The following is a 56,008-nucleotide window of genomic DNA, read 5'->3' as shown; positions in this document are numbered from 1 at the left end:
CGATCTGGCACGCCGGGTGTGGGAATGGACCGCGCCTTCGGATCCGGCGCCAATCGCGAGTGCGAGTTTGACAAGGCGCTTTTCGCGGTCCTTCAGCGGGCCGCATTCGGCTGTAGCCTTGCCCAAGGCAGCATAGGCCTTCCAGACATCGGGGTGTTCCTCGGCGAGATCTCCGGCGGCGCCGGGCATGGATTTGGTCATCTGTCAGTCCCTCAAGTTGAAAAGTCATCAATCAGTGGATTTGGTTTCGCAAAGCGCTCAAGGTCCGCCTGATTGTCGATGGAGATGCGCGTGCCGGTCACGGAAACGCCATAGGGCTGCAGGCCCTTGAAGGCGCGGCTGAGATTTTCAGGTGTCATGCCCAGCACAGAGGCCAGGCGCCGCTTCTCGAAGTCCAACTCGAACGCAGCCCCACCGCCGGCGTGCCTTTGTTGCCTGAGCAGGTAATTCGCGAGCCGCTCGAGCGACGTTCTGAGTTTCAGGTCTTTTTGCGCCTTGATGACCGAGCGATAGCACTGCGCCAGTTCAGTGACGATCGCACGGGCAAAGTTGCCGTCGGCGTCGAAGATCGCGCGAACGTCCTGGCTGGGGATCAGCGCGATCCGGCTTTTCTCCAACGTGCGGGCCGACATCAGATAGGGCGCTTCCTTGATGGTCGCGCCAAGAATGAAGGTCGATATCGGGCGGACAGTCGCCATGCTGGTCTCGCGACCGTTCCATGACGAAAACAGATCGACCGAGCCCGAAACGACGATATGAAGAAAATCGCTCGGTTCTCCTTCAGTGATCAATTCGATCTGTGCAGGAAAATTCTGCACATAGGCGCCCCGCATCAAGGATGTGAAATTGTCATCCGCCATCTGCGCGAAGAGATCGAGTTTTCGAATTTCCCGGTATTCGGAATCGGGCACGTCGTTCTCCCTCCCACATCGCGCGCTTAACAATTGTCACCGAATCAATTGATATATGTCAACCGGTCGGTTGACCTTCGCGACCGCAGCCTTGATCTGCGACCGCGCACCGGATGACATATTTCTGTAAGCCATTTATTTCGTTATCCTTTTCCAGGTTTTGTGATCTAGATCAAGTCACGAGCGTCGCCGTCGCGTCAGGTCTGGCAGTGATCCCCTCACAGGGGTGAACCGCTATTCTTGCCGGAGACCCGCCATGCAGACCGTAGCCACAGCCTCACGCGCCGATCAGACACGCGCCCTGAGCTTGAGCACGATCGCCTTCACCGCCTGTTTCGCGGTCTGGACGATCTTTTCCATCATCGGTGTCGCCATCAAGGCCGAGCTTGGCCTGAATGACACACAGTTCGGCCTGCTGGTCGCCACCCCGATCCTGACCGGATCGGTCACCCGCCTGTTTCTCGGCGTCTGGACCGAAAAATACGGCGGGCGGCTGGTGTTCTCGAGCCAGATGATCCTGACGGCGCTGGCCACATGGGCGCTAACGCTCGCAGACAGCTACATCATGTATCTGATCGCGGCCCTTGGCATCGGCCTCGCGGGCGGATCGTTCATCATCGGCGTCGCCTATGTCAGCCGCTGGTATGACGCCGGCCACCAAGGGACCGCGCTGGGTATCTTCGGTGCGGGCAACGTCGGCGCCGCGGTCACCAAGTTCGTCGCTCCCTTCGTCATGGTCGCCTATGGCTGGCATGGCGTGGCCTATGTCTGGGCGGCGGGGCTCGCCATCATCGGCGTGCTGTTCTTCCTGCTCGCCAAGGACGACCCTGAGCTGGTCGAGCGCCGCAAGACCGGCACCAAGGCACCGACACTGGCGCAGCAATTCGCGCCATTGAAGAACCTCCAGGTCTGGCGCTTTTCGCTCTACTATTTCTTCGTGTTCGGTGCCTTCGTCGCGCTGGCGCTGTGGATGCCGCACTACCTGATCGACGTCTACGGCATCGATGTGCGCTTCGCTGGGATGGCGGCGGCGTCCTTCAGCCTTTCAGCCTCGTTGTTCCGCGCCTATGGCGGCGTGCTGTCGGACAAGTTTGGCGCGCGGAGGGTCATGTACTGGACCTTCGGCTTTTCCCTGCTGTTCCTGTTCATGCTGAGCTACCCGCCCACGGATTACGTCATCCAGGGCAAGGACGGTGCCATCGCCTTCTCGACACAAATGGGTCTTTGGCCCTTCATCGTCACGCTCTTCGCTCTGGGCTTCTTCATGAGCCTCGGCAAGGCGGCAGTCTTCAAGCACATCCCAGTCTACTACCCCAAACATGTGGGCGCCGTCGGCGGTCTTGTTGGCATGATCGGGGGCCTTGGCGGTTTTGTCCTGCCGATCGCCTTCGGCGCTCTCCTCGATCTCACGGGCATCTACACGTCATGCTTTGCGCTGCTCTTCGGGCTGGTCGCTATCGCTCTGACCTGGATGCACCTGTCGATCCGCGCGATGGAGCGCGCTGCGCATGGTGAAGTGCTCGACCAGTTGCCGCAACTGCCCGAGATGCAGGACATTCACCACCCCGAACGCACCGCCATGCCGCGCGTGCTGGAGGACTGGCGGCCGGAGGACCAACAATTCTGGGCCGAAAAGGGCCATGCCGTTGCACGCCGGAACCTGTGGATCTCGATCCCGGCGCTTCTGCTGGCCTTCTCGGTCTGGATGGTGTGGTCGGTGGTCGTGGCTCGCTTGCCCGCCATCGGGTTCGACTTCACCCCGGGACAGCTGTTCTGGCTGGCGGCCTTGCCGGGCCTGTCGGGCGCAACGCTCCGCATCTTCTACAGCTTCATGGTGCCGATCTTCGGTGGGCGGCTGTGGACGACGCTGTCGACCGCTTCGCTGCTGCTGCCCGCCATGGGCATCGGATATGCGGTGCAGAACCCCGACACGCCTTACCTGATTTTCCTCGTCCTGGCCCTTCTGTGCGGCTTTGGCGGCGGCAACTTCGCCTCGTCGATGGCCAATATCGGCTATTTCTTCCCGAAGGCCGAAAAGGGCAACGCACTGGCGCTGAACGCGGGGCTGGGGAACCTCGGCGTGTCGGTCATGCAGTTCCTCGTGCCCATCGTCATCACGGCGGGTGTCTTCGGGGCACTTGGCGGGCAACCGCAGACCATGTCCGACGGCGGTCAGCTGTGGATGCAGAACGCAGGCTTCGTCTGGGTGCCCTTCATCCTCGCAGCGACCATAGCGGCCTGGTTGGGCATGAACGACATCGCAGATGCACGCGCCAGCTTTGCCGACCAGGCAGTGATCTTCGGACGCAAGCAGAACTGGTTGATGTGCATCCTCTACACCGGCACCTTCGGCAGCTTCATCGGCTACTCGGCGGGTTTCCCTCTGCTGACGCGCCTGGCCTTTCCCGAAGTGAACGCACTCAACTACGTGTTCCTTGGGCCGCTCGTGGGGGCGCTGAGCCGCGCTGCCACCGGCTGGATCTCGGACAAGTTCGGGGGCGGTCGCGTGACCTTCTGGACTTTCGCCCTGATGATCGTCGCCACCTTCGGTGTGATCAGCTTCCTTGGATTGGGCTCCTTCGTCGGCTTCTTCGCCTGCTTCATGGCGCTCTTCTTCCTGACCGGTGTCGGCAACGCGTCGACCTTCCAGATGATCCCGGTGATCATGGGTCGCGAAATTCCGCGCCTGATGCCGCACTTGGGTGCTGAAGAGCGCAAGCGTCAGATCGCGATGGAGTCCGGCGCGATCGTGGCCTTCACCTCGGCCATCGCGGCTTACGGCGCCTTCTTCATCCCCAAGGCCTACGGGACATCAATCGCGATGACCGGGTCTGCCGTTGGGGCGCTGTGGGGTTTCCTGATCTTCTACGTGATCTGCGTCGTCATCACCTGGGTGGTCTACACGCGCCCCGGCGGCCTTCTCCACGACATCGAACATGGCCGCACGCCGCAGGGCACCGCAGCCCAGCCCGCTGAATGATTCAGTTGATTTCCCGGGCGGCGGAGCTCGCCGCCCGGACCCAGACACCCGAAAGGACAGCCAAATGAGCCATCTGCTCGACAAACTGAACTTCTTCCAGAGCAAGGAACTGGAGCAATTCTCCGACGGTTGGGGTCAGACCACCCGCGAGGATCGCAGCTGGGAAGACACCTACCGGAACCGCTGGCGGCACGACAAGATCGTCCGCTCGACGCACGGGGTGAACTGCACCGGGTCGTGTTCATGGAAGATCTACGTAAAATCCGGGATCGTCACCTGGGAAACCCAGCAGACCGACTATCCGCGCACCCGTGCGGGCCTGCCCAACCACGAGCCGCGCGGCTGTGCGCGGGGAGCCTCCTACAGCTGGTATCTCTATTCCGCGAACCGGGTGAAGAACCCGTTGATCCGTGGTGCGCTGATGCGGGCGTGGCGGAAGATGCGCGAGACGATGACGCCGGTGGCCGCCTGGGCCGCGATCCAGGGCGATCCCGCCCTGCGCAATTCGATCAACAAAACGCGGGGCAAAGGCGGCTTCGTGCGGGCCACCTGGGACGAAGCGACCGAGATCATCGCCGCCGCCAACGCCTACACGGCCAAGACCTACGGGCCCGACCGCGTGTTCGGCTTCTCGCCGATCCCGGCCATGTCGATGGTCAGCTACGCCGCCGGTTCACGCTACCTGAGCCTGCTGGGCGGTACCTGCATGTCGTTCTACGACTGGTACTGCGACCTGCCGCCAGCTTCCCCCCAGACCTGGGGCGAACAGACTGACGTTCCGGAATCGGCCGACTGGTACAATGCAGGTTTCCTGATGCTTTGGGGCTCGAACGTGCCCCAGACCCGGACACCCGACGCCCATTTCTACACCGAGGTCCGCTATCGCGGCACCAAGTCGGCCGTGGTCAGCCCCGACTATTCGGAAGCCGCCAAGTTCGGCGACATCTGGCTGAACCCGCAGGCGGGCACCGACGCGGCGCTGGCAATGGCGATGGGTCACGTGATCCTGCGCGAATTCCACCTCGACCGGCAGGCCGAGTATTTCGAGGACTACGCCCGCAAGTATACCGACATGCCGATGCTGGTTCGGCTGGATGAAAAGGACGGCCACCTTGTGCCGGGCCGGATGCTGCGCGCTGACGACTTCGACGGCAAGCTGGGCGAGGCCAACAACCCCGACTGGAAGACCGTCGCCTATGACGAGGCGTCGGGTCAGATCGTGGCTCCGAACGGGTCCATCGGGTTCCGCTGGGGCGAAGAGGGCAAGTGGAACCTCGAAGAGAAAGCGAAGGGCGCTGAAAGCAAGCTGCGCCTCAGCCAGATCATGGATGGCGATCACGATGAGGTCGTAGGCGTTAACTTCCCTTATTTCGGCGGTGCGGCCACGGGCGATTTCGTGAAATGCGATCACCCCGAAGTGTTGACCCGGAACATTCCGGCGCGCCGCGTGAAACTGGCCGACGGATCCGAAGCGCTGGTTGCCACCGTTTTCGACCTCTTCTGCGCCAACTACGGTCTCGACCGGGGTCTTGGCGGTGACTGGGTGTCCAAGGATTTCAACGACGACAGCCCCTACACCCCCGCCTGGGCCGAAAAGATCACCGGCGTTGAGAGGGAGAAAATCATCGCGGTCGCCCGCGAATTCGCCGGCAACGCCGAAAAGACCCATGGCAAGTCCATGGTCATCCTCGGGGCCGGTCTGAACCACTGGTACCACATGGACATGAACTACCGCGGCATCATCAACATGCTGGTGATGTGCGGTTGCATCGGGCAGGAGGGCGGCGGCTGGTCGCACTACGTGGGGCAGGAAAAGCTGCGCCCGCAGACCGGCTGGCAGCCGCTAGCCTTCGCGCTGGACTGGAACCGCCCGCCGCGGCACATGAACTCGACCTCCTGCTGGTACGCGCATACCGACCAGTGGCGCTACGAGACGCTGCGCGCCGGTGAAATCCTGTCGCCCACGGCACCCGAAGGCGATTGGGACATCTCTCTGATCGACTACAACATTCGCGCGGAACGGATGGGCTGGCTGCCCTCGGCCCCGCAGTTGAAAACCAACCCGCTAGAAGTGTCGAAAGCCGCGAAGAAGGCTGGGAAGGAGATCAAGGACTACGTCGCCGAACAGCTGAAATCCGGCGATCTGGAAATGTCCTGTCAGGACCCAGATGCGCCCGAGAACTGGCCGCGCAACCTGTTCGTCTGGCGGTCGAACCTCTTGGGCTCGTCCGGCAAGGGGCACGAATACTTCCTCAAGCACCTCTTGGGCACCGATCACGGCGTGATGGGCAAAGACCTCGGCGAGGAAGGCGGCGTGATGCCGAAGGAGGCCCGCTGGCACGACGAAGCGCCGAAGGGCAAGCTCGACCTCTTGGTCTGCATCGACTTCCGCATGTCGACGACGGCGGTCTATTCCGACATCGTCCTGCCCACGGCCAGCTGGTACGAGAAGGACGACCTGAATACCTCGGACATGCACCCGTTCATCCACCCGCTGCAGGCGGCGGTGGACCCGGCCTATGAGAGCAAGTCGGACTGGGAGATCTTCAAGTCGATCGCCCGAAAGTTCAGCGAGGTCGCGCCCGAGGTGCTGGGGGTGGAAACCGACATCGTGCAACTGCCGCTGCTGCACGACACGCCCGGCGAATTGGCGCAGGCCCATGTGAAGGACTGGAAGAAGGGCGAATGCGACCTGATCCCCGGCAAGACCGCGCCGAACTACATCGCGGTCGAGCGGGACTATCCGAACCTCTACAAGAAGTTCACCTCGGTCGGGCCGCTGCTGGAGAAGCTCGGCAACGGTGGCAAGGGGATCAACTGGGACACCAAGACCGAGGTCAAGCATCTGCGCGATCTGAACGGCATCGTTCAAGATGAGGGCGTGTCCAAAGGCCAGCCGAAACTCGAAACCGCCATCGACGCGGCCGAGATGATCCTGATGCTCGCCCCGGAAACCAACGGCGAAGTGGCCGTGAAGGCCTGGGAAGAACTTGAGAAGCCCACGGGGCAGCACCATACCCACCTCGCGGAGGGCGCACATCACACCAAGATCCGCTTCCGCGACATCGCCGCGCAACCGCGCAAGATCATCTCGTCGCCCACCTGGTCGGGGATCGAAAGCGAAGATGTCTGCTACAACGCGGGCTACACCAACGTCCACGAACTGATCCCGTGGCGCACCCTGACGGGCCGCCAGCAGCTCTACCAGGATCACGAATGGATGCGCGCCTTCGGCGAAGGGTTCGTCAGCTATCGTCCGCCGGTGGACCTCAAGACGATCACTGCAGCCGTCAACAACGACGCGGCTGAGGGCAGCCCGCACGTGGTGCTGAACTTCATCACGCCCCACCAGAAATGGGGCATCCACAGCACCTACACCGACAACCTGCTGATGCTGACGCTGAACAGGGGCGGCCCGGTGGTCTGGATGTCCGAGGTGGACGCGAAGAAAGCCGGGCTGGTCGATAACGACTGGGTCGAGGCCTACAACACCAACGGCGCGCTGACCGCGCGGGTGGTGGTGTCCCAGCGCATCAAGCAGGGGACGCTGTTCATGTATCACGCGCAGGAAAAGATCGTGAACACGCCCGGCTCGGAAAAGACGGGCAATCGCGGCGGCATCCACAACTCGGTGACCCGCGCCACACTGAAACCCACGCACATGATCGGCGGCTATGCGCAGCTGTCCTACGGCTTCAACTACTACGGCACCGTGGGCAGCAACCGCGACGAGTTCGTGATCGTGCGGAAAATGAAGAAGATCGACTGGCTCGACAAACCCGCAAGCCGGTCCGCAACCCAGAACGTGGAGGCAGCGGAATGAGAGTTCGTGCGCAAATCGGCAAGGTCCTGAACCTCGACAAATGCATCGGGTGTCACACCTGCTCGGTCACCTGCAAGAACGTGTGGACGACGCGCGAAGGTGTCGAATACGCGTGGTTCAACAACGTCGAGACCAAGCCCGGCACCGGCTATCCGACGGACTGGGAGAACCAGAAGCGCTGGAACGGCGGCTGGGTGCGCTCGGCCTCGGGCAAGCTGCATCCCAAGCAGGGGTCGAAATGGCGGATCCTGGCGAACATCTTCGCCAACCCGGCCATGCCCGAGATCGACGACTACTACGAGCCGTTCGATTTCGACTACGACCACCTGAAATCGGCGCCCGACATGACCGCGTTCCCGACCGCGCGCCCCCGCTCGAAGATCACCGGCGAGCGGATGGAGAAGATCGAGAAGGGTCCGAACTGGGAGGAAATCCTCGGCGGCGAATTCTCGAAGCGGTCTCAGGACTACAACTTCGATCAGGTGCAGAAGGACATTTATGGAGAGTATGAAAACACCTTCATGATGTATCTGCCGCGCCTGTGCGAGCACTGCCTTAACCCCACCTGTTCCGCCTCCTGTCCCTCGGGCGCGATCTACAAGCGCGAGGAGGACGGCATCGTTCTGATCGACCAGGAGAAGTGCCGCGGCTGGCGGATGTGCGTCTCGGGCTGCCCCTACAAGAAGGTCTATTACAACTGGGACACCGGCAAATCCGAGAAATGCACCTTCTGCTATCCGCGGATCGAAAGCGGCCAGCCGACGGTCTGCTCGGAAACCTGCGTCGGGCGCATTCGCTATCTGGGCGTGATCCTTTATGACGCAGACAAGATCGAAGCTGCGGCCAGCGCCGAGCGCGAGACCGATCTCTACGGCGCGCAGCTCGACGTCTTCCTCGACCCGAACGACCCCGAGGTGATCGCCGCGGCGCGCCGTGACGGCGTGCCCGAAGACTGGATCGAGGCGGCGAAGGTCAGCCCGGTCTGGAAGATGGCGATGGATTGGAAGGTCGCCTTCCCGCTGCACCCGGAATACCGGACGCTGCCGATGGTGTGGTACATCCCGCCGCTCAGCCCGATCCAGAACGCCGCTCAGGCGGGCCAGATCGCGATGAGCGACCAGATGCCCGACGTCCGCTCCCTGCGCATCCCCGTCAAATACCTCGCCAACATGCTGACGGCGGGCGACGAGGAGCCCATCGTTCACGCCCTCGAACGCATGTCGGCGATGCGGCTCTACATGCGGGCCCTCAGCGTTGACGGCGTGCGCGACGAGGCGATTGCCGCCCGGGTCGGCATGTCCGGTCGGGTGATCGAGGACATGTACAAGATCATGGCCATCGCCGATTACGAGGATCGTTTCGCGATCCCCACGGCGCACCGCGAACAGAACGAGCATGGCGCCGACATCCGCGGCGGCTGCGGCTTCACCGACGGCAACGGCTGTTCCACCGGCGAGGCGGGCAAGACGACGCTCTTCGGCGGCAAGAAAAAGAAATTCGCCCTTCCGCAGGAGACCTTCTGATGCTGGACCGTTCCCTGAAAGCCCTGTCGCTGATCCTGAGCTATCCCTCGCGGGAACTTCAGGAGGCGATGCCCGAGATCGGGACAATTCTTGGTTCCGATCCTCGCATCGCCACCGATACACGCGCTGCGCTGCGCTCGTTGACCGATGGCTTCGCAGACGCCGACCTCTACGATCTGCAGGAGAGTTATGTGATGCTCTTCGACCGCTCGCGGACGCTGTCGCTCAATCTCTTCGAGCACGTTCATGGCGAAAGCCGGGACCGCGGCGGTGCAATGGTCAGTCTGATCGAGACCTACCGGGCAGGCGGGTTCGAGCCCGCCACAACGGAACTGCCGGATCACCTGCCGGTGCTGCTGGAATTCCTGTCGACGCGTCCCTTCGCAGAAGTGCAGGAAACCTTGGCGGACGCGGCGCATATCATCGATGCTCTCGCGGCCCGGCTCGTCCGGCGCGACAGCGGATATGCCGCCGCGTTCGCCGCTCTTTTGCAGCTGTCAGGTGATAAGGCCGACGCCGAAGCGGTGGCCGACATGCTGGCCCAGCCCGATGATGATCCGACCGACCTCGCGGCGCTCGACGCTGTCTGGGAGGAAACGGAAGTCACCTTCGGCCCAGATCCGAACGCCGGTTGTCCGCAGGTCCGCGACATGCTCGCGGCGATGGACAAACCGACCCCGCAACAATTGAACAGGAGTGCATGACATGTTCGGCGACTTCGACATCAACTTCGTCATCTTCGGGGTCATGCCCTATGTCGCGCTGACGATCTTCCTGGTGGGATCGATCGTGCGCTACGAGCGGGACCCCTTCACCTGGAAGAGTTCCTCGAGCCAGCTCCTGCGTCGCAAGCAGCTGATCTGGGGTTCGATCCTGTTCCACGTTGGCATCCTGACCGTGTTCTTCGGGCACCTTATCGGCCTCTTCACGCCGATCTGGGTGCTGGATGCCATCGGCATTCCCTATGCGCTGAAGCAATGGATGGCGGTGCTGATCGGTGGCCCGGCTGGCATCGCCGCCCTGATCGGATCGACCATGTTGATCCATCGCCGCCTGGTCGATCCGCGCATCCGCGTGACATCGACTTTCCCCGACATCCTGATCATGGTCCTGATCTGGCTTCAGCTTGCCATCGGCCTGCTGACGATCACCCAGACACTGCAACACATGGACGGGTCGGAAATGGTCCGCTTCATGACCTGGTCGCAGAGCGTGGTCAGCTGGAACATCAACGCCTGGGTCACCGTCGTCGACGTGCACTGGCTCTACAAGCTGCACATCTTCCTCGGTCTCATCATCACGGCGCTGTTTCCGTTCACGCGGCTCGTCCACATCTGGTCCGGTTTCGCCGCGCCGTTCCGCTACCTGCTGACGCGGCCCGGCTACCAGATCGTGCGGTCGCGGCGGCATCGCCCGCTCGAGGAACGCCGCCGCGCCTATGACAAGGTGCAAGCCAAGCGCGGTCCTACCGCCACGACGCCAGCGGAGTGAGCCAGATGAACGTGGCCCTGTTTCCCGATGTCGTCGTGAACGGCGAAACCATCCCCTCGGCGGCAATCGCCGCCGAGGCCCAGAACCACAGCGCCCCTAAAGACAAGCCGGGGATCGCCTGGCGCAAGGCCGCGCAAGCATTGGCGATCCGTGCACTGCTGTTGCAAGAGGCGAAGCGACGGGGGTTGACGGCCGACCCGCTCGAGCTGGCTCTTGGGCGGTTCGAGACAGACGACGAAGCCCTGATCCGCGCCCTGCTGGACGAGGCGCTGGTGATCGAACCCGTCGGTGAAGAGGCCGTGCGCGCGGAATGGGAGAAAGACCCCGCCCGATATCGTTCGGCACCGCTCTGGGATGTCTCGCACATCCTGTGCGCCTGCGATCCGCGCGACGAAGCCGAGTGCGCCGCGGCCGAGGCACGGGCCATTGCCCTGCTGGCGCGACTCGACGGCGATGCCAAGGGATTTGCCGCTGCCGCGCGCGAAAGCGATTGCGGTTCGAAGGCTTCTGGCGGCCATCTGGGTCAGCTTGGCCCCGGCGACACCGTGCCGGAGTTCGAGGCAGCCCTGCGCTCCCTGACCGAAGGGGCCGTGACCCCGGCGCCCGTGTTATCGCGCCACGGCTGGCATATCATCCGACTGAATGCCACGGCGCCGGGGCAGGTGCTGCCCTACGACACCGTTCGGCCGAAGATCGCGCAGGCGTTGGAAAAGGCAGCCTGGGCGCGCGCCTCGCGCGCCTTCGTGGAGAGCCTCGGTCAAGGGGCGCAGATGTCCGGCGCAAGCCTGACGCCGATCTGAACCACGCGAAAGGACGTGTGATGAAACCGTCAGAGACAGTGACGCGCGGAAGTGGCGACAAACCGACGAGTCCGAGCCTGCTCGCAAATCCTCTGGACTTCATCAGCGAAGACCACCTGCGCGAACGTCAGATTTGCGCAGTTATCGACGCGCTGGCAACGGCGGACGCTTTCAATCGCCAAGAAGCGACAGCGGTGCTGCGCTTTGTGAACGAGGAACTGAACGTCCACCTGCGCGACGAGGCTGAGGACCTGTTCCCGCTTCTTGCCCGGCGCTGCACAGAAGAGGATGCGATTGAGGGTGCGATCGACCGGATCAGGGCCGATCAGGATGAGGCGATGCGTCTGCTGCCCGAAGTGCGAGCGATGCTCACTCGTTGCCTCGATAGAGGGGCCGATCTGTCCTCCAAGGAGCGCGGGGTGTTGTCCAGGTTTGCGGGGCACGTGCGGCGCCACCTCGTTGCCGAAAACGCGATCCTCTTGCCGATTGCCCGCGCCCGGCTGACCCGGGCCGATCTGCGGATCCTGTCGAAACACATGCGCTCAAGACGCGGGCTGCCAGATTTCCCGGAGACGACCGATGCTGAATGACCTTCTGGCGCGCAACGTGGCGTGGTCGAAACAACGTCACGACGAAGAGCCCGACTATTTCACCCGCCTTGCCGCCCTTCAGGCGCCCGAGTTCTTCTGGATCGGCTGTTCGGACAGCCGGGTGCCGGCCAACGTGGTCGCGGGGCTCGATCCGGGCGAGGTTTTCGTCCATCGCAACGTTGCCAACATCGTTCATTCCTCGGACATGAACCTCCTGTCGGCGCTGGAATTCGCGGTCGATGCCTTGCATGTACGCGAGATCATCGTTTGCGGCCACTATGGCTGCGGCGGGGTCAAGGCCGCGACCGAGGATCTGCCACACGGTCTGGCCGATCACTGGCTCGAGCCGATCCGGCGCCTCGCCCGTGCTTATGCGGTCGATCTGGGGCGCGAAGCCGACCTCGAGGCACAACGCGACCGGCTGGCCGAACTCAACGTGGTCGAAGGCGTGCGGCGCGTCTGCGAGACGCCGATCCTGCAGAAGGCATGGCGCCGCGGAGCCGATGTCCGCGTGCATGGCCTGATTTACGGGCTCAAGGACGGGCGCCTGCGCGATCTCGATTGCAGCATCGGGCCCGGGCATTTCCAGCCTACCCATTCCGCCGAGGAGGCAGCACAATGACCATCCATCAAGCCATCGCGTCACCGGGCTGCGGCTGTGACAGTCAGGACATGCTTCACGCGCTGATCAGCATCGACGAGGCACTGACCCGGATTGCAGGGAATGTAGCACCGGTCGGCCGCACCGAGGCCCTGTCGCTCGACCACGCCTTTGGCCGCATTCTTGCCCAGCCGGTCCGGTGCCGGTCCATGGCACCGGCTTTCGATAATGCGGCAATGGATGGCTATGCAATCGCGACATCGGCCCTGACTGGCGCTGGACCCTGGGTGCTGCCAGTCGTTGCGCGCGTGCCTGCCGGGCAGGCGGTGACGACGCCGGTTGCAGGAGCCGTGGCGGCCCGGATCTTTACGGGCGCGCCAATCCCCAATGGCGCGGACGCTGTCGTGATGCAGGAGGACGTCCTGCGTGACGGGGACGTCATTCATCTGTCGCGCCGACCCGAACCGCGCTTGAACATCCGCCGTGCGGGCAGCGACATGGCCAAGGGTGCGACCGTTCTGGACAAGGGGCACAGGCTCGGCCCGAGGGAGATCGCCGCCTGTGCCGCCGCCGGTGCAGGCATTCTGCGCGTTCGGCGCAAGCTCCGCGTAGCACTTCTGGTCACCGGCGACGAGGTGCGCCGCGCTGGTGGCGCGCGCGAAGCCGCCCAGATCTGGGACGTCAACACTCCGATGCTGACGGCAAGCCTTGCAGCTGCGGATGTCGACATCGTTGCCTCGGATCATGGTGCCGACAACCTTGCCGGCCTTGTCCGTCAATTGGGCGACATGTCGGCGCAAGCCGATCTTGTTATCACCACGGGCGGTATCTCGGTGGGCGAAGAAGACCATGTCAAGCCGGCCGTCACGGCACTTGGCGGCGAAACCCTGTTCAGCGGCGTTGCGATCAAACCGGGCAAGCCGGTGTCGGTCGGGCGCATCGGCAAGGCGCACTGGCTTGGATTGCCCGGCAACCCGGTATCGGCCTTCGTCACATGGCAGGTCTTCGGACTGGCGCTGATCCGTGCCCTGAGCGGCGCGGGACCCGCCCCGACCCGACGGCATGTCGTGATCGCAGGCCCAATCCGCCGCAAGCCCGGGCGCTGCGAACTCCGGCCCGCCAGGCTCGCCGGTTTCGATGCACATGGTCGCGAGGTCGTCGGTTTCGAGGATGCCACACATTCGGCCCGTGTCGGGCTGCTCTCTCCAGCGGACGGGCTGATGTTTCTGCCCGCCGACGTCGAATCCCTGCCAGCCGGTGCGCTGGTTGAATTCCAACCTTTTTGCCAATCCTGAAGGAGCCCCGGACATGAAACTCGCCTACACGATGGCGCCCGGACGCGGCGATACGGATCTGGTGCTTGAACGGCTGGCAGCGAACCTCGCAGCCCGGGGCCTCAGATGCTGCGGCACTGTCCAGATCAACAGCGAGCGCGCCGATGCCGGCCCCTGCGACATGGATGTGCGGGTGCTGCCCGATGGTCCCGTTCTGCGCATCAGCCAGGATCTTGGCCCGCAGGCGCGGGGGTGCCGCCTCGACCCTGCCGCGCTTGAAACGGCGGTGGGTCTGGTCAAGGTCAGCCTCTCATCCGGCGCGGACCTGCTGATCGTCAACAAGTTCGGAAAGCACGAGGCGGAGGGGCGGGGGTTCCGCGACGTGATCGCCGAGGCGGTTGCGATGGAGATCCCCGTTCTGGTCGGTCTAAATGCGCTCAACCGACCGGCCTTCGAGAGTTTCGCGGAAGGGCTGGCAGTTCAGCTACCGTCTGATCCCGCGGCGCTGATGGCTTGGGTTAAGGAAGTGACAACGAGGGTTGACGAGGTGGCCTGAGGTCAACCGACGCGCGCGACTTCCCGTCCCTCCTCCCGCCATTCCGGCAAACCGCCCTCCAGCCGCCGTGCGTTTAGCCCGTGGCGACGCAGGGTGGCGGGCCTGATGGGCCTATCGGATCAGGCCCGCCCAGTGCCAGCGGGAGGGGGGCTACTCGACAGCCTCGATGAACCGCCCGTATTCCTCGCTCACTTCCCTGGCATCCACAAAGGCTCGCGCGCGCTCCTCGTCGATGCAGCGGAAATACTCCTGCACGTCGGCGATGTAGGCCTCGAAATCCCCCCGGATCAGGTCCGCGTAGGCGCGCATGTCTTCTCGGGACGCGGGCAGGAACGGCCGTTCCGGCGGGATGCAGGCATGGGCCGGACCACTCACCACAAGGACGGTGATCAGCAGCGCGAGGGGGATGTTGCACGCACAGGACATGTGCAGGGCAAAACTCCTTTGCCGCCTTTAAGATCACGATTTTGTCGGCTATCACCGTTATCGGAGCAAGGCGAACTTCGTCAAGTCGTTTTAATTGTCTTGCTATCGTTCATGTTGTCTTGTATCGCCCGCGGTGTTGCGACCCCGTGGGCCCGAGACTGCACCTAGGCAGAAGAAGGACCCAAGGGAAGGCCATGATAGAAGAAGCACCGAATGTGGTTACAGAAGACGGGCTGCGCGGCCTCTTGGCCCAGGGCTATCTCATCGAGGTGGTCTGCAAGGAAGGCGCCGAGAAGCGCCACAACAGCTGGTACGGCACCTGGGTCATCCGGGCGGTTGCCCCGGATGGGGGGGACGACAAGATGCTCGTCACCAGCCGCAGCGTCCTCAAGCTGCGCGATTTCAAGACCATCGTCGGCCTTGTCAGCTTCCTTGCCGACATGGGCTGCACGACTGCCAGCATCCCGCTCATCGAAGGCGCCCGCGAGCGCCATGCAGCACCCGGGCGCACGCCCGAGCCACGAACCGGCCCGGTTCTGGTCAAGGACAACTGACCGCGCATTTGCGCTCGTCGTTGCATTGGGTACAGGTGTTTGTTCAGCACCCTTGGCCCTTGCCGACGGTTTCATCTTCCAAGTCAGTCCCGATGGTCGACTGATCAACACAACTGACACCACGAGCAACTTGCGCTCGTTCACCGGTGACGACGACACCCAGAATGGGCCCCTTCCAGATCGTCTCTTTCTCTTTGCAGCACCGCAGTCCCGTGGGGATGATGCTCCCCTGAGCGATGTGACAGCTGCCGCGGCGATCGCCCCGCGCGCCGTCCGCGCCTCCCCCGAAATCCTCCGCGCCATCGAGACCACGGCGCTGCGCTACGGCAGCCATGACGCCCTGCGTCAGGCAGGTCTGTCGGTCAGCGATTGGGCGCTGTTCTACCGCGCCAACATCGAGGTCGAGAGCGCCTACAATCCCGGCGCCTTGAGCCCGGTCGGCGCCATCGGGCTTGGCCAGCTGATGCCCGATACCGCGCGCGATCTCGGTGTTGACCCCCATGACATCGCCCAGAACCTCGACGGCTCGGCGCGTTACCTGCTGATGATGCTGGAGCAATTCGGCGATCCGGCGCTGGCGCTTGCGGCCTACAATGCCGGTCCCCATGCGGTTACCCGCCATGGCGGAATTCCCCCCTTTCGAGAAACCCAAGGCCATGTGGCCCGTGTGACAGCCGTGTTCCAGCGGCTGAGAGGAGACCTTTCGTGACGTCCAAGAATCTTCAAAGCGTGCTCCGCGCGCGGGCCGTTGTCGCGCTCGGCGCAACCGCCCTCATCGTGCTGGCGGGACCGGCACTGGCCCAAAGCATCGACCTGTCGCCCGTGCAGACGCTTCTGCAGGGCATCGTCGATGCGATCACTGGCCCCTTGGGCATCGTGATCGGCACGCTCGCGCTGATCGGCGTCTTCCTCTCCTGGCTCTTCGGCATCCTCGATTTCCGTCAGGCGCTCTGGGTCGTGGTCGCGATCGCGGGCATCGCCGCGGCGCCCACCATCGTCGCCGCCATCTGGACGACCTGAGCAAAACCCATGTCCGACCAGTCCCGCGTGTTCATTGGCCTTCTCAGGCCGCCCAAGCTGATGGGCTTGCCGATCATGTACGCCATGGTCTGGCTCTTCGGCTCGACGCTCCTGTTCCTCTGGGTCCAGAGCTGGGTGGTGGCCGTCTTCGCGGGGCTGGCCTGGCCGGCGCTCTGGAAGGCCGCGGATTGGGATCCGAACTTCCTCGATGTCATGGTGATCACTTTGCAGGAAACCCCGCCCACGACGAACCGCAAGCTTCACGGGGGCGACAGCTATGCCCCGTGATGGAATTGCCGATGACGTGGCCGACACACTCGATCCGCTGACCGCGCTACCCGCATGGGTCAAGGGCGAGAAGCGGCTCTCGTCGATGCTGCCCTATGTCAGCCTCGTGACCGACCGGACGATCCGGACGCGGGGCAACGAGCTGATGCAATGCATCCGGATCGAAGGGGTGAACAGCACCACGAGCGAGGATGGGCATCTCGACCGGATCGGCGGGCTTCTCGCCGGGATCGTCGCGCAGGTGGGGACGGAGTTTTCCTTCTACCTGCACAAGGTGTCAAAAGCGGTCGATGTGACCCTACCGTCCATCCCGGGCGAGGGGTTTGCCGCCGCAGTCGACAAAAGTTGGCGTGCACATCTGGGTCAATCCGGCCTGCGCGACAAGACACTGACCTTGACCGTGCTGAAGCGCCCGGAGGCGGGCAGCCGTCTGCACTTCGGTCTGGGCGCGTCGCGTGCGCGTCATGCAGCGGACACAACACGCCGCTTGCGCAAGCTCGACGAGGTCGTGGGGTTTCTCCTGTCGTCCTTCGATGAGCTGAAGCCCCGCCTGCTTGCTGCCAGCACCGGCGAGCTTCTGGGCTTCCTCGGTTCACTCAACACGGGCGAGGAACACCCGCTCTTCCCGCGCTCGCGCCTGGGCGTGATCGCCGAAGATGTTGCCAATACCCGCGTCACCTTCCGGGGTACGACCGTCGGGCTGTCCGACGGTGCTGTGGGCGACAAGCTCGGCGCGATCTTTGCGGTGAAAAACTACCCCGCGAAGACCGACAGCCTGATGCTCGACGAGCTGAACCTGCCCGTCGACATGGTGGTCACCCACTCCTTCGTGCCGATCAACGCCAATATCATGGCAGGCCGCATCAAGCGGCAGCTGCGCCTCATGCAGGCGGCCAATGACGGGGCCGTCAGCCTCGCGCAGGAGTTGGAACTCGCCCAGGACGATCTGGAATCCAAGCGCCTGATCTTCGGGGAACACCACATGACAGTGGCTGTCTATGCGCGCAGCAAAGCGGCGCTCGACGACATCGCGGCCGAGATCCGCAACATCTCGGCCACCTCCGGCATCAACCTGATCTCGGAAGCTTTCGGGGCACGGGCGCATTTCATGGCGCAGCATCCGGGGAATACCGGGGCGCGCAGCCGCAAGGCCGCGATCACGAACCACAACTTCGCCGATCTCGCGACCTTCCACCGCACCCCGCTCGGCAAGACTGGTCGGGAAGTGCCCTGGGGCGTGCCGATCACGCTCTTCCCGACACCCGAGCGGAGCGGCTTCCGCTTCAACTTCCACGAACAGGGCTCACCGGATCGCGAGCCCACGGGTGGGCACACGCTGATCCTGGGGCGTCCCGGCTCGGGCAAATCCGTGCTGGCGGCTTTCCTCATGACCATGGCACGGCGGGCAGGGGCGCGGGTCTTCGTCTTCGACTATCGCGCCGGCATGGAAATGGCGGTCCGCGCGCTCGGCGGCAGCTATTCGACCGTGCGGGCAGGGCGACCCACGGGGCTCAATCCGCTGCAGACCGAGATCGATGCCCGTGGTCAAGCCTGGCTTGCCGATTGGCTTGCAAGCCTCCTCGAGCGCCGCGACCGGCCGCTGACTCCGGTGCAGACCAACCGCCTGCAGGAGGTCGTGCGCCAGAATGCAAGCGCCGGGAACGCGGGGCTGCGCAACTGGTCCGACTTCGCCTCACTCCTCGTTTCGACCGATGATGAGGGCGACCTCTTCGAGAGGATGCAGGAATGGACGGCCGATGGTCGCTATGGCTGGATCTTTGGGGCGAACGCAGTCGACACGTTCCAGATCGGGGGCAGCACCGACGCTGACGTCGCAGGGTTCGACCTGACCGGCATCCTCGACTCTGAGAGCGAGCGGGAACGCATGGCGGTCCTCTCCTACCTCTTCCGCCGGGTCGAGCGCGTGATCGAGGACCGCAAGCCCACGATCATCGTGATCGACGAGGCTTGGAAGGCGCTGGACAACGCGTATTTCGCGGAGCGGCTCTCGAACTGGCTGGTGACCGCGCGTAAGCAGAACGCCGTCGTCGTGATGATGACCCAGTATGCCAGCCAGCTCGAGCGCACCAGGACCGGCAAAACCATCGTCGAAGCCGTGCCTACCCAGGTGCTCCTGCCCAACATCCGCGCCTCCGCCGCTGACTACGCCATGCTGGGCCTCAGTGAGAAAGAACTCGACGTGCTTCTGGGCGTCGGGTCGGCGTCACGGCTCGCCCTAGTCCGAGATGACCGGGGTGCTGTGGTGATCGATGCCGATCTCAGCGCCCTCGGTCCCCTCGTGACCATCCTTGGCGGCATGGAGAAGGGCGAGGCCCTTGTCGGCCCCGATTACCGTGACCGCCCTGATTTCTGGAGAGTGACATGACCCGTACCATCTTGCGCAGCGCCGTGCTGCTTTGCCTCGGCCTGACCCTTACGGCTTGCGCGCAGCATAACCCCGCGCAAGCCAATTGCTTCAACTTCCGCGACGCGCTTGTACAGGCAGGAACTGCCACCGCCACGACGACGATCTCGACCATGGGTGCCGCCGTCACGCGGCGCGATACGGCTTGCGATTTCGTGATGCTGGAGGCGGGTGGCTGAGCGGATGCGGAGCTGGCTCCCCCTCTCGATGGTCAGCCTGGCGCTGGCTGGCCCCGCTGCCGGGCCAGCCAACGCCCAAGGCGTGCCGACTTTCGACCTGCGCCTCTTCGCAGAGCGGCAGGCAATCCTCGATCAGACCGATCAGGATCTGGCGCTGCAGCAGGACCGGCTGACCCGCGAGGAGGAGCTGGCCGAGATCGAACGCCAGCAACTCGCCTCCCTCGAAGGATTGGTGGATGCCATGTCCCTCGGCTCCGGCGATGTGGCTGGCACCGTGGCCGGGCTCGAGGCGGGGCAGGGGGCTGTTGAGGACGTCGAGAGTGCTGCGGCCAGCCTCTATGCGCCCGAAGACAACAACCCGGCCTCAGCCCGGATGTTCGGCGATGCCCGGGAAGGAATTGAGGAGCTGATCATCCGCGCTGCGCGCGACACCCATAGCCTGCCCGGGGTGAGCCGCGCGGGGCTGTCGCTGGTCCAGTGGCGCTGCCTACTGCAAGCGCTGATCTGGCAGGAAAGCCGCTTCCAGATCGGGGCACGCTCGCCCGTCGGGGCCTTTGGCCTGACGCAGATCATGCCCGCCACCGCAAGCGATCTTGGCATCAACCCCGCCTATTACGACGACCCGTACCTTCAGGTCACAGGCGGCGCGCGATACCTCGCGATGATGCTGAACATGTTCGATGGCAACATCATCCACGCGCTTGCGGCCTACAACGCAGGCCCGGGCAACGTGCAGGACTACGGCGGCGTGCCGCCATTCGCAGAGACCCAGCACTACGTCGTGGTGATCCCGCAGCAGTACAACAGCTATCTCGCCGCCGTCGGCGGCATCGATGCGCTCGGCACCATCGACCCCGTCCTTCTGGCGAACGCGAGCTTCAGCCTCTCGGCCCATGGGGCGGGTGTCTACGGCGATTATTCACTGGTCTCGGTCCGTGCCGCCGCCTTGCGCGTGCAGGACATCATCACCCGCATCGGCGAAACCGAAGACCTGCACGAGGCCATCGCGCTTAACACCTACGCGCGCGCCGAACTGGCCCGGCTGGTCGCGATCCGCACACGGATCAAGGCCGCCCACACTCAGCCGCTGAGCGAGGAACAACTCGCGATGGCCGCCGCCCAAGCAGCCGAGCGGCAGTTCATGGATTTCACCCAGGAGACATTGCGATGATCCGGCGTTTGTACCGTTCCCTCACCACCACCGCCGCGACCCTCGCGCTGACCACTGCCCTTGCGGGGCCAGTCACCGCACAGGGCGTGCCCACGGTCGATACCCAGAACATCGCCCAGGAAATCCGCCAGCTTCAGCAGATGCTGCAGGATTTCGGGATCCAGACCGATCTTCTGGACAATGCGCTGGCGCAACTCGAGACGCTGCAAGGCCAGCTCGATCAGCTGAACGAAATGTATGCCTCGCTCACCGGGCCGCGCAGCATCCTCGGGCTTGCCATGGGCGGCGATCTCGATGGCCTCCTGCAGGCGAATTTTGAAGACATCCCGGGCCTGATCCGGGGCATTCAAGCCGGGGATTGGTCGAGCCTGATTGGCCCCAACGCAGGGCCCTTGCGTACGCAGATGGAACAGGCGCTGGCCAGTGCAGGCTTCGACGAGGACTCGCTGCGCGAGATCGCCACCAGTGGCAATCCAGGCGCGGAAGGTGTCGCGACGCGCGCCACGACCGGCGCCGTGATGTCCGCGGCGGCCCAGAACAGCCATGCCGAGGCGGCGCAATCGCTCGAACGCGTCGAACTACTCGTTTCGATGATCCCCGACATGGAGGACCTCAAGGAGTCGATGGATCACAACACCCGCGTCACGGCGGAACTCGCCATCGCCATGACGCGGATGTGGGAGCTTGAAGCCATCCAGACACTCGGCGCGGGCAACGCGGGCGTGGTGGATGCGGCCACGGTCGCCGAAGAGCGCCGCTACATGGACTTCACCCTGCCGAGCCTCGCACCATGAGCAAGGTACCGGACACGACGGCACGCATGAGTGCGCGGGAACTGGTCGAGGAGGAACTGATCCATGGCGCGCTGCGCCGGGAGCAGCTCTGGCGGATGATCGGCCTTGGCGGGGCGGGCTTTGGCGTTTTCGGCTGCCTTGCAGCCGCGACCGTCGCCCTGATGGTCGAGACGCCCCCGCCCGTCGTCGTGCCCTATGATCCAGCGACAGGTCTCGCTCTGCCGAACGCCACGGTGGAAACGGTCTCGCTTGCCGAGCGGCCCGCCATCATCGAGGCGCAGATCTACCGCTACATCCTCGACCGTGAGGCCTACAACCAGCTCGACAACGATCTGCGCGTGCGCCGTGTGCTGGCGCAATCCACCGGGGCGGCCGAGGCCAGCATGCGCGCCATGTGGACCTCTGGGCAGGAAAGCTATCCGCCGACCCGCTATGGCCCCGCGGCAGAGATGGCTGTCGAGATCGCCTCAATCACGCTCATCGGGGACAACCGTGCGCAGGTCCGTCTCAGAAAGCGCCTGACCAGCCCGCAAGGGGCGCAGGACGGATCCTTCACCGCCACGCTCATGTTTGCCTTCGAACCCGAACGGACCCGCACGATCGACGACGTCTGGCAAAACCCCTTCGGCTTCACCGTCACCCAATATGCCATCCGATCGGACCGTTCCGAATGACCTCTGTTCCCGTCCTTGCCTCCGTGCAAGCCCTGCTCGTCGCCAGTGCCCTCGTGCTCTCCGCACCCGCAGCCCTGGCCGAGACCACGCCGCGCGCTGGCCCACATGACAACCGCGTCCGGATCGCGAGCTGGACCGAGGGGCAGGTCTACCGCATCGTCACCACCCTGACTCGGGTGACCACCGTCGAGTTCGGCGAGGGCGAGACGATCCGCTCGATCATCGCGGGCGACACAGTCGGCTTCCAGTTCGACGGCGTGCCGGGCGGACGGGCCTTCGCGATCAAGCCAGCCGCCTCGGGTGTCGCCACCAACATCACGGTCTACACGAACCGCCGCTCCTACTATTTCCACGTGGTCGAGGCGCGCGAGACCCCGCATTATGTGGTGCAGTTCCGCTATCCTGAGAGCCGCGTTCAGCCGACCCGTGCGGTCGCGGCCGATGCGCCCAATGCGAACTACGCGGTCAGTGCAAGCGAGGAGTTCACACCAACGGCCATCTGGGACGACGGGACCTTCACCTATTTCCGCTTCGCGCGGAACGCGCCGGTCCCGGCGATCTTCCGCTATGCCAATGGCGGCGAGCGGGCGGTGAACAGCACGGCACTCGAGGATGGTGTCATCCGCGTCTCGGGTGTGAACCGCCAATGGGTCCTGCGCCTCGGCGAAGACGAAGTCTGTGTTCAGGATATGGGTGGGCCCACGTCATGAGCCAGTACACCGAAGACCTCGCCGCGCGCCTCGCGGCCCTTGAAGCAACGGGCGACAAGAAGCGCGCCGCAGCACGTCCCTCCCCGCTTACCGCCATCCTTGGCGTTGCCGGGATCGTGACCGTGGGCGGCCTGGCCTGGGCCGCGCTGCAGCCATCGCCGGAAGCGCCTCTGCCGACCGCAGCTCCGGAAGAATTCCAGACCACGGGATCGGGCTTCGGCGATCTCGCACCCATGCCCATCGCCGATCCTGCGCCGCCGCCATCGGCCGAGACCGGCCCCACCGAGTCGGAACTGGCGCTGATGGAAAGCCTTGCGACGCTGCGCGCGGAACTCGAAGACCTGCGCGCGCGGCCCGTCGAGGCATCGGATAGTGGCGCGGAGCAGGCCATCGCCGATCTCACGGCCCAGATAACGGCGCTGCAGACCGCCTCGACCGAGGCGCAACGCGCCCTTGAGCGGCAATTGACCGAACGCGACCGGGAACTCGACCAGTTGCGCATGGATCTCGAGGTCGCGCGGCTGACCCCGCCTGAGCCGACGGACCTCGGGCCGAACGAAGAAGAGCTGCGGCTCGCCGAACTTGAGCGCCGCCGCATCGCCGAAGCGGAGGCCCGGGCCGAGCGCATCGCGTCGCCCATGATCGCGTTTTCTGGGATGGGGGCAGGGACCGACCGAGAGAACAGCCTCGAGGCCGCACGCCTGAATGAAGACGAAGCCTTCGTGCGCGCAGGCGCCAGACCCGCCACGATGACGCGGGCCGAAGTCATCGTGAACCCCGGCAACACCGTCGTGCAAGGCACGATGATCCAGGCCGTGACCGAGACGGCACTGGACAGCACGCTGCCTGGTGCAATCCGCGCCATCGTCTCCGAGGACGTTCATTCCTTCGACGGCACGCGCGTCCTGATCCCGCGCGGCGCGCGTCTCGTGGGGCGTTACCGCTCCGATGTGGCGCTCGCGCAGTCGCGAGTCATGGTGGCCTGGGACCGCATCATCCTGCCCGACAACCAGACCGTGGAGATCAGCGCCTTCGGCGGGGACGAGCTCGGGCGCACCGGCACCACCGGCTTTGTCGATACCCGTTTCGCGCAGCGTTTTGGCTCGGCCGCCTTGATCTCACTGATCGGGGCCTTGCCCGCAGCCGCGGCCGGACAGATCGAGGATGAGGCCGCGGCCGACATCGCGAGCGACGTCGGCACGGACCTGCGCGACAGCACCCAAAGCGTCATGCAGGACTATCTGGCGATCCGCCCAGTGATCCATGTCGATCAGGGCACGCGGATCACGGTCATGGTCGACCGCGATCTGGAGATTTTCTGACATGGCGGCGAGCTATCTCGAAGCCTCGCTCGACCGGCTGGGCGCGCCCGTGCAGCGGGACGACACGATCGAGATCTGCATCAACCCCGACGGGCAGGTCTGGGGCGAGTTCCAGGGCGATCATTTCATGCGCGGCCTCGGCACGCCGCTCACTCAGACCGAGATCAAGGACCTCGGCAACCAGATAGCCTCGGCCGCCTCGACCACGCTCAGCACCAAGAAACCCATCGTCTCGGTCTCGATCCTCTATCGCGACCGTCCGATCCGGGCACAGGTGATCCAGCCTCCGGCTGTCGAGGGTGGGTTCTCCATCTCACTGCGGTTCTTTTCCTCCCTGCCGCTGGAGGCAATCCGGCTCGGGTTCCTCTATGGCAAGGAACGCAGCCTCGAGGGCCTGCGTCGCGAACGCAACGCCGCGCTGCGCGATGTGGTGGCTTCGGGTGACATCGACGCCGCCCTGCGGTTCTGCGTCGAAAACAAGCTCAACATGATCGTCTCGGGTGGCACCTCGACCGGCAAGACGGTCGCAGCGCGCAAGATCCTTTCACTGATCCCGCCCGAAGAGCGGATCATCACCATTGAGGAGGCGGCGGAGCTGCGCCCTGAGCAGCCGAATGCCGTGACCCTGATTGCCGACCGCGACACCGAGGCCCGCAGCGCCGATGTGCTTCTGGCTTCGACCCTGCGGATGCGGCCCGACCGGATCGTGCTGGGTGAGGTCCGGGGCCGCGAGGCCATGACCTTCCTCGAGGCGATCAACACCGGCCATGGCGGCTCGCTGACCACCTTGCACGCCGAGACCCCGCAACTCGCCGTCCGCCGCCTCGCCATCGCGGCCCTCAAGACCGATGTGCCGATGACCTATGCCGACATGGTAGACTACATCGAGGGCTCCATCGACGTGATCATCCAGGCCGGTCGCCATGACGGCGCCCGCGGCATCACCGAGTTCTTCCTGCCGGGGCAGGCAAAGCATCCAGATCAGAGCACAGGTCAATCCGGGGGTGCTGTGCGCCCCGCGGTCGCGGCCGAATGAACCGAAAGGAAACCCCCATGCGCAAGATCACTCTCGCCGCAGCTGTCACCCTGCTGGCCGCGCCCCTCGCGGCCCAGACTTCGCCTCAGGTCACAAACGATCTCGCCGTCACCATGACCCCCGAGCAATACCGGATCTGCAACGACCGACCTGCGCGCCCGGTATGGATGGACGAGGTCCATCCGCGTGAGGCCTACAAGGCGCTGACGTTGATGCGGCTCTACGAGTTGCGGTCGTGGGAGGCGATCAAGGAAACTGGTGACTGCGGCTGTGATGTCCGCTTCCCGTCATGGAATGCCGCCTCGGCCGAGTACGAGGAACGGTTCGCGACCAACACCCAAGCAGAGCACACTCAGATCCAATTGGCCTTCCGTAACGACCAGAACCAGATCGCGCGCGACGTCCAGGACATCTGCGAAGCGCAAGGCAACTGGTAATGAGCATCGTCAGCTGGATGGTCGGAACTGCCGATGGCTTCCTTGCCGACGCGGCCGAGTCCCAGTTCGGGGCTGTGGCCAGCAATACCGGCTCGATCGTTTTGCTGATGGTCACGCTTTCGCTGATAGGTGTCTGCATCAACATGGCCTTCCAGTTCCGCAGCATGGATGGGGCCACCTTCTTCTGGTATCTCATCAAGCTGACGCTGATAGGCCTTTTCGCCTTCAACTGGGCCAACTTCAACGCAGTCGCCAATGCCGTGATCGGTGGGCTCGACTACGTGGCCGGGGCTCTTATCTCCTCAGTTGGCGGCGGCGGGGCAGGGGCCACCTACTTCGCGGGCGAATTCGACCGCCTGATCACAGAGTTCAGCCAGTACCTGAACGCGATCGGCAACAACTTGAACTGGATGACCGGCGCAATCCTGGGAGGAATTGGACTGGTGCTCCTGAGCCTCCTTGGCTTTATGACCGGCATCGTCCTCATCTTCGCCAAGATGATGCTGACCCTGATGCTGGGCCTTGCGCCGATCATGATCGCGCTGTCGCTCTTCGATGCGACCAAGGATTTCTTCCACAGATGGGTCTCGACGACGATCAGCTACGCCTTCTACCCCATCGTCATCGCCGCCATGTTCTCGACCGTGGTCGGCATGGCGAATTCGCTGCTGGCGCAGCTCGGCGATCCGAACTCGGCCACCAATATCGGCTCACTGGTGCCATTCTTCGTGATGGTATTCCTGGCGAAGGGTTTTGTCGCGGCGACTCCCCTGATCGTGCGGGGGATTTCGGGGAACCTTATGGTGGCCGCGGCACCCGCTATCGTCAGCGGGTCTGCGGGGGTGCTCCGGGGCTTGGTGAACACGTCAGGCGTGCAAGGAAGAGCTAGGATCGGTGCGCTCACGACGGGCGAAGCGATCGGCCGAGGGGCGGTGCAAGCTCCCGCCGCCGTGCGAAGCGCTGCGGCCACCGCAAGCGCGCAGGTGGTCAGGATGGCGGAGAGGGCGAAGCGGTTGGGTGGGTGAAGCCGGAAGCGATCGGCGGCGCGCCGAAGACGCGCCGCCGATCGTGGAAGAGTTCAGTTTGCGTTGCGAAACTCGGCGTATTCGCCACGGAGCTGAACGGTCACGGTGGCGGCCTCGCTGTCGCGGTTGCGCCAGAACCAGCCGTGCTCGCCGTCGAATGCGGCTACGATCTCGCCTTCGTCCCCCGTCGAGCCACGGCCTCGTTCGTAGGTAACCGATTGGCCACCACCATGGCCGTGCAAGTCGAAGTTGATCCGTCCGCCTTCGACCAGCACGCGGTATTGCGCGGTCTGTCCCTCGGTCATTACGAGTTTCCATTCCGCAGTGTCGCCGGGCGCCAGCGTGAAGCTTGTCTCGTCGCGCCACACCTCCGCATCCTGAGCGTGGGCCGCCCCCACGAACAGGCCGAAGATATCGTCGAGCAGGCTCGAGGACTGGTCGCCTCCGGCAGCCTCGAGGTCCAGCAACCGGTCCGCCTCCGCTTCTTCCGCAAGCTGGGTTTTGATCTCGCCCATTTCGGTCAAGCCCAGAATGCTGCCCACGCCTGTCGGGTCCGTGCCATATTCAGCGGGCAGATACACCATCAGGCCAATGACCACCGCCCCGATGCCAGCGATGATCGTCGAGCGGCGCAGTTGAGCCGGTGTTGGCAGGTCTTCGATGTTGGGTTTCGGTGCGTTGTGCATTGTTCTTTCCTTTATGTGCTGGCGATGAATCCGGCGATCTGCTGATAGGTCAGCAAGACGCCAAGAAGAACCATGATGATGTTTGCATAGGTTGCCTGGGTCATGAACTTCGGGCTCCTGCGCCAGTAGCCCATGACAATCAGGATCACGAACAGCGCGAGAAGTTGCCCGACTTCGACGCCCACGTTGAAAGCCAGAAGGTTGGCCAAGAGCCCGTCTTCCGCGATCTCGTATTCGAGGATCTTGGTTGCGAGCCCGGTGCCGTGAAACAGCCCGAAAATCAGCGTCGCGGCCTTGGTGTTGGGCTGGAACCCGAACCAGCGCTGGTAAACCCCGAGGTTATCGAGCGCCTTGTAGACTACCGACAGGCCGATGATGGCGTCGATGATGTAGGCATTGATGCCCCAGCCGAACCAGACGCCCGCCAGCATCGTGACCGAGTGGCCAATGGCGAAAATGCTGACGTAGATGGCCACGTCCTTCATCCGGTAGAGGAAGAAGACGACGCCAAGCAGGAACAGGATGTGGTCGTATCCCGTCACCATGTGCTTGGCGCCGAGATATATGAAGGGGATGATGTGCACCCCCCAGATTTCCTGGATGTAGCCCGCGTCACCTTCGGTGACGTTGTGGGAGAGCACCTGCGCCACGCTGGATGCGTAGAGCGCGAGCACTGCAATGGTCAGGGCGACCGCGCGGCGCGATGCCAGCGCGCGCAAGCCCCAATAGCCTGAAGTCATGAATAGATCTCCGTTGTGCTGTTAAAGGATCGGTATGCCGCGCGATGCGCGATGCCGATCAGGCACGTGGAGGGCGTTCGATCCGGAAGGTGCGGTGGGGGCCGTCCGGCGAGGTCCGGAGCCGCCACGCATCCCTTTGCGCAAAGACCAGTTGGCCCCCGTGACCCAGCGACAGGAATGCCTGGCTGTGATCGTGGTCGGCGGCCTCGTGGCTGTGACCGTGCATGGCCCAGTAGAGATCTTCCTCGAACCCATGCGAATGGCCGTGGTCGGCGATCATCTCCAGATGATCCTGGATCGTCTCGAAGACAGTCGGCGCATGGGTTGCGGCCGGCATGACGGACCAGACCACCAGCGACAGGCACAGAAGCGTCGCAAACGCATTTCGTCCGTATGTCCGCAGAAGTGCCATCGATCTTGCCTGTCCGCCCGCTCGTCGTCGCGGCCCATTCATGGAGCCATCTTGTTCTATCCCCCTGGGGAGGATAGCGTCTTTCTATGACAAAGCCCCATGTGCACGCAACCCATCCCGCCCTCGTCGCCCGGCTGAAGCGCGCCGATGGGCATCTTCGTGCCGTGATCGACATGATCGAGGCGGGCAAACCCTGCCTCGAGATCGCGCAGCAACTTCAGGCGGTCGAGAAGGCGGTGGTCAACGCCAAGCGTGCGCTGATCCACGATCACCTGGACCATTGCCTCGATGCTGATCACTCGCCCGCGGACCGCGATGAACTGAAAACCATCTCCCGTTACCTCTGAGGTCACTGCAGTGCTCGAAGTCCTTGCCGACCGTACCTATCGCCATCTCTTCGCTGCACAGGTCGTGGCGCTTCTGGGTACGGGGCTTGCCACCGTGGCACTGGGGCTTCTGGCCTACGATCTTGCGGGCGACAACGCAGGCCTGGTGTTGGGCACGGTCTTCACCATCAAGATGGTGGCCTATGTCGGCATTGCCCCCATCGCCGGGGCTTTTGCGAACCGGGTGAACCGCCGGGCGTTTCTGGTAGCACTTGATCTGGTGCGGGCGGGCGCGGCGCTCTGCCTGCCTTTCGTCACCGAGGTCTGGCAGGTCTATCTCCTGATCTTCCTGCTGCAATCGGCGTCCGCCGCCTTCACGCCGACCTTCCAGGCGACCATCCCGGACGTGCTGCCGGACGAGGCGCGCTACACGCGGGCGCTGTCGCTGTCGCGGCTGGCCTATGACCTTGAGAACATCGCCAGCCCGATGCTGGCCGGGCTCCTACTTGTGGTGGTGAGCTACAACTCGCTTTTCCTTGGAACGGTGGTGGGGTTCGCGGCCTCCGCGGCGCTGGTCGTCTCGGTCCTGCTGCCCAGCCCGAAACCGTCCGAGCCGCGTGGCATCTACGACCGCACGACGCGCGGCATCCGCATCTACCTTGCGACACCGCGCCTGCGCGGCCTGCTGGCGCTGAACCTCGCCGCAGCCGCTGCGGGCGCGATGGTGCTGGTCAACTCGGTGGTGCTGGTGCGCAGCACGCTGGGGCTGGACGCATCCGCGCTGGCCTGGACGCTGTTCGCCTTCGGCGCGGGCTCGATGCTGGCCGCACTTGCGCTGCCGAAGCTGCTCGACCGCCTGCCGGACCGACCGGTGATGGTCGCCGGCGCTGCGCTCATGGTGCTGACGCTCCTCGGTCTGGCCGGAGAGGTCGCCGCCCTTGGGCTCACCTGGCCCGTCCTCCTTGGTGCATGGCTGCTGGTGGGACTGGGGTATTCGGCGGTGCTCACCCCCTCCGGCCGCCTGCTGCGGCGCTCGGCCCATGCGGAGGATCGCCCCGCGCTCTTCGCCGCCCAGTTCGCGCTCAGCCATGCGTGCTGGCTCGTCACTTATCCGCTGTCCGGCTGGCTGATGACGCAGTTCGGGCCGGTCGAGGCCCTCGGGACGCTGGCGGCGCTGGCGGGCGTCGGCGCGTTGTCGGCCCTTCGCCTCTGGCCGCAGGAGGATCCAGAGATCCTCGAGCACAGCCATGACAATCTGCCGCTCGACCACCCCCATCTGAAGGGCGCCCGGCGCCACGCGCATCCGTTTGTCGTGGACGACCAGCACCCCCGCTGGGCGTCACAGCTTTGAGCGAGCCTCAACGTATGCCCCTGAATGTCATGCGAATCTCAGGCTGCCTGATAGCTTGAGAATGTCTCTGTCGTGCCGTCACGACGGATCAGGTAGACGACATAAGCCTCTCGCTGCGACTCCGGGCCCATGCCGGGCGATCCGTAGGGCATGCCGGGAACTGCAAGGCCGACCGCGTCGGGGCGTTCCACCAGAAGACGGCGAATGTCCGCAGCGGGCACGTGGCCCTCGATCGTGTAGCCGTCCACACGGCCCGTATGGCAGGAGACCATCTCCTGCGGGATGCCGTTGTCCAGCTTGTAGCGCATCAGAAGCGTTCCGGCGCTCGCCTCGGTCGTGACGACAAAGCCGTCGTTTTCGAGGATCTCGATCCAGGCCGAGCAGCAGCCGCAGTTTGGGTCCTTCATCACGTGGATCGCCGGTCCGGCGCCTTGCCCCAGAGCCCTCAGGGGCGACGCAGCCGCCAGCGCAGCTGCGCCAATCAGGAGCTTGCGGCGGGAAAACATGTCTTGGGTCATCTGATGTTCCTTTCGAGGTTGGATGCGTGGGCTGGCAGATCAGAGATCGATCCGCCTAAGTCGCAGGGCGTTGGTGATCACCGAGACCGACGACAGGCTCATGGCCGCCGCCGCGATCATCGGCGAGAGGAGAAGGCCGGTGACAGGGTAAAGCAGTCCTGCCGCGATAGGGACGCCAAGCGCGTTGTAGGCGAAGGCGAAGAACAGGTTTTGCTTGATATTGCGCAGGGTGGCGCGCGCGAGTTTTCGCGCCCGCACGATGCCCATGAGGTCGCCGCCCAAGAGGGTGATGCCCGCGCTTTCCATCGCCACATCGGCCCCTGTGCCCATGGCGATGCCCACGTCGGCGGCGGCCAGGGCGGGCGCATCGTTCACCCCGTCGCCCGCCATCGCGATCTTGTGGCCTTTGCTTCGCAACTGGTCGATGAGGTCCTTCTTGGCCTCGGGCAGTATGCCCGCGCGGACCTCGTCGATGCCGAGCTGGCTTGCCACCGCCTGTGCGGTGCGTTCGTTGTCGCCCGTCGCCATTATGACGCGCAGCCCCTGGGCATGAAGTTCCCTGATGGCCTGTGCGGTGCTGTCCTTGATCGGGTCGGCGACCGCCACGATGCCGACGAGCGCTCCGTCAAGAGCGACGAACATCGCCGTCTTGCCCTCGACGCGCAGGGTGTCGGCCTTTGACTCGGCCTGCGCGGTGTCGAGCCCCATCTCCCGCATCATCGCAGCGTTGCCGAGCGCCACCGCGCGCCCACCGACGCGGCCCTGCACGCCCTTGCCGGTGACGGCGTCAAAGTCCGTGGCCTCCTGACGCGGCGCACCCTGCGCCTCGGCTCCCTCGACGATCGCCTCGGCCAGCGGGTGTTCCGAGCCGCGCTCTAGCGCTGCGGCCAGCGACAGCAGGTCTGTCTCGGTGATGTCGCCCAACGCCACAACGTCCGTCAGCTTCGGCTTGCCCATGGTCAGCGTGCCTGTCTTGTCCACGATCAGCGTATCGACCGCTGCCATGCGCTCCAGCGCCTCGGCATCCTTGATCAGCACGCCCGCCTGCGCGCCGCGCCCCGCCGCCGTGGTGATCGAGATCGGTGTGGCGAGCCCGAGCGCGCAGGGGCAGGCGATGATCAACACCGACACGGCAGATGCGATGGCGAAGACCAGCGCTGGTTCTGGGCCGAAGATCATCCAAACGATGAAAGCTATGATGGCGATGGCGACCACCGTCGGCACGAACACCGCCGAGACTCGATCGGCCAGCCCTTGGATCGGCGCGCGGGAGCGGCGTGCGTTCGACACCATCGCGACGATCTGCGCCAGCACGGTATCGGACCCGACCTTGCTCGCCTCCATCACCAAGGAACCGTTCTTGTTGATCGTGGCCCCGGTCACCGCATCGCCCGGGCCTTTTTCGACCGGCATCGACTCGCCGGTCAGCATGCTTTCGTCCAGGGATGATCGGCCCTCGATCACGACACCATCGACCGGAACCGCGTCGCCGGGGCGCACGCGCAGCCGGTCGCCCTCCATGATGTTCTCCAGGGGCGCATCGTATTCGGTGCCGTCCGGCAGGGTGCGCCGTGCGGTCTTTGGCGCCAGATCCAGAAGTGCGCGGATCGCATCCCCGGTGCGTTCGCGCGCCCGCAGCTCGAGCACCTGGCCCACGAAGACCAGCGCGACGATCACCACCGCCGCCTCGAAGTAGGTACCGACGCCGTGGCCCATCCGGTACTGTTCCGGAAACACACCCGGCAGGAACGTCGCGACGAGCGAGTAAAGGTAGGCCGCCGCCACGCCGAGGCTGATCAGCGTCCACATGTTGGGGCTGCGGTTCACGATGGACTCCCAGCCGCGCCGGAAGAACGGGAGCGCGGCCCAGAAGATGATCGGCGTTGCCAGCACGAACTCCAGATAGCTGGCGGTCTGGTGCCCGATCCAGTCGCGCACTGGCAGCGCCACCAGTTCGCCCATGGTCAGGATGATGAGTGGCACCGCCGCCGCGGCGGAAATCCACATCCGGCGGGTGAAGTCGGTCAGCTCCTCGCTCGGCTCATCCGAGGGGACCATCGGTTCCAGCGCCATGCCGCAGATCGGGCAGGATCCCGGCGCATCCCGGACGATCTCGGGGTGCATCGGGCAGGTGTACTGGACGTTGGCCGGCGCCGCCTTCTTCTGTCCGGCGGCGCGGCCCGAAGCGTAGAACCACGGATCCGCCTTGAACTTCGTCTGGCACTTCTCGGAGCAGAAATGGAAGGTTTCGCCCTGGAACTCGGCGTGACGTCCGTCCGGCTTGACCGCGACCGTCATCCCGCAGACCGGGTCCTTCGCCGTCTCTGTCCCAGCCGGAATGTCGGGCGCCGTGTGATGATGATGATCGTGGTCCATGGTCTGCCAGCCTTTCGGTATCTCGTTTCAGCTTGCGGCCTCCAGCCGTTGGAAGCTCAAGCCCTTTTCAATGGTGGTCGTGAGCGCCTTCCGGGGCGGGATTCCGTGCGAGGAAGATTCCGACGAACAGGAACACCAGCGCCATGCCGATCGCACCCAGGACGACGATCAAGGGGTCGGACTGCCATTTCATCGCGGCGAAGGCGGCCAGCACCACGGCATCAAGTGCGATTGCCGTCAGCAACACCCAGCCCCGAGCGCCGATTTCTTCGCGCAGATGCCGGAACACGCCAAAGTGGATGATCATGTCCATCACCAGATAGAAGAAGGCCCCGAGCGAGGCGATGCGGCTGAGATCGAAGAAGACCGTCAGGAAGCCCGCTATCACGACGGTGTAGACGAGCGTGTGGTCCTTGATCGTGCCTTGCATCCCGAAATGGCTGTGCGGGATCATTTTCATGTCGGTCAGCATCGCCAGCATCCGCGAGACCGCGAACACGCTGGCGATCAGACCCGACGCGGTGGCCACCAGCGCCAGCGCCACCGTCAGGTAGAAGCCTGTTTGCCCGAGCGCGGGCTCGGCGGCCTCGGCCAGCGCGTAGTCCTTCGCCGCCACGATGCGGTCGAGCGGCAGGCTGGAGCCGACCGCGAAGGCCACCAACAGATAGACGACGACGCAGAGCGCGATGGACCAGATGATGGCCCGGCCCACGTTGCGGTGCGGGTCGGTGACCTCTGCGCCGCTGTTGGTGATGGTCGTGAAGCCCTTGAAGGCCAGGATCGACAGCGCAACCGACGCCACGAACCCTGTGGCTGCAAAATCATCACCCGTCGCCTCGAACGAGATGCCGCTTGCCCAAAGACCCGCTGCGCCGAACAGCGCGATGCCGCCCACCTTGAGCACGGCCATGATGATGGAGAACAGCCCGACCGACCGGGTGCCCGATGCGTTCACGAGATAGGCGAAGACGATCAGCCCGACACCGAGAATAGGCACGAGGATGCTGTCCGGATCGCCGCCGAACGCCCGCAGCGTGTAGGTGCCGAAGGTGCGCGCGACGAGGCTTTCGTTGATCACCATCGACAGCGCCATCAGGAGAGCTGCGCCCGCCGCGACCGTCGTCGGTCCGTAGGCTTTCTTCAGGATCATCCCGATGCCGCCCGCAGACGGGTATGCGTTCGACATCTTGATATAGGTGTAGGCGCTGAAGGCGGTCACGATGGCGCCGACGACGAACGAGAGCGGGAAGAGAGGCCCGGCGAGTTCGGCGATCTGGCCGGTCAGCGCGAAGATGCCCGCGCCGATCATCACGCCGGTGCCCATGGCTACCGCACCAGGAAGGGTGATGCTGTTCTTCTGGTACTCGCTTCCGGTCATGGATTTCCCTTTTCAGGCTTTTGCCGCATGGCTACCCAAAGCAGTGGCAGGCCCGTCAAGAGGCCGAGGCCAAGTACTGCCCATGTCGCCCGGCCCAGATCTCCGCTCACCGCCTCGCCGCCGAAATGGGCCAGCAGGAAGCTTGCCGGAATGATCCCCGCCAGTGTTGCCAAGGCGAAACGCCAGGCGTGCAATCGGCTCAGTCCGGCCGCGTAGCTGATCATGTCGAAGGACACGAAGGGCATCAGGCGGCTGGCAAGAACCGTCGCCGTCAACGCGGTCTGCGAGCCGAGAAGCCCGGCATCGACGCGATCACCGAACACCCGCCGCAAGACATCATGCCCCAGAACCCGCGCGAGACCGAAGGCGATCAGCGCCCCGAGCTCGGCGCCGATGACGACCTGCACGGTCCCCCAGAGATGTCCGTAGGCCGCTCCGGCCGCCAGTGCGATCGGCGCGCTCGGGATCGGGCTGGCCACGACCGCGACGGTCATGAGCGTGACGATCACGACCGGCCCCCAGAGGCCGGCGCGCGCAACCAGTTTCTCCAGACGCTCGGGCTGCAGAAGGCTGCGCGCCTCGGCGAACACCGAAGGCGCGACCTGCCAGACAGCGAGCAGGACGATCCCGAGGATCGCAAGGCCGGCGAGAATGGTGGCGCGCAGGCTCATCTCACACCGCCGCGATGGCCTTCGCCAGGAGGTCACGCACCTCGCCCGCCACGGCTGTCAGCTCGGCGTTCTCAATCGCCTGCATCGACGCCACAGGATCGATGGCGCTGACTTCCACGCCGCCGTCCACCTCGCGCAGGATGACGTTACAGGGCAGCATCGCGCCGACCCGAGGCTCGATCCCGATCGCCTGATACGCCATCTTCGGGTTGCAGGCGCCGAGGATGCGGTAGGCGGGCATCTCGACGTCAAGCTTCTTTTTCATCGTAGCCTTGACGTCGATCTCGGTCAGGACGCCGAAGCCATAGTCCGCCAGCGCAGCACGGGTGCGCGGGTCGACGTCTTCGATCCCGATGTCGGGGATCATGCGATTGATTGTGTAAGCCATTGAGAAGTCCTTTCGTCTATTTCCGAAGATATTTGACCAGCGCTGCTATGGCCAAAACCACCAGCGCAAGGATCAGCAGGCCGAAGAGCCAGCCAATCCCCATTCCGAAACCCATTCCGGAGCCCATATCGTTCCAGTTCATCGTCTCATCCTCCTGATTTTCAGCCGCAGGGTGGGTCTTTTGGCCGGCCCTCACGACAACATGGGGCAGGACAGACCAGGATCGGTGCCGGTCGGGGCGCCCTGTCCGGACGCCCCGCCGGGATCAGACCGACGCCGTGACGGCGAACTCGGTCATCATGCCGGTCGACAGGTGCGGCATGTGGTGGCAATGCAGCATCCAGCGCGCGGCCTCGCCTGCATCGAGCGCGACATCGACCATCGACATCGGCGGCACGTGAACCGTGTCGCGCAGCGCACCGGCCAAACGCCGCCCATTCAGGCCGACGACCTGGAACACATGGCCGTGCAGGTGCATCGGGTGGCCCATCATCGACATGTTGTGGAACGACAGCACGACCCGCTCGCCGCTGCGCGCGGTGATCGGCTGGTGCTGGCCCCAGACGGCCCCGTTGATCGTCCAGACATAGGGCTGCATCGAGCCGCCCAGCATCAGCATCTGGCTGCGGTCCACCTGCCGATCCGGCAGGGGATCGCGGGCGAGGAGGCGCGCCTCCTGCGCAAGATCGGTGTCGAACGCGGGTGCTGCGGTCTCCGCCATGGCATCGAGGCGCCGGACCTCGGCTCCCTGCGTAGCGAGGATCAGGCCGGTGCGCTCCCGCGCGCCTTCGCGCAGGGCGAGGATCGGCCAAGCGCCACCTTCATTCGGCAGGTCGATCTCGATGTCCAGTCGCTGGCCCATCGCCAGCCCGAACCGGTTGCCCGCGATAGGCTGGACCGCGTGCCCGTCCACCGCGACCAGCCGCGCCTCGGCACCGCCGGTTTCGATCCAGAAAACGGTCGCCGCAGCGGCGTTGATGACGCGGAGCCGGATACGGCCACCGCGCTCGACCTGGACCACCTCCGGGTCCGACAGGGTCCGGTCATTGGCGAGATAGGCGTCCCAGTCATAGTCGTTCAGGTCCATGGCCATGCCGCCCATCTGGCCGCCCATACCCATCATCCCGCCCAATGCGGGCATGTTGCCCATCGGCATGCCGCCCATGGCGCCGTGGCCCATGGCTCCGTGATCCATGCCCTGCATCGCCCCCATACCTCCCATGGGTGCGCCTTGATCGGGCACTGCACCGGCAGCATGGCCTGCGCCGTGTCCGCCGCCATGGCCAGCGCCGATTTCGGCGAGAACCTCCTCGGGAGACTTGAACGAGAAGTCATGCAGGAACATCACGACCTCCTGCCGGTCGGCGGTCAGGTCCTCCGGCGAGCGCACGATCAGCGGTGCTGCCAGAAGCTGCATCTCCTGCGTCGGCACATGGCTGTGCATCCAGTGGGTGCCCGGCCGGGTCTCGAAGTCGTAGGATCGGGTCTCACCCGGGGCGAGAAGGGGCATCGGCATGTCGGGCACGCCGTCCTGCGCATTCGGCGGGATCTGGCCGTGCCAGTGGATGATGGTGCCGACATCGAGATCGTTGGTCAGATCGACCCGGAACCTCTGGCCGGGGTCGAGGATCAGTCCCTGACCGCGGGGGCCGGCAAGCCCGAAGACCGTGGCAGCGCGACCGTCGATGTCGAGCGTGCGCGTCGCAGCGGAGAGGCTGATCGGTGCCACCGCCTGCGCAAAGGCGATGCGGGGCATCTGTGCAGCGCCAATGGCGGCCGCACTTGCGGCAAGAAAGCCGCGTCTTGAAAGCGTGTTCATTGTCGTCTCCTCGGGACTTATGTCCCGTTCATCAATACCGATGGGACGCCGCGGGCGTCCGCCCGGGCGCGCTCAGAGGAGACGGAGCTTCGGAGGGCGTTCGTTTAGTCCCGGCGCGCGGCTGATGTGGATCGCCTCGGTGGGAAAGTCATGTCGGGAAGGCGTGTACTCCTGTCCGGTTTCCGCGCTCGGAAATGGCAGGAAGGCCGACAGACCTGCGCAGACGAACTCGCACATCTCGGCATCGGCCGGTCCACAGTGCTCTCCAGCGTCACAGTCGGGGCCCGCAATGACCTGAGGGTGCATCATGTCGGCGACATGCATCGAGTGATCCACACCGGAATTCATGCTCATGCGTGTCGCGTGCGCGGAGGTCACCGTCGTCACCACGGTGATCGCGAGTATGGCAAGCATGGTGATGACACGTTCGATCATGCTGCAAAGATAGGCATTACTCACGAGAATGTCCATTGTCGCAGGCGCCTAACCGCTGGCACAACGTGGGATTGACCAAAAGAGAATGATGTTCTGCAGTGATCGGGGACTGACGTCTTGGAAAAAACTCTTCGAAATACTGTCGAGATCGGTCTGTTCATCGGAGGTGTGACCCTCGACTTCGTAGCAACCCGGGGCAGGTAGGACGTATCAACGTACAATCCGTGTGCAAGTCCCAGTGGGCCCGGACGACACTGTCCGCGAAGCGGCCATCATCGCTCATCCATGAACTTCGATGATCGACCGCGTCGTCTGCACAGCCGACGCAAGTTGGGTCCTGTCTGCCTCCTTGAGCCCCAGCCCAGCAAGATCGAACGACAATTGACCGGACCCACCGCCACCCGCTGCAGCGCGTGCTGCGCGGCCGCGCGCCCGACCTGATGGCGCTGGCTGAGGATCCTGCGTCTCTGTTGCAGGTGGCTCAACGGTCATCGACGAGGACGCAGTCCCAGGCCCCTGCGCCCCAGCAGCCGCCCGCACCTCCCGCAGTTCCAGCTTCAGCTTCTCTACCGTCTCCCGCGTCTCGGTCATCTGCCGATCCCGCCGCAGCCCGTCCTCGTCAGGGTACGGGAAACTCCCCGCCTGACCGGCATGCAGCACCTTGAGTATCGGGTCCTCGAAATACTTGATCCGCCGCGCCCGGATCGGCATCTGCGCGTCGATCACGAGGATCACCTCGTCGAGGTCCATGCGGCGTGCCTGGTCTTCCGTCAGGAGCGGCGTATCCTCTGTCCGCTCGGAAACGCTGCGCCCCTCGAACGGGTTGCGCCCGACCGCGCGGGACCGTGTGACCACGCGCTTCGTGGTCTTGCCGACCGCCTGGCTTAGCTCCTCGATGGTCTTCTGCTCGGACGGGGTGAGGTAGAGCTTCACGCCCGCGCCGCCCTGAAGCGACCGGCGCGTGTTTTCGCCATAGATCTCGTCCAGTGCCGGGATGGTCTGGGTGACAATGGCGAGGTTCCCGCCGAAGGAGCGCAGCGTCTTGATGCTTTCGGCGACGATCGGCATTTTCCCAAGGCGGTCGAATTCGTCGAGCATGATCATCACCGGCCAAGGCTCGTCGTCCCCCGGTTCTTGCGCCTGCAGCGAGGCGATCAGGTCGGAGAAAAAGAGCCGGATCAGCGGAGCTAGCGGGCGGATCATCTCGGACTCGACCACGAGATAAATGGCGTGGGGGCGACGCCGGATGTCCCGGAAGGAGAAATCCGAGGTCGCGGTGGCCGCGTCGATCGCACGGTTGTCCCAGGTGTCGAGACCCGAGGTCATCAAGAGCGACAGGTAGGAGGTCAGGGTGTCATTGTTGGTCGAGGCCATGCGCTCGAAGATCAGCTTGGCCGACTTGTTCTTCACCTCCTGTGCGCGCTTGAGGTATTCCTTTTGCTTGTCGCCGCCCGAGGCGGTGATCCGGTAGATCTCGCCGATGGTCGGAACGCCGCGCTCGAAGGCCAGAAGGCCCGCCGCCACAAACAGATCAATGCCGCCTGCCAGTAGCCCGCTCAGCTTTTCGTTGTCGGTCTGCAGGAAGAGCTTGGCGGTCAGCTTCAACTCCATCTGCTGCCGGTCAGGGTTGGTCATAGCTGCGATACGCGCCAGCGGATTGTAGCGGTGGGTCGGCCGATCCCAGTCGGTCGGCGCGAACCGGAACACCTTGTCGCCCATGCTGGCGCGGAAGCGCGAGGTCTCGCGGAAGTTCTCGCCCTTTACGTCGAGCACCACGGCCGAGCCTTTGTAGGTCAGCAGGTTCGGGATCACGAAGCCCACGCCCTTGCCTCGACCCGTCGGCGCCACGATCAGCGCATGCGGGAAAGTTTTTGACACGAGGAAGGGACGCTTCGATTTCGGGCGACCAAGCTTGCCCAACAGGAACCCACCGCCCGGCTTGGCAAAAAAGCCGTTGCGCTTCATCTCGGCCTTGGTCTGCCAATGTGTCGTGCCGAACCGGGTCAGTGCGTCGCCGAGAAGCGTGACGCTCAGCATGAGCGCGGCTATGCCAAAGCCGCCCAGGATCAGGTTCACCCAAAGGAAGTCCTTCGTGGCGGTGGTCCCAAGCCCGCGGTATTCCCGCGCGAGCAATGTGAAATCAATGCGCTCGGTCGACAGCCCATAACGCAGGATCAGATAGCCTGTGGCCACGACGTAGCCGATGGCGAGGCCGACCAGCGTCAGGCTGAGGATCCCGCCCGCGATTTTGCCCTTATCCATGGGTGATCCCCTTCTCGCCATGGGTCGCCGCGTGACGCGCGCGCTGCGCCTCGATCTGTTCTTCGGCCAGGGCATCCAGCACCCGCTCCATGGCGGGGCCGTGGGCAGTCACCTCGCTGCTTTCCAGATAGGCCTTCGCAAGCTCCAGCTGCCGCAGCGGATGTTCGGTGAACTTGTCCAGCACATCTGCATGGCCGGCGCGCAGTGCGGTGACCGCGTTTGGCGTGAGGTTTCTGTCGACTTGCTTGATCAGGCGCTGCCCAGCGGTTTCGGAGAGAGCTGTGCCATCCTCGGCCTCGGCCCGCCGGAGGAACGTCATCACATCAGGGGCGGTCTCAGCCATGAAGCGCCGCTCGGCATAGTCTTGCCGCGCTTGATCCTCGATGTCGAAACTCCGCTCGCTGATATAGGCGCGCGATGCACCCATGGCGCGGAGGCGGTTGATTTCCTCCTGCACCGCCGTCCCGAATTCTTCATCGGGCATTTCCGCGCGGTAGCGCGCGAGGGTGCGGTCATCTTCGGTGATCGGACCGAGATGTTGCGTCGGATCGCGCAGAGCCAAGTCCATATCACCCGCGTGGAGCCTGCGATCCTTCTCCTCGACGGCGAACTCCTGTGGCTTGCGGCTGTCGGTGATTTTGTCCCATGCCATCGAGGCCAATTCGGCATGATCAGGCGACCGCTGTGCATAGGCGTTGAAGGCGGCGCGGGCTGCTTCCACTTCGACAGCACCCGCCCTGCGCACGGAAGGGTCGTCTGAGAACGGGTAGGTGAAATCTGTCCGTCGGAACTGGGCGACCAGCTGCTGGAAGTCCTGCCGCTCGGACGGGGCGAAGGCGTCCGGTCCCGCGTCGTCGAGATCGCGGCCCAGTGGCGTCAGACGCTCGGCATCTTCCGCCTCACCGACATCTTCGACCGCCCGCAAGATGCGCGCATCGGTCAGAGTATCGCCCAGGCGGACGTGAACGGCTTCCAGCCGGTCCAGCGCTTCCTCGCGATCCTCGCCCTTCTCCAGATCAAGGTCGCCCGCCGAGGCGATGGCGCGCAGATCCTGCGCCAGCCATTGGCGCTCAAGGGCGGCATTGCCTGCGCCCTCACGCATGCGGGCGGCCACGGCTTCGGGATCGATCCCGGTGCCCTGCAGCGCCTCGCTGAGGCGAGCCTTCACTGCATCATCGTCGAGGCGCGCCATCTGGTCTTCGCGCATGTTGGCCCGCGCGTAGACGCCGTCGCGGGAGGGCGCATCGAGCAGTGCGGCCGAACGGTCCCCGAGAGGGTTCAGATGCGCGACGGAGGCCAGGACATCGGTCAGCTTGCGCTCGATTTCCGGCCGCTCGGACGCAGGCGCCCGGTCGATCGCGGCTTCGATCTGGCGGATATTCTGAGAAAACTCGGTGATCAGCGTGTCGAACGCTGTTTCGTCTTGGGACATATAGATGGCTCCGTCAGATTGGACCTGACCGCCACTGGCAAGGATGGTGCTGGCCCGCTCGAGGGCCTCGGCCACGTCATCGAAGTTCGACCGGGACGCCTCGGCAGCCAGACCCCGATAGGTCAGCACGTTGCGCGCCACCGTCTCCAGGGCGGCGGCCAGGTCGGCCCCGGTGCGCTGACGTTCGACCGGCGGCCGGCCCTCGTCACGGGCCTTGTAGACCTCATCAATCTCGGCGCGGTAGGTCGTGACCCCCCGGTCAAGACGCCGTGTCGCCTCGAGCCGGATCCCGTGGACCTGCGCCGCGTCAACCATCGCCGCCCGGAAGGCGTCGTAGTTGAAGTGGTGATCCTTCCCGAGAAAGAACATTTCGCCATCCTTGCTGCGGCGGTTCAGAACGATATGCGCATGTGGATGCGCGCGATCTTGGTGTATTGCAGCAATATAGTCGAATTGCGACCCCTCACCTTGAAAGAACTTCTCGCAGACGGATTCCGTGATCGCGCGCACCTCCTCACCGCTGGTGCCCACGGGAAATGCCATCAGGAGATGCGAGGTATGGCCGAGCTTGGGGCTGTGCCGCTCACCCCACTGGTTCTCGAAGCGGCGCACGACCCGGTCAATCTCGGCCTCGGACAGGGTCTTCTTGCCATCATGTGTGCCACGACTGTCGAGGATGTGGCTCGACTTGGTGGTGAGGTACGTGAGCTGGGCCTTGAGCTGGGCGCCGGTATGGCACCCGCCTTTCGAGATCGGCTTGAAGATGGCCGGGGAGTAGCCGCGCGCAGCCCGGACCATCTGGGCATTCCTGGCGAGCCCCTGCCAGCTGCCAGAGACCCGGCTCCAGTCGCGATCGAAGAGGGCGGGGCTGACGCCGCGCGCCTCACTCCGCGCCATGTTCGGCCACCTGCTCCGCTTCCTGCCGCGCCAGACCGGCGAGGGCCCTGGAGACTTCGAGGTCCAGTTCACGGCGGCGCGCGCGGAACATCTCCTGGATCTGGTCGGCCATGTCGAAGACGAGCACGGCGAGATCACGGATCTCGGCATGACTGGCGGGAGTATAGGGCAGCCGCTCGCCCTTGAGCTTTGCCTCGTTCAGGCGGCGCGCGACCTGGTTCACGTTGTTGCCGACCCGGTTCAGCGCCGCGCTCATCCCTTTCAGCTCATCCGTCATACCCTCATCCGGGCGCAGGAGATCGTCGGCGGCCAGCATCAGGCAGCGCATGGCGTCTGACCGATGGGCAATACCGCGCCGCGCGAGAGCCGCATCGAAGCCGCGAAGGTCGCGATCAGTGACCCGCATGGTCAGCACACGGGTGCGGCTGTCGTTGGCGGAGACGGCAGAACGGCCCCGGCTCAGCACGTTGTAGACGGTCTTGGGCGAGACCTTCAGCGCTGCACTGATCGCACTGACCGAGACGCCTTTCGCCCGTTCCCGGACGATCTGACGGCGCTCCTGATCGGTCAGTCTGCGACTGCTGCTCATGTGAAGTATACGTTCCTATTTCTTGCCAACTTCGTACAAGCCCGCCTTCTCCCAGCACAAGCGGAGAAGGCACCAAGGGCTTGTACTCAATGTAGAAAATCGGCCTCACGGGCCGATTTGACGTCCTTTGTCAAATGCAGCGCGCAACGCGCTCAATGCAACGCGTCCCGCGTTCCCTGCACCGTGCATCACGTCCTATGCACGGTGCCTTTTGCGCTCTGCAGCGCGTCTTCGGGCAAGTGGGCCGTGTCGATTGCAGCACGCATCGCGCATCGCGCTTCATGCACGGCGTTGCGTGCACCCCGCGTCGCGTTCCGCGCTTTACGTCCTTTGGAGATTGCGGAATGCAGTGCGTCTTCTGGCAACTGCATCGCGCAACATGGATCGCGGCGTCTGTCCCCTGCGCCCCGCTGTCTGGTCGCTGCAAAACGCGTAACGGCGAATGCATCCTGCCCACCGCATCGTGCATCCCGCCTTCCGCTTGACGCCGATGCACCAACAGGTTAGCGACATTATTGCATCTTTGTCGCGTTTCACTATTCTTGTAGGAGGTCCACCCCCCATGCCCAATGACAATCTCGTGGTCATCGCCGCGATGGCCCGGAAAGGGGGGAGTGGCAAAACCACGCTCTCGCGCGCCCTGATCAGCGCTGCCGTGGCTGCCGGTCGCCGGGTTCTGCTGATCGACACCGATAGCACCGGAGTGCTTGGCGCCTGGCACGAACGAGCTGAAGCGGCGGGTCTGGGGTCGCCTCTGCTACGGTCGATCTCGGTCGAGAGTGTGGGGGCCGTCGATCGCAAGATCGAACAGGTCTATGATGCGGACTCGGCGGATTTCGTCTTCATCGACACGGCAGGCGTCGGCGCGGAATGGTCGGACGGGATCGCGGTTCTCGCCGATCACATTGTAACGCCGGTCATGCTCTCGACCTCGGATCTCGATGTCGGTGCGCAGACCGCCGACTGGTTCGAACGGTTGCGCGCGCGCGTCGATGACCCGGCGAGCTTGCCGCGTCACCATGTCGTTCTGAACATGGTTGACCCGAAAGCCACGCGCGCGGATGCCGGCTTGATCGAAGTGGCGATCGCCCGGTTTCCGGTGATCGAGACGGTGATGATGCGCCGCAACGTCTACAAGGAGATGGACGAGAAAGGCCTGCTCCACGCCATCGCGCTGCAAAAGCAGGCCGACCCAAACCCACTCATGCGCCCGCATGTCCGTCATGTCGTCGAGGCCCTTGAGGAGGCAACCGACATCCTCAACAACATCCTGGCCGCGTGAGGGTGGGGCGTTGAGAAAGAAGATTCCAACCATCACCCGGCCCGACCCAGCCTATGCTGCGTCCCTTCTGCCCGAAGGGGAGAAAGACCCGGGAAGGGAAGAGGCGGATCGGGAAGAGACCGTCCTGATGCCGATGAGCGTGACGGCAGACGTGGCGGATGAAGATCAAGCGCCGGCGCCAAGCAGGCCTTCCGTGCCTTCGCCGCAAGCAAGCCAGGAGACAGCGGCCGAGATCATAACAGCGCCCACGGCGTCGCAGCCTAGGGTCCGACGCATTCCGGCCACCCGCAAGATCGATATCCGGGTGAACGCGCTGGAACGGCAGGAAGAAGCCCTGATCGACTGCGGCGTCGACCCCGCCCATGTCATCCGGGCCGCTCTGCGCCGTGCCGTGAAGACCTGGCAGCTGGGGCCAGAGTTCGTCCCACCTTCCGAAGAGCAGAGAACGCGGATCACCGAATGGCGCGCGCGCACTTCACTGGCTGTCGATGCCAATGCGCTGACTTCCATCCTGCACGCCCATGACCCCCTCGATGTGCTCAGCAAGTGGGCCTTGATCCGCGGCCAGATCGAGCCGCGCGTCTGGGCGGAGATCGACATACTTCTGGACGAGATTGCCGTTCGCGCCGCAGCGCAGAATACAGAAAATGATGCGTCAACAACCTGATTATAAAGACAACTTGTCCTTTTGTCGGTGGGTTTTTGCCGAAGCTACCGCCCACACCTTGCAGTTGCATAAGCCTGTCGTTAACACCGCCGACAAGAAATTTTTGACCTCCCTTTAACCAGTTATGAGGTCCAAATAGCAGGAGCGCGTCATGACCCCAAAACCCCGCCTCACTGGCGAACCGATCATGCGCATCCTCTGCAAGAAGACCGACAATCTGGTGGGTTTCCTGTACCAATGGAACAATGGCGATCTACAGCCCGCGTGGCTGGACGATGCTTTGGCCGACGTTCGCTACGAACCAATTAGCGACGCCGCCTGACACACGTGATCTGATTGCGGGCGAGGCGATCAAGGGCGGTGCGGAGTGCGGGCCCACAGCAGGCCGCGCCGAATTCTGCGCATCATGAGGTATAGAATTGAATTCTATACCTCATACGTCGGCACCGAACCCGTTCCGACAGGCCCAATTTCTTTTCTTTCAGCCTCCCTGTCCAACCTACCGCGCCACGCTAATGCGGCTCCTTTGAAGGCGTAGCTTTTGCGGCGAGGGATCACAGAGGCAACGGATCGATCATCCACGAGCGCACGCGCACGGTTCTCGGAGCGGCAAGGGCAGACTGGAAGCCGGTGGCCTTCAAATATCGTGGCGCCGCGCCCCTGCCAGTATTTATGGTGAAGGCCCCTGCCTTGAACGGGCAATGCTTGCATCATCCCGAAGCCCCGCAACGAGCCTTTCGACAAGCTCGACGGCCTCGGTGACGCCTTCGGCGCGAAGTACAAGCCGCTGGCCGGGCCGGTAGCGGGTGTCACCGCTCTTGGCGATATACTCCTCATCGACAAGTCCCTGCCGGTGGGCAAGCAGATGGCGCTGCTGGAACGCCCGCGCGAGTTGGTCGAGGGAGGGGGCGTCGAGATGGGCGTCATAGCCCTGCCCCGTTGTCTGCTGCCAAAGGGTGCTGCCCTCGGCAAGGTTCTGGAAAGCGTTCCGCCTTGTCTTAGGAGGCGCGGGAAGCTCCACAAACAGTGCTTCGACCACACGCTGAAAGGCGGTGACGGCGTTCTGCAAGCCGTTCTCGATCACGACGCGCACGGTGGTTTCGGCGGTGTCGCGATCCGGCATGGCGGCGCGCACCTGGTCGAGCGCCTTCAGGGTGGCCTTGATCCCAGCGATGGTCTGCTCAAAGACCTGTTCGGCGGCGCTGTGGCCGCAAGCGGGACAGAAATAGGCAGCCCCGATCACGGCATAGCGGCAGGCGCAGGACGGGCAGGTGATCTTCAGCGCCATTGGGTCGGTGGCGGCCGGGGGCAGCATGACATGCTGCGGCCGGGAATCCACTTTCATCGTCATCGAAATGAAGCCGCCGCGCGGCCTGCTTCGGTTGAACCGGGCAGCATCGGTTTTCAGTGCTCGATTGAGGCCGCCTTGAATCTGCGCCACGGCAGCCGCGTGCATGTGCTCGACCTGTTGCTGTGTCCACCAACGGTCGCTGTGATCGGTATGGCCGCAGGCGGGACAGTGAAGCCGCTCTGCTTCCTTGGCCTTATGCCAATCTTCGCTGAGCATCTTGAACTGGAAAAGGCATTCATCCGATGGGCATTCACGGTCAAAGTAGCCTTCCTCGTCGTCCTCAATGAGGACCGGGACTTGGCCGCCGCCATCGAGGCTCCGCAAAAATCGTTGTGTCTCTTCAAACATCTCGCAACCTCAGAACATCTTGTAGCGTACCGTTCGCTCCAACCTAAATATAGCATGTTGGCAGGGCAACTTGGAGTCTTCCATTGGCACGGCGCTCTCCTCCGTGCCGGGAAGGGCGTAAAGAGGCGGCCTATTCGGTCGCCATCACTTGGGGCTCAGTTGGGACACAAGCGCGGGGACATTCAGCCGCCTTCAAAAACGAGGAAGAAAAGACCGGCCAAAACCGGTGCTACTGACAGGATGAAACTGGCCGTTACCCTGCTGGATCGTCGACTTTTGGAAGCGGGCGGGCAGGAAATTTCCGTTGCCATGTCTCAATCAGAAACAGCGCTGCCGTGCTCGCGGCATGGATCGACAAACGGGCAATCCGCGCGTCAACACGGGCAAAGCCCTTCTCGCGGCCGTGGGCGTCGCCGCCGTGGGTGCGCAGAGCCCCTACCCCTCCGATGACCGTGGCCAGGCCGGAAAGGATTTGCCGCACGTCATTCGCTATCAGGGGGTCGATGTCGGAACGGTCTGGGGACAGACCAAGCGGTTGCTTCACGGCATTGTATAGCCCCTGCACGTCCTTCTTGGCAGGGAGCGGCTGCCCCAGCTCGATGAGGATCGACCGGCACACGCTCTCGACCGTACTGCACGCGGCGGTGACTGCATCCTCGGGGTCGGCCTGGCTATGAGCGAGTGCGCGTTCAAGATCGCGGCTCACCGTGTCGAAGTCGATCACCTCGGACAGACCGGCCAGCTCCACCAGGACAGGGACATTCTTGCCCGCCTCGACAAGCCGCATCCGCCCGCCCTGCTGTTGAACCTCGAAGCCGTCGAAGCGCAGCGCGCGGTTGAGATGGTCGAGCACGGCGACATGACGCTCGGGCTCGTGGATGAAATCGCGTGGGTCAGCGGCTGCCTCAATAATCTTTGGGAGCGCTTTCTCAGCATCAAAGCCGTTGTTGAGATTGATAAGGCACTGCACCAGCGACGGTACGCGGGAGCCACTCACCGTGAAGGCCACATTGCAGGCGCGCATGAACTTCTCGATCTTCGGCCCGCTGCGATAGATCCCGATGGGGGGCGTCGTGTCATGCCCTCCCCCGCCGCTGATAATATCGGCGATCGCATCGATGCTCTGGGGCGACAGCGGGAAGGGCATGGCTACAAGTGATCCTTCGCCCAGAGAAGTGCATTGAATGCAGCAAGCTTTGCATCGTTTTCGGTTGAATAGGCCTTCCTACCAACCTGAACAGCTCCCGATGCCCTTCTCAGGACACGCACTGACCATCCGGCTCCTTCCCGATAGACTGTCAGATTGAACCCGTCCGTGTTGATATAAGGGTTGCCTTGTCGGGATATGCGCCACTTTCGAGAAGGCCAGGCGGCGCGGCGGCGTGCGGAATTTCTGAGACGCGTCTCCCGCTCCCGGGGCCGCTTGTAGTCCTCTTCCATGTGCTCAGCACAAACGCAGCCGACCTGAAGCGAACCGGGATAGTCCGGATGCTCCATGATATGGGCATACCGGATTTCGGCGCTCTCACACATCTCGCAGAGTTGGCTGGGCTCTTCCAAGTCTTCGACCGCTACACAGGTCCAGCCTTTTTTCGGGACGCCTGCCTCTGACCATTTCCCTCGACGCGTATGACGGTCCCGATCCATCGCCTATCCTACCCCAAAATCCGTTTGAGTTCGGCAGCGTGGGGATCATAGCGATAGCTGGTTATTGTGCCGTCCCTGATCTTGTCGACCGCGTCGTTGATCGCGAATATGGGCACGAGGAACCACTCTCGCGGGACCACAGGCCTTCCAAAGCGATCCATGATCTCGATTTCGAGCCGTGCGGGTTCGAAAATGCGGTGGATCAGGTTTTCCAGCTTGGACCGGTTGATGTTGTAGAGTTCATATGTCGCAACCACCTCGACATTCGCCATCAGAAACGTCGGCTGCAAATGCGCGCCGGCGATCCGCTTTTCGACGCTCATATTGGTGACGCCGATCTTGTGTACCAGTTCCCGGTTTTCTGTGACGAGCGGATGATCTGACTTGCTACGAAGCACATAGATGATCCCGCTCGCCTCATCGCCATCGATTGTCTGGTCCGAAAAAAGTGGGCCTGCCGATGGGTCAGTGATCCGGCGTCCGGCGTCGTCCTTGTTCAACGCGCGCTGGAGCGAGCGCATCAGCATGTTGCTCTCGGTGCCGTTGTCAAAAATGACCCGAAGGCGAGCATCCGTACGACCTTGCTCGTTCGTGATGGTCTCACCCTTTTCAGCAACATAGGCTTTCTGACCGCCGACGATGAAAAAGCGGCCCTTCTCGATCTCCGCTTTCATCTCGAAAGGGCGCGTTTCGCGCAAACCGGTGCCCAGTTCCTTTTGGACCATCTCGAACAATGGCTTGAACTTTGAGAAATCTTCGCATTTTTCACGGTTGGCGACCTCGTCGGCGGCCTTTTTCTCAGCGGTAGAGCGGACATGCTTCAATTCGGTAAGTGGGGATGCATCAACCGCCACACCCAGTTCCGCCAGAAGCGCGTCATCATCGAGCTCATCCGTGTCCGTCGCTACGAGCATCGGGCCCTCTGACAGAAGTTCGTGTTTGTCAAAGGGCGCGACGAGATCGCGGCATTCCTGTAAGTCGCGGATCCGATCGAGGCGCACTGCATAGAGACGTTCGAAGATATCGCGGTCTTCACCGTGCTGTGGCGGGCGACCGAATTCATCGGCGAACCGAAGGATCTCTTCAAAGCCTGCGATGATGCGTTCTTCGCGTGGTGTGCGGCTGAGCCGCTTCTTGACCTCGACCTCGACGCCAAGCTCAGCAAGAAGGGCATCATCTTCGTCGGTGAAACCCTTAGCCATTGGCAGCCTCCTGCTTCATGCGCGCGAGATATGCTACGCCTTCGGCCATTTTCTTCTCCCACGGATCAGGCGATGTGATGGAAGGCAGACGGCCCCGCTCCTGCTTGAATTTGACGGCGCGCTTCGCCAGATCGCGGGCCTCGTCCGGTGACAGTTGCACCTTCTTTGCCGAGATCACGGCCTGAACCTGCCGAAGGCTTTCCTCGCTCATCGTCTTTGCCAATATCGAATAGGCTTCGCCGAAGGGGTTGATCCGGTCGATCAAGTCGATGTCGAGCTCACGCACATCCATGGCGAATTTGCGCACCCCGTCGATCAGCGCGGTGTTTCCCGTAGTCTGCGTGTCATCGCCGCTCGAAAGAGCGATCTCCTTTGCCTTCTGGGTCAGGTTCAGCGCGGCCACCGCATGCTGGCGCACGGCTTCCTGATCCTCGGCGTTGAGCTCCGGGAACTTTGCTCCGACGATCTTTCCCATTCGAACCTGCGTCAATTCCTCGGGCACCAGCTCCTCATCGAAGAGCCCGCGTTCGATCGTGGTCTTGTCTTGAACGAAAGCTGTGATCACCTCGTTGAGGTCTTCCTGGCAGATGCGCTTGGCTTCCTTGCTCTTGGGTTCGACCAGGCCCTTGATCTCGATCTGGAACTGCCCGCTGGCCTCGTTGAAGCCGACATTTTCCTTGTTGGGATCATAGCCGCCGTCCCCGTAATCGAACCCTTCGACAGGGCCACTTTTCGCGGTTTTCGGCGTGAAGTTAAAACGCGGGGCCAGCACCTGCTCCATGAGCAGGCTCGCAGCGATCGCTTTCAGCGTGTCGTTGACCGCCTCGGTCACGGCCTCGGCCGCGGCGTCAGGCTCGGCGATCAGGTTTGTGAAACGCGCGCGCGTCTTGCCCTCGGCGTCGCGGGTGGCGCGGCCGATGATCTGGACGATCTCGGTCAGGCTGGCGCGGTAGCCGACCGTCAGGGCGTGTTCGCACCAAATCCAGTCGAACCCTTCCTTCGCCATCCCCAGGGCGATGATGATGTCGACATGGTCTCGGTTGTTCTTCTGCGCCGGGTCCTTCAGAGCGGCTGAAACCTTGTCGCGCTTGGCGGGCTCATCATCCACCAGATCGGCGATGCGCAGCACCCGCCCCTCGGGCGTCTTGACCAGTTGAAACCCGGTGGCAGGGTCGGTGCCCTGCCAGTCGCCCAAAGCGTCGATGATGTGCTCGACCTCGCGATGCTTGTCCTTGGTGCTCTCGCGCGAGTTCACGTTCGGGATGTGCAGGATCGTCTTCTCGGTCGGGTCCAGCACCTTGAGGATGTCGTCGGCGTAGGACCCGGAGTAGAAGAAATACCCGATGTCGAGCGACTTGAGGTGTTTATAGCCGTTCAGCTGCTCGTAATAGGTGTAGGTGACCGTGTCGAACCGCGCCTCGTCTTCGGGCGACAGAACGGCCTCGGCATCGCCGCGGAAGTATGATCCGGTCATGGCGACCAGATGCACCTTGTCGCGGGCAACCAGCGCGCCCAGATGCGTTCCCAACTTGTTGTCGGGGTTGGCCGAGACGTGGTGGAATTCGTCCACCGCGATCAGGCGATTGTCGAAGGCCTCGATCCCGAACTTGTCGACGGCGAAGCGGAAAGTGGCATGCGTGCAGACCAGCACCTTGTCGCCGCTCGCTAGGAACTTGCCGACAGCCCCGACCTTGCCGTCATCACCGCCGGGGGCATTGCACAGGTTCCATTGCGGCTGGACGGTCCAGTCAGCCCAGAAGCCGTACTTGCTGAGAGGCTCGTCGTTGAAGCTGGACCCGATGGACTTTTCCGGCACCACCACGATGGCCTGATGCAGGCCCTGATTGTGCAGCTTGTCGAGCGCGATGAACATCAGCGCGCGGGATTTACCCGAGGCGGGGGGCGACTTGATCAGCAGGTATTGCTCGCCCCGCTTCTCATAAGCGCGTTCCTGCATCGCGCGCATGCCCAACTCGTTCGACTTGGTCGAGCTGCCATTGGCGGCGTATTTGACAGAGACGGAGGGAACACCTTTGGTCATGACTGGCTTTGCCTCCCCTTTGAGAATTCGCGCTGAAAATCCACTGTTTGACAAATTGCAGAGTAGAAATCGACTATCACGCTGACTGTATGTGACGCCCGTTTCCCGTTCATTGCCCTGATGACGGTTTCAGCATTTGCATAGTTTGAAGCCTGTTCCTCCGACAGCGGCCTAGGCGCATTTGCCGTCTGTTCGAGCAACAGCTTCTTTTTCCGCTCCACATCTTTTTTCAGATCATCCCGCAGTCGTTTCTTCAACTTCTTGAAGAGGGGAAGGTCTTCTTCCATCAGCATCGCCTCAAGCTCTGACCAATGTATTTTGTAGAGATAATTAACCCAAGCAATGCGAAGTCTTTCGCTGAACTTGTCGGATGACTTGGCTATGTCACAAACAGCCATGTGGAAAAGATCGCGGTAGTATTCTAGAGCCATGACAGATCCCTCATGCGCTCACCTTCGTCGTCATCCGCGTATACATCTCGAACAGCTTTTCCAGTCGTTCGGTATCGTTGCGGAAGCGGCGGCCGATGTAGATGCGTTCCAGAACCTCGTCGTTGTGGTCATGCGCGGCGCGGAGGCCCTCGGGCATTTTGTCGGGGTCGTAGAGGTCGGCGATGGTGGCGGGGAAATGCGCCTCGCGGGCCAGAAGGATGCCTTCGGCCGCCGCTGTAAGGTCGGCGCGGTTCTTTTCGGTCAGTTTGGGTACGGGGAAAGTGTTCCAGCCCATAGTATTGGAATAGCGGAAATCGGTTTTCATTTTGCCGCAGACCGTGGCGATCCAAACCAGATGCAGGCGCGAGGCGATCAGAGCCATGTTCCAGAGAGGGGCATCGTATAGGGCGAATGTTTCACTGGTCACTGTTGACCGCGCATCAATGATCCCATTCGGCAGGTATGGGCGATTTTCTGAAGAAGTCCGAGGAACTGTAAGCGTCCAATTCTTGCCGATCCGCATTTCACGCATTTGATGCGCGCGACTTGCCATCTCGTTGGCGCTCTTGTCGCGGCTATTCAAGCGCATCGTGCGCACGCCTTCTACACGTTGGCGAATTGCATCAATTGCCATCGCCTCATGCAGATGATCGTTCTCAATCCATAGGCAATAGCGTTCGATGCCGCGAATAAATTCCGCTGAACCATAAATGCGACGAATGAATTTATCATGTTGGTCGGGGGTCAGACCGAGGGCGCGCACTTCGTCAGCGTTCAGCAGCAAATGTCCGCCGTCAACAGGCTTGTTGCCAAAGCTCATGTTGGCGGTGCCATTCATCGGCCTACTGGCTTTGTCCACGATCACATTCGGCGCGGCCACCAGATAGGCGTTGACGTTGTCCGCTTCTTTCACGACCGACCCACCATCATCAGCCAATGAGAACAGCTTTCGGATAGGCCCTGCATCGTTAGAAATTCCAACAATCGCAACGGTCACACCCGCATTATGGCTGGCAAGGTTCGCCCATTTGAAACTGGTATGGGCAAAGGCGATCTCATGCCCTATCTTGAAGATCAGCGGCCAGAGGATCGGCACCTGCTGGCCCTGACAGATCGAATTGGTGGACACGAATGCCGAGACGGTGGGCGTGTGCAGCCCGTAATCGGCGGCCTTCATGAACCAGCCCGCGACATAGTCGAGCGACTTCCAGCTTTTCGTGCGCCCCTCGAAAATGCGCTGCAAATCCTCTTTCTGCTCAGTGCTTTGCCACGTTGACCCTAGATAAGGCGGGTTCCCGCAGATATAGGTCTCGCCGCCTTCGTTCGCGAAGTCGATCTGCGCCTGATCCAGCGGCGACATGAACAGGTCATCGGCCTGAAACTTCACCCCCGTCCCCGTGGGCGGGCAGACCGACAGCCAGTCCAGCCGCAGGGCGTTGCCGCAGGTGATCCAGTTCCGCGCGTCCAGCGGCAGGAATTCTGCGAGGGCTTCTTTCTGGCCGCGATAGGTTACGTCGCATTGGTATTCGGCGATGATCAGCGCCAGCCGCGCGATCTCGGCCGAGAAATCCCGCAGCTCGATCCCGCGATAGTTGGTCAGGGGAATGTCGGTGCGGCGCTGCGGCTCGCCCCGGCGCTTGTTGATCTCATACTCGATGGCGCGCATTTCCTTGTAGGCGATGACAAGGAAGTTGCCCGACCCGCAGGCGGGATCGAAGACGCGGATCTTGGCCATGCGCGCGCGCAGATTGGCCAGCTTGCGCGCGTTGTCGCCCGCCGCCTCTAGCTCTGCCCGCAGGTCATCGAGGAAGAGCGGGTTCAGCACCTTCAGAATGTTCGGCACAGAGGTATAGTGCATCCCGAGGACCGAGCGTTCCTCCTCATCCGCGACGGCCTGGATCATGGACCCGAAGATGTCGGGGTTGATCTGCGTCCAGTCGAGGCTGCCGATATGGGACAGGTAACGTTGCGCGATCTTGGAAAAGCGCGGCACATCGGTGCTGCCGGAGAAGAGGCCACCGTTCACATAGGGAAAGGTGTCGGCCCAACGGGGCAGCCTGGCCTCGGCGCGTTTGGGGATGGCGGTGTTTATCGCGCGGAAGATCTCGCCGATGACTTCGTGCGTGTTCGACCCGTCGCGGTTGGCCATCTGGTCGATGGTGGCGGTGAACAGGTTGTCGCTGACGAAGATGTCTGTGTCTTCAGCGAAGAAGCAGAAGATCAGCCGCGCCATGAAGTGGTTCATGTCGTGGCGTTTGTCGGCGCTGCCCCAGTCGGGGTTGTCCTTGATCAGCTCGACATAGAGCCGGTTGAGGCGGCTGGTCGCGCGGATGTCGAAGGCGCTTTCGCGGATCTGCTTGACGGTGGAGATACCGGCGAGCGGCAGGAAGAAGCCGAAATGGTCGGGGAAATCGGCGTAGCGGCAGGCGATGGTTTCGCCAGTGGTGATGTCCTCGGCCTCGAGGTCGATGCCATCGGTGGCGAGGATGAATTTCGCCTTGGCGCGGGTGGTGGCAGGGCTGTCGCGCAGCGCAGTGAGGGTTGCCGCGATGTCGCCCGGCGCGCAAGTCGCAAGGTGGATGTTGTTGGTCTGCAGGACGCCGCCAATGTCGGACTTGTTCGACGCGCCGGTGCGCAGGCGCTTGATCGTCGTGTCCTTGTTTCCGAAGGCCATGAGGAAGGCATAGGGAAACTCGGCCGCATCAAAAGGCTGCTCAGCGAGTTCGGAAACGGCTTGTTCAATCTCAACGGCGTTCATGCGGCGGTCCAAGGGTTGATCAGGTCGATCTCGCAGCCCTCGAAGTCAGGCGTATTGCGTGTGGCGACGGTGGCGCCGCAGGCGTGGGCAATGGATGCGATCTGGCAATCGGCTTGGGCGATCGGTCGCCCGGCGGCGCGACGTGCGGCGGCGATTGTGGCATAGGACTGCGCGGCGTCGCTGTCGAAGGGCAGGATGCGCCCGGCCAGGTCCTCGCGCAGGATACGGTCCACGGCGTCAACCAGCGCGGCGCGGCGTTTGCCGTTCCCCATGATCGCGAGGCCGTAGCGCAACTCTGCCTCCGATATCGAGGTGAGGTAGACGTTGTGTCCGTCCTGAGCGGACAGCCAGTGTTCGACCTTGGGCTCAGGGGCCGGGCGCAACAGCTCCGAGACGACATTCGTATCGAGGATGATCATGCGTCAGGCCTGGTCGAACGCGGGCGGTTCACGCATGGCTTCACGCTGCGGAAGGTCGAGATCAACGCCACCCAGCGGCGCGACCCGTGCCCGGATCGCCGCGGCAAGATCGTGGGATGGCTTCGCTTCGCCGACGACATGGCGCAAGATCTCGCGCGCCTCCTCTTCCATCGAGCGGCCATGCTCGGCTGCGCGGATGCGAAGGCGGCGCTTCACGTCATCGTCAAGGTTCCGGATGGTAATGCTTGCCATGATATCCTCCTGAGAGGAGTGTAATCGTCGCAATCAATGCGATCAAGACTAATCGCCTGAATGTAGGGCCTCATAACCCCGCCGCTTCTTCACCGCTGCCAGCTTCATCAAAGCCGTGATGGCTTTGCCCTCATCAGGGTGCGTCTCGACCATCATCTGCCCCCGGAAACCGATCCGGCCCCACTCGCGCACAAGGCTGGCACGACCGAAGAGATCGCGCTGCACGCTCAGCCGATAGTAGCGACGCATGTTCCGCGCCGGATCGATCCGGCGCATCTGCACGTCGGTCGGGAAGACATCAAGCTGGATCGGACTATGGTACATGTAGTGATCGAGTGAGGTTTCTTACACAATATCAGGTGGAAGCCTATGCTTCCACCTCGATTTCGCTGCGAGGGAAACAGGGGGCTTACGCCCCCTTTTCGAACTTCATGACCGGGATGCCCAGCTTCTTGGCCTTGTCGGCAAGGTTCTCCTGAATGCCATTGCCCGGGAAGACGAGGACGCCCACCGGGAGCACGTCGAGCATCGCGTCGTTGCGCTTGAAGGGGGCGGCCTTGGCGTGCTTGGTCCAGTCAGGCTTGAAGGCGACCTGCGTCACGCCCCGGGCCTCGGCCCATTTGGCGGCGATGAGCTCTGCGCCCTTCGGGCTGCCACCGTGCAGGAGGACCATGTCGGGATACTTGGTCCGGACCTGGTCGAGCTTGCCCCAGATCAGGC

At 63.5% G+C, this 56,008-nt stretch carries 56 protein-coding genes (1 of these 56 cut by a window edge); 29 read left to right on the top strand and 27 right to left on the bottom strand.

Going from position 1 to position 56,008, the window contains the following annotated elements; genetic code table 11:
* Nucleotides 1–201, bottom strand: the 5' portion of a protein-coding gene (locus VDQ18_RS05495; protein ID WP_123644112.1) for a carboxymuconolactone decarboxylase family protein. It extends 111 nt beyond the left edge of the window; 201 of the gene's 312 nt are visible here — the first part of the coding sequence; its start codon is at nt 199–201; its stop codon lies off the left edge, out of view.
* An 11-nt stretch (nt 202–212) separates the two neighbouring features.
* Nucleotides 213–911, bottom strand: a complete 699-nt coding sequence (locus tag VDQ18_RS05490) for a cyclic nucleotide-binding domain-containing protein (RefSeq protein ID WP_323019995.1) — start codon at nt 909–911, stop codon at nt 213–215.
* 256 nt (nt 912–1,167) lie between these two features.
* On the opposite strand from VDQ18_RS05490, the gene VDQ18_RS05485 reads away from it, so the two are divergent.
* The 10 genes from VDQ18_RS05485 (at nt 1,168) to VDQ18_RS05440 (ending at nt 14,549) form a co-directional block, all read left to right on the top strand.
* Nucleotides 1,168–3,891 carry an MFS transporter gene (locus tag VDQ18_RS05485; RefSeq protein WP_323019994.1) on the top strand — a complete coding sequence of 908 codons (2,724 nt, stop codon included), beginning with the start codon at nt 1,168–1,170 and terminating at the stop codon, nt 3,889–3,891.
* 64 nt (nt 3,892–3,955) lie between these two features.
* A complete protein-coding gene (locus VDQ18_RS05480; RefSeq protein WP_323019993.1) occupies nt 3,956–7,714 on the top strand; it encodes a nitrate reductase subunit alpha in 3,759 nt (1,252 codons plus the stop codon).
* Nucleotides 7,711–9,237, top strand: a complete 1,527-nt coding sequence (narH, locus tag VDQ18_RS05475) for a nitrate reductase subunit beta (RefSeq protein WP_050930785.1) — start codon at nt 7,711–7,713, stop codon at nt 9,235–9,237. Before VDQ18_RS05480 ends, narH begins: the two co-directional genes overlap by 4 nt.
* Nucleotides 9,237–9,941, top strand: coding sequence for a nitrate reductase molybdenum cofactor assembly chaperone (gene narJ, locus VDQ18_RS05470; protein ID WP_210730707.1), 705 nt, complete (start codon nt 9,237–9,239; stop codon nt 9,939–9,941). Before narH ends, narJ begins: the two co-directional genes overlap by 1 nt.
* A gap of 1 nt (nt 9,942) precedes the next feature.
* Nucleotides 9,943–10,728: a respiratory nitrate reductase subunit gamma gene (gene narI, locus VDQ18_RS05465; protein WP_109565322.1), complete on the top strand. Its 786-nt coding sequence runs from the start codon at nt 9,943–9,945 to the stop codon at nt 10,726–10,728.
* A 5-nt stretch (nt 10,729–10,733) separates the two neighbouring features.
* Nucleotides 10,734–11,528 carry a peptidylprolyl isomerase gene (locus VDQ18_RS05460; RefSeq protein WP_323019992.1) on the top strand — a complete coding sequence of 265 codons (795 nt, stop codon included), beginning with the start codon at nt 10,734–10,736 and terminating at the stop codon, nt 11,526–11,528.
* Between the two features lie 20 nt (nt 11,529–11,548).
* Nucleotides 11,549–12,118, top strand: a complete 570-nt coding sequence (locus tag VDQ18_RS05455) for a hemerythrin domain-containing protein (RefSeq protein WP_323019991.1) — start codon at nt 11,549–11,551, stop codon at nt 12,116–12,118.
* Nucleotides 12,108–12,740, top strand: a complete 633-nt coding sequence (locus tag VDQ18_RS05450) for a carbonic anhydrase (RefSeq protein ID WP_323019990.1) — start codon at nt 12,108–12,110, stop codon at nt 12,738–12,740. Before VDQ18_RS05455 ends, VDQ18_RS05450 begins: the two co-directional genes overlap by 11 nt.
* On the top strand, nt 12,737–14,014 hold the full coding sequence (gene glp / locus VDQ18_RS05445) for a gephyrin-like molybdotransferase Glp (protein WP_323019989.1): 1,278 nt from the start codon (nt 12,737–12,739) through the stop codon (nt 14,012–14,014). Before VDQ18_RS05450 ends, glp begins: the two co-directional genes overlap by 4 nt.
* Nucleotides 14,015–14,027: 13 nt before the next feature.
* Complete coding sequence (locus tag VDQ18_RS05440) at nt 14,028–14,549, top strand: DUF2478 domain-containing protein (protein ID WP_168624901.1); 522 nt, start codon at nt 14,028–14,030, stop codon at nt 14,547–14,549.
* Nucleotides 14,550–14,699: 150 nt separating this feature from the next.
* On the opposite strand, the gene VDQ18_RS05435 is transcribed toward VDQ18_RS05440, so the two are convergent.
* Nucleotides 14,700–14,975 carry a hypothetical protein gene (locus VDQ18_RS05435; RefSeq protein ID WP_323019988.1) on the bottom strand — a complete coding sequence of 92 codons (276 nt, stop codon included), beginning with the start codon at nt 14,973–14,975 and terminating at the stop codon, nt 14,700–14,702.
* Nucleotides 14,976–15,169: 194 nt separating this feature from the next.
* Here VDQ18_RS05435 and VDQ18_RS05430 point away from each other — a divergent pair, with 194 nt between their 5' ends.
* The 14 genes from VDQ18_RS05430 to VDQ18_RS05365 all read left to right on the top strand — a co-directional run bounded on the left by VDQ18_RS05430 (nt 15,170) and on the right by VDQ18_RS05365 (nt 26,610).
* On the top strand, nt 15,170–15,529 hold the full coding sequence (locus VDQ18_RS05430) for a hypothetical protein (RefSeq protein ID WP_323019987.1): 360 nt from the start codon (nt 15,170–15,172) through the stop codon (nt 15,527–15,529).
* A gap of 130 nt (nt 15,530–15,659) precedes the next feature.
* Complete coding sequence (locus VDQ18_RS05425) at nt 15,660–16,238, top strand: lytic transglycosylase domain-containing protein (protein WP_416235088.1); 579 nt, start codon at nt 15,660–15,662, stop codon at nt 16,236–16,238.
* Nucleotides 16,239–16,258: 20 nt separating this feature from the next.
* Entirely contained in the window at nt 16,259–16,549 is a 291-nt protein-coding gene (locus VDQ18_RS05420; RefSeq protein WP_416235087.1) for a TrbC/VirB2 family protein, read from the top strand.
* Between the two features lie 9 nt (nt 16,550–16,558).
* Nucleotides 16,559–16,837: a VirB3 family type IV secretion system protein gene (locus VDQ18_RS05415; protein WP_323019984.1), complete on the top strand. Its 279-nt coding sequence runs from the start codon at nt 16,559–16,561 to the stop codon at nt 16,835–16,837.
* On the top strand, nt 16,827–19,223 hold the full coding sequence (locus VDQ18_RS05410) for a type IV secretion system protein B4 (RefSeq protein ID WP_323019983.1): 2,397 nt from the start codon (nt 16,827–16,829) through the stop codon (nt 19,221–19,223). Before VDQ18_RS05415 ends, VDQ18_RS05410 begins: the two co-directional genes overlap by 11 nt.
* Nucleotides 19,220–19,441, top strand: coding sequence for a hypothetical protein (locus VDQ18_RS05405; RefSeq protein WP_323019982.1), 222 nt, complete (start codon nt 19,220–19,222; stop codon nt 19,439–19,441). The genes VDQ18_RS05410 and VDQ18_RS05405 overlap by 4 nt, the downstream gene beginning before the upstream one ends.
* A gap of 4 nt (nt 19,442–19,445) precedes the next feature.
* Nucleotides 19,446–20,612: a lytic transglycosylase domain-containing protein gene (locus VDQ18_RS05400; protein WP_323019981.1), complete on the top strand. Its 1,167-nt coding sequence runs from the start codon at nt 19,446–19,448 to the stop codon at nt 20,610–20,612.
* Complete coding sequence (locus VDQ18_RS05395) at nt 20,609–21,406, top strand: type IV secretion system protein (protein ID WP_323019980.1); 798 nt, start codon at nt 20,609–20,611, stop codon at nt 21,404–21,406. The genes VDQ18_RS05400 and VDQ18_RS05395 overlap by 4 nt, the downstream gene beginning before the upstream one ends.
* Before the next feature lie 26 nt (nt 21,407–21,432).
* Nucleotides 21,433–22,080: a type IV secretion system protein gene (locus tag VDQ18_RS05390; protein ID WP_323020010.1), complete on the top strand. Its 648-nt coding sequence runs from the start codon at nt 21,433–21,435 to the stop codon at nt 22,078–22,080.
* The gene (locus VDQ18_RS05385) at nt 22,077–22,790 is read left to right on the top strand and encodes a TrbG/VirB9 family P-type conjugative transfer protein (protein ID WP_323019979.1); all 714 of its coding nucleotides are present in this window, start codon (nt 22,077–22,079) and stop codon (nt 22,788–22,790) included. The genes VDQ18_RS05390 and VDQ18_RS05385 overlap by 4 nt, the downstream gene beginning before the upstream one ends.
* Entirely contained in the window at nt 22,787–24,112 is a 1,326-nt protein-coding gene (locus VDQ18_RS05380) for a TrbI/VirB10 family protein (RefSeq protein WP_323019978.1), read from the top strand. Before VDQ18_RS05385 ends, VDQ18_RS05380 begins: the two co-directional genes overlap by 4 nt.
* Before the next feature lies 1 nt (nt 24,113).
* Nucleotides 24,114–25,148, top strand: coding sequence for an ATPase, T2SS/T4P/T4SS family (locus tag VDQ18_RS05375; protein WP_323019977.1), 1,035 nt, complete (start codon nt 24,114–24,116; stop codon nt 25,146–25,148).
* A 17-nt stretch (nt 25,149–25,165) separates the two neighbouring features.
* The gene (locus VDQ18_RS05370; RefSeq protein ID WP_323019976.1) at nt 25,166–25,585 is read left to right on the top strand and encodes a hypothetical protein; all 420 of its coding nucleotides are present in this window, start codon (nt 25,166–25,168) and stop codon (nt 25,583–25,585) included.
* Complete coding sequence (locus tag VDQ18_RS05365; protein ID WP_323019975.1) at nt 25,585–26,610, top strand: type IV secretion system protein; 1,026 nt, start codon at nt 25,585–25,587, stop codon at nt 26,608–26,610. The genes VDQ18_RS05370 and VDQ18_RS05365 overlap by 1 nt, the downstream gene beginning before the upstream one ends.
* A gap of 53 nt (nt 26,611–26,663) precedes the next feature.
* On the opposite strand, the gene VDQ18_RS05360 is transcribed toward VDQ18_RS05365, so the two are convergent.
* The 3 genes from VDQ18_RS05360 to VDQ18_RS05350 are packed head-to-tail and all read right to left on the bottom strand — an operon-like array spanning nt 26,664 to nt 28,448.
* A complete protein-coding gene (locus tag VDQ18_RS05360; RefSeq protein ID WP_047998213.1) occupies nt 26,664–27,296 on the bottom strand; it encodes a hypothetical protein in 633 nt (210 codons plus the stop codon).
* Nucleotides 27,297–27,307: 11 nt separating this feature from the next.
* Complete coding sequence (locus tag VDQ18_RS05355) at nt 27,308–28,036, bottom strand: HupE/UreJ family protein (RefSeq protein WP_323019974.1); 729 nt, start codon at nt 28,034–28,036, stop codon at nt 27,308–27,310.
* Nucleotides 28,037–28,094: 58 nt separating this feature from the next.
* Nucleotides 28,095–28,448: a hypothetical protein gene (locus VDQ18_RS05350; protein WP_047998214.1), complete on the bottom strand. Its 354-nt coding sequence runs from the start codon at nt 28,446–28,448 to the stop codon at nt 28,095–28,097.
* An 86-nt stretch (nt 28,449–28,534) separates the two neighbouring features.
* Between VDQ18_RS05350 and VDQ18_RS05345 the strand changes: the two genes are divergently transcribed.
* Nucleotides 28,535–28,795 (top strand): metal-sensing transcriptional repressor, encoded by a 261-nt coding sequence (locus VDQ18_RS05345; protein WP_047998215.1) that lies wholly within the window; start codon nt 28,535–28,537, stop codon nt 28,793–28,795.
* A gap of 10 nt (nt 28,796–28,805) precedes the next feature.
* Nucleotides 28,806–30,125, top strand: coding sequence for an MFS transporter (locus tag VDQ18_RS05340; protein ID WP_323019973.1), 1,320 nt, complete (start codon nt 28,806–28,808; stop codon nt 30,123–30,125).
* A 38-nt stretch (nt 30,126–30,163) separates the two neighbouring features.
* Here VDQ18_RS05340 and VDQ18_RS05335 read toward each other — a convergent pair whose 3' ends face one another.
* From VDQ18_RS05335 to VDQ18_RS05285, 11 genes are all read right to left on the bottom strand, one after another.
* Nucleotides 30,164–30,643, bottom strand: coding sequence for a DUF411 domain-containing protein (locus VDQ18_RS05335; protein ID WP_323019972.1), 480 nt, complete (start codon nt 30,641–30,643; stop codon nt 30,164–30,166).
* 39 nt (nt 30,644–30,682) lie between these two features.
* Nucleotides 30,683–33,019 carry a heavy metal translocating P-type ATPase gene (locus VDQ18_RS05330; protein WP_323019971.1) on the bottom strand — a complete coding sequence of 779 codons (2,337 nt, stop codon included), beginning with the start codon at nt 33,017–33,019 and terminating at the stop codon, nt 30,683–30,685.
* A 67-nt stretch (nt 33,020–33,086) separates the two neighbouring features.
* Nucleotides 33,087–34,397, bottom strand: coding sequence for an APC family permease (locus VDQ18_RS05325; protein WP_323019970.1), 1,311 nt, complete (start codon nt 34,395–34,397; stop codon nt 33,087–33,089).
* Nucleotides 34,394–35,068, bottom strand: a complete 675-nt coding sequence (locus VDQ18_RS05320) for a TVP38/TMEM64 family protein (RefSeq protein WP_323019969.1) — start codon at nt 35,066–35,068, stop codon at nt 34,394–34,396. The genes VDQ18_RS05325 and VDQ18_RS05320 overlap by 4 nt, the downstream gene beginning before the upstream one ends.
* Nucleotide 35,069: 1 nt before the next feature.
* Nucleotides 35,070–35,456, bottom strand: a complete 387-nt coding sequence (locus VDQ18_RS05315; protein WP_047998221.1) for a DUF302 domain-containing protein — start codon at nt 35,454–35,456, stop codon at nt 35,070–35,072.
* A gap of 16 nt (nt 35,457–35,472) precedes the next feature.
* The gene (locus VDQ18_RS05310) at nt 35,473–35,598 is read right to left on the bottom strand and encodes a hypothetical protein (protein ID WP_255348006.1); all 126 of its coding nucleotides are present in this window, start codon (nt 35,596–35,598) and stop codon (nt 35,473–35,475) included.
* Between the two features lie 123 nt (nt 35,599–35,721).
* Nucleotides 35,722–37,275: a multicopper oxidase family protein gene (locus VDQ18_RS05305; protein WP_323019968.1), complete on the bottom strand. Its 1,554-nt coding sequence runs from the start codon at nt 37,273–37,275 to the stop codon at nt 35,722–35,724.
* A 72-nt stretch (nt 37,276–37,347) separates the two neighbouring features.
* Nucleotides 37,348–37,746, bottom strand: a complete 399-nt coding sequence (locus VDQ18_RS05300) for a hypothetical protein (RefSeq protein WP_323019967.1) — start codon at nt 37,744–37,746, stop codon at nt 37,348–37,350.
* Nucleotides 37,747–37,989: 243 nt separating this feature from the next.
* The gene (locus VDQ18_RS05295) at nt 37,990–39,972 is read right to left on the bottom strand and encodes a type IV secretory system conjugative DNA transfer family protein (RefSeq protein WP_323019966.1); all 1,983 of its coding nucleotides are present in this window, start codon (nt 39,970–39,972) and stop codon (nt 37,990–37,992) included.
* Nucleotides 39,965–42,301 carry a relaxase/mobilization nuclease domain-containing protein gene (locus VDQ18_RS05290; protein WP_323019965.1) on the bottom strand — a complete coding sequence of 779 codons (2,337 nt, stop codon included), beginning with the start codon at nt 42,299–42,301 and terminating at the stop codon, nt 39,965–39,967. The genes VDQ18_RS05295 and VDQ18_RS05290 overlap by 8 nt, the downstream gene beginning before the upstream one ends.
* Nucleotides 42,288–42,890 carry a helix-turn-helix domain-containing protein gene (locus VDQ18_RS05285; RefSeq protein WP_323019964.1) on the bottom strand — a complete coding sequence of 201 codons (603 nt, stop codon included), beginning with the start codon at nt 42,888–42,890 and terminating at the stop codon, nt 42,288–42,290. Before VDQ18_RS05285 ends, VDQ18_RS05290 begins: the two co-directional genes overlap by 14 nt.
* A 562-nt stretch (nt 42,891–43,452) precedes the next feature.
* Here VDQ18_RS05285 and VDQ18_RS05280 point away from each other — a divergent pair.
* The 3 genes from VDQ18_RS05280 (at nt 43,453) to VDQ18_RS05270 (ending at nt 45,161) form a co-directional block, all read left to right on the top strand.
* On the top strand, nt 43,453–44,172 hold the full coding sequence (locus VDQ18_RS05280) for a ParA family protein (protein WP_109670734.1): 720 nt from the start codon (nt 43,453–43,455) through the stop codon (nt 44,170–44,172).
* A 10-nt stretch (nt 44,173–44,182) separates the two neighbouring features.
* Nucleotides 44,183–44,839: a hypothetical protein gene (locus VDQ18_RS05275; protein ID WP_323019963.1), complete on the top strand. Its 657-nt coding sequence runs from the start codon at nt 44,183–44,185 to the stop codon at nt 44,837–44,839.
* Between the two features lie 151 nt (nt 44,840–44,990).
* The gene (locus VDQ18_RS05270; RefSeq protein ID WP_170119136.1) at nt 44,991–45,161 is read left to right on the top strand and encodes a hypothetical protein; all 171 of its coding nucleotides are present in this window, start codon (nt 44,991–44,993) and stop codon (nt 45,159–45,161) included.
* 348 nt (nt 45,162–45,509) lie between these two features.
* Here the strand turns inward: VDQ18_RS05270 and VDQ18_RS05265 are convergent, their stop codons facing one another.
* From VDQ18_RS05265 to VDQ18_RS05220, 10 genes are all read right to left on the bottom strand, one after another.
* Nucleotides 45,510–46,538 (bottom strand): hypothetical protein, encoded by a 1,029-nt coding sequence (locus tag VDQ18_RS05265; protein ID WP_323019962.1) that lies wholly within the window; start codon nt 46,536–46,538, stop codon nt 45,510–45,512.
* A gap of 253 nt (nt 46,539–46,791) precedes the next feature.
* Nucleotides 46,792–47,685 (bottom strand): abortive infection family protein, encoded by an 894-nt coding sequence (locus tag VDQ18_RS05260; protein WP_323019961.1) that lies wholly within the window; start codon nt 47,683–47,685, stop codon nt 46,792–46,794.
* Nucleotides 47,686–48,193: 508 nt separating this feature from the next.
* A complete protein-coding gene (locus tag VDQ18_RS05255; RefSeq protein ID WP_323019960.1) occupies nt 48,194–49,387 on the bottom strand; it encodes a GIY-YIG nuclease family protein in 1,194 nt (397 codons plus the stop codon).
* Complete coding sequence (locus VDQ18_RS05250; RefSeq protein WP_323019959.1) at nt 49,380–51,428, bottom strand: pseudomurein-binding repeat-containing protein; 2,049 nt, start codon at nt 51,426–51,428, stop codon at nt 49,380–49,382. Before VDQ18_RS05250 ends, VDQ18_RS05255 begins: the two co-directional genes overlap by 8 nt.
* Nucleotides 51,425–51,859 carry a hypothetical protein gene (locus VDQ18_RS05245; protein ID WP_323019958.1) on the bottom strand — a complete coding sequence of 145 codons (435 nt, stop codon included), beginning with the start codon at nt 51,857–51,859 and terminating at the stop codon, nt 51,425–51,427. Before VDQ18_RS05245 ends, VDQ18_RS05250 begins: the two co-directional genes overlap by 4 nt.
* A 10-nt stretch (nt 51,860–51,869) precedes the next feature.
* Nucleotides 51,870–54,617, bottom strand: coding sequence for a DNA methyltransferase (locus VDQ18_RS05240; RefSeq protein ID WP_323019957.1), 2,748 nt, complete (start codon nt 54,615–54,617; stop codon nt 51,870–51,872).
* Nucleotides 54,614–55,036: a type II toxin-antitoxin system VapC family toxin gene (locus tag VDQ18_RS05235; RefSeq protein ID WP_323019956.1), complete on the bottom strand. Its 423-nt coding sequence runs from the start codon at nt 55,034–55,036 to the stop codon at nt 54,614–54,616. Before VDQ18_RS05235 ends, VDQ18_RS05240 begins: the two co-directional genes overlap by 4 nt.
* A 3-nt stretch (nt 55,037–55,039) precedes the next feature.
* Nucleotides 55,040–55,288, bottom strand: a complete 249-nt coding sequence (locus VDQ18_RS05230; protein ID WP_054540688.1) for a FitA-like ribbon-helix-helix domain-containing protein — start codon at nt 55,286–55,288, stop codon at nt 55,040–55,042.
* Nucleotides 55,289–55,336: 48 nt separating this feature from the next.
* The gene (locus VDQ18_RS05225; protein WP_323019955.1) at nt 55,337–55,612 is read right to left on the bottom strand and encodes a WGR domain-containing protein; all 276 of its coding nucleotides are present in this window, start codon (nt 55,610–55,612) and stop codon (nt 55,337–55,339) included.
* Between the two features lie 85 nt (nt 55,613–55,697).
* Nucleotides 55,698–56,008, bottom strand: a 311-nt coding sequence (locus tag VDQ18_RS05220; protein ID WP_323019954.1) for a DUF2493 domain-containing protein, incomplete at its 5' end; no start/stop codon positions are given.

Source organism: Pararhodobacter sp. (assembly GCF_034676075.1).
Classification (GTDB): domain Bacteria; phylum Pseudomonadota; class Alphaproteobacteria; order Rhodobacterales; family Rhodobacteraceae; genus Pararhodobacter.
Note: the sequence above shows the minus strand (reverse complement) of the source record. Positions and strands in the feature narration are given on the sequence as shown.

Coding starts and splice junctions, on each gene's coding strand:
- VDQ18_RS05485 (WP_323019994.1), top strand. CDS start 1,168: ATGCAGACCGTAGCCACAGCCTCACGCGCCGATCAGACACGCGCCCTG.
- VDQ18_RS05480 (WP_323019993.1), top strand. CDS start 3,956: ATGAGCCATCTGCTCGACAAACTGAACTTCTTCCAGAGCAAGGAACTG.
- narH (WP_050930785.1), top strand. CDS start 7,711: ATGAGAGTTCGTGCGCAAATCGGCAAGGTCCTGAACCTCGACAAATGC.
- narJ (WP_210730707.1), top strand. CDS start 9,237: ATGCTGGACCGTTCCCTGAAAGCCCTGTCGCTGATCCTGAGCTATCCC.
- narI (WP_109565322.1), top strand. CDS start 9,943: ATGTTCGGCGACTTCGACATCAACTTCGTCATCTTCGGGGTCATGCCC.
- VDQ18_RS05460 (WP_323019992.1), top strand. CDS start 10,734: ATGAACGTGGCCCTGTTTCCCGATGTCGTCGTGAACGGCGAAACCATC.
- VDQ18_RS05455 (WP_323019991.1), top strand. CDS start 11,549: ATGAAACCGTCAGAGACAGTGACGCGCGGAAGTGGCGACAAACCGACG.
- VDQ18_RS05450 (WP_323019990.1), top strand. CDS start 12,108: ATGCTGAATGACCTTCTGGCGCGCAACGTGGCGTGGTCGAAACAACGT.
- glp (WP_323019989.1), top strand. CDS start 12,737: ATGACCATCCATCAAGCCATCGCGTCACCGGGCTGCGGCTGTGACAGT.
- VDQ18_RS05440 (WP_168624901.1), top strand. CDS start 14,028: ATGAAACTCGCCTACACGATGGCGCCCGGACGCGGCGATACGGATCTG.
- VDQ18_RS05435 (WP_323019988.1), bottom strand. CDS start 14,975: ATGTCCTGTGCGTGCAACATCCCCCTCGCGCTGCTGATCACCGTCCTT.
- VDQ18_RS05430 (WP_323019987.1), top strand. CDS start 15,170: ATGATAGAAGAAGCACCGAATGTGGTTACAGAAGACGGGCTGCGCGGC.
- VDQ18_RS05415 (WP_323019984.1), top strand. CDS start 16,559: ATGTCCGACCAGTCCCGCGTGTTCATTGGCCTTCTCAGGCCGCCCAAG.
- VDQ18_RS05410 (WP_323019983.1), top strand. CDS start 16,827: ATGCCCCGTGATGGAATTGCCGATGACGTGGCCGACACACTCGATCCG.
- VDQ18_RS05405 (WP_323019982.1), top strand. CDS start 19,220: ATGACCCGTACCATCTTGCGCAGCGCCGTGCTGCTTTGCCTCGGCCTG.
- VDQ18_RS05400 (WP_323019981.1), top strand. CDS start 19,446: ATGCGGAGCTGGCTCCCCCTCTCGATGGTCAGCCTGGCGCTGGCTGGC.
- VDQ18_RS05395 (WP_323019980.1), top strand. CDS start 20,609: ATGATCCGGCGTTTGTACCGTTCCCTCACCACCACCGCCGCGACCCTC.
- VDQ18_RS05390 (WP_323020010.1), top strand. CDS start 21,433: ATGAGTGCGCGGGAACTGGTCGAGGAGGAACTGATCCATGGCGCGCTG.
- VDQ18_RS05385 (WP_323019979.1), top strand. CDS start 22,077: ATGACCTCTGTTCCCGTCCTTGCCTCCGTGCAAGCCCTGCTCGTCGCC.
- VDQ18_RS05380 (WP_323019978.1), top strand. CDS start 22,787: ATGAGCCAGTACACCGAAGACCTCGCCGCGCGCCTCGCGGCCCTTGAA.
- VDQ18_RS05375 (WP_323019977.1), top strand. CDS start 24,114: ATGGCGGCGAGCTATCTCGAAGCCTCGCTCGACCGGCTGGGCGCGCCC.
- VDQ18_RS05370 (WP_323019976.1), top strand. CDS start 25,166: ATGCGCAAGATCACTCTCGCCGCAGCTGTCACCCTGCTGGCCGCGCCC.
- VDQ18_RS05365 (WP_323019975.1), top strand. CDS start 25,585: ATGAGCATCGTCAGCTGGATGGTCGGAACTGCCGATGGCTTCCTTGCC.
- VDQ18_RS05360 (WP_047998213.1), bottom strand. CDS start 27,296: ATGCACAACGCACCGAAACCCAACATCGAAGACCTGCCAACACCGGCT.
- VDQ18_RS05355 (WP_323019974.1), bottom strand. CDS start 28,036: ATGACTTCAGGCTATTGGGGCTTGCGCGCGCTGGCATCGCGCCGCGCG.
- VDQ18_RS05350 (WP_047998214.1), bottom strand. CDS start 28,448: ATGGCACTTCTGCGGACATACGGACGAAATGCGTTTGCGACGCTTCTG.
- VDQ18_RS05345 (WP_047998215.1), top strand. CDS start 28,535: ATGACAAAGCCCCATGTGCACGCAACCCATCCCGCCCTCGTCGCCCGG.
- VDQ18_RS05335 (WP_323019972.1), bottom strand. CDS start 30,643: ATGACCCAAGACATGTTTTCCCGCCGCAAGCTCCTGATTGGCGCAGCT.
- VDQ18_RS05330 (WP_323019971.1), bottom strand. CDS start 33,019: ATGGACCACGATCATCATCATCACACGGCGCCCGACATTCCGGCTGGG.
- VDQ18_RS05325 (WP_323019970.1), bottom strand. CDS start 34,397: ATGACCGGAAGCGAGTACCAGAAGAACAGCATCACCCTTCCTGGTGCG.
- VDQ18_RS05320 (WP_323019969.1), bottom strand. CDS start 35,068: ATGAGCCTGCGCGCCACCATTCTCGCCGGCCTTGCGATCCTCGGGATC.
- VDQ18_RS05315 (WP_047998221.1), bottom strand. CDS start 35,456: ATGGCTTACACAATCAATCGCATGATCCCCGACATCGGGATCGAAGAC.
- VDQ18_RS05310 (WP_255348006.1), bottom strand. CDS start 35,598: ATGAACTGGAACGATATGGGCTCCGGAATGGGTTTCGGAATGGGGATT.
- VDQ18_RS05305 (WP_323019968.1), bottom strand. CDS start 37,275: ATGAACACGCTTTCAAGACGCGGCTTTCTTGCCGCAAGTGCGGCCGCC.
- VDQ18_RS05300 (WP_323019967.1), bottom strand. CDS start 37,746: ATGGACATTCTCGTGAGTAATGCCTATCTTTGCAGCATGATCGAACGT.
- VDQ18_RS05295 (WP_323019966.1), bottom strand. CDS start 39,972: ATGGATAAGGGCAAAATCGCGGGCGGGATCCTCAGCCTGACGCTGGTC.
- VDQ18_RS05290 (WP_323019965.1), bottom strand. CDS start 42,301: ATGGCGCGGAGTGAGGCGCGCGGCGTCAGCCCCGCCCTCTTCGATCGC.
- VDQ18_RS05285 (WP_323019964.1), bottom strand. CDS start 42,890: ATGAGCAGCAGTCGCAGACTGACCGATCAGGAGCGCCGTCAGATCGTC.
- VDQ18_RS05280 (WP_109670734.1), top strand. CDS start 43,453: ATGCCCAATGACAATCTCGTGGTCATCGCCGCGATGGCCCGGAAAGGG.
- VDQ18_RS05270 (WP_170119136.1), top strand. CDS start 44,991: ATGACCCCAAAACCCCGCCTCACTGGCGAACCGATCATGCGCATCCTC.
- VDQ18_RS05265 (WP_323019962.1), bottom strand. CDS start 46,538: ATGTTTGAAGAGACACAACGATTTTTGCGGAGCCTCGATGGCGGCGGC.
- VDQ18_RS05260 (WP_323019961.1), bottom strand. CDS start 47,685: ATGCCCTTCCCGCTGTCGCCCCAGAGCATCGATGCGATCGCCGATATT.
- VDQ18_RS05255 (WP_323019960.1), bottom strand. CDS start 49,387: ATGGCTAAGGGTTTCACCGACGAAGATGATGCCCTTCTTGCTGAGCTT.
- VDQ18_RS05250 (WP_323019959.1), bottom strand. CDS start 51,428: ATGACCAAAGGTGTTCCCTCCGTCTCTGTCAAATACGCCGCCAATGGC.
- VDQ18_RS05245 (WP_323019958.1), bottom strand. CDS start 51,859: ATGGCTCTAGAATACTACCGCGATCTTTTCCACATGGCTGTTTGTGAC.
- VDQ18_RS05240 (WP_323019957.1), bottom strand. CDS start 54,617: ATGAACGCCGTTGAGATTGAACAAGCCGTTTCCGAACTCGCTGAGCAG.
- VDQ18_RS05235 (WP_323019956.1), bottom strand. CDS start 55,036: ATGATCATCCTCGATACGAATGTCGTCTCGGAGCTGTTGCGCCCGGCC.
- VDQ18_RS05230 (WP_054540688.1), bottom strand. CDS start 55,288: ATGGCAAGCATTACCATCCGGAACCTTGACGATGACGTGAAGCGCCGC.
- VDQ18_RS05225 (WP_323019955.1), bottom strand. CDS start 55,612: ATGTACCATAGTCCGATCCAGCTTGATGTCTTCCCGACCGACGTGCAG.